The sequence below is a fragment of the Corynebacterium sp. UMB10321 genome (assembly GCF_030228725.1).
GTDB classification, from domain to species: domain Bacteria; phylum Actinomycetota; class Actinomycetes; order Mycobacteriales; family Mycobacteriaceae; genus Corynebacterium; species Corynebacterium pseudogenitalium.
The window spans coordinates 454986-511989 of record NZ_JASOZC010000001.1; the positions used below are offsets into that span (position 1 = coordinate 454986).

Here is a 57004-nt window from a genome sequence, read left to right on the forward strand (position 1 = left end):
GACACCATTGATCTTCATGTTTCCGTAGTCGTCGGTGTGTACGTACGTATCGCGCGGGATGGAAACTGCCGTGGCCCGCGAACCGTCGTCGGGCACACGGATAATCATGATGGTGTCCGTGTTGATCTCACCGTCGGCGACACCCGCGTTGAGGTGCGCCAACTCGGACTCGCTTAACGGATTTCCTTGGGCGTCGGTGCGGGAGTCCGAACCGACCAGCAGGATGTCCATCGCGCCGTCGAGCTGGTCCTTGTCGCTCTGCCCGCGTCCCGCGTTGATCCGCAGCTCAGAGGCGCTGAGCTGATTGCTGACCCGGCCGACAGTGAAGTAGCCGACGGCCGACACTGTCAACGCAACGGCAGACAGCACCGCAAGGGTTGTCTTCACAACCGGGTGCCCCAACTGCGAGATGTCACGCATCTGCGATGGGGCGGGCTGGATGTCGCGCGCAGGCCTCAAGGAGTCAGTCACAGGGCGCAATTATACAGGGTGCGAAAACAACAAAAGACACGTGCGTGGGCGAGTTCAAGATGCTTCTCACACTTTTGGATGGGTAAGCTGATTCGCATTGTGTACATGAAGGCTGGCCGAGAGGACCGATAGGAGGGGCAGGCAGCTATGACAGCTCCACTCGCCGTGGTGGCGGTAACGTACTCGCCAGGCAAGCACTTGGCGCAGCTCATCGCTTCGCTTGACGACGCCACCGAGGGTCAAACACTGCTTATCTGTGCAGATAACGGCTCTACCGACGGTGCCCCGGAGGCTGCCGCACGTGAACACGACAACGTCGAACTGCTGCGCACCCGCGGCAACATCGGGTACGGCGCTGCGATCAACGCCGCGGTCCGGGAGTTGCGGCCACGTCGCGAGCGGGGAGAGATCAACGGTGACTACTTCTTGATCTCCAACCCGGACGTGGTGTTCCAGCCGGGGAGCGTGGACACGCTGCGCGCCTGCATGGACGCGCTACCGGAGGCGGGCGCCGTAGGGCCGCGCATTGAGGACTGCGAGGGCAACCTGTACCCAAGTGCGCGAGAGGTGCCGGGCATCATTACCGGCGTGGGGCACGCCTTGTTATATGAGGTGTGGCCGTCCAACCCATTTTCTGCCTCGTACAAGGCGGAGCAACACATGGATCACCAGCGCAGTGCGGGCTGGCTCTCCGGGGCGTGCCTGCTCGTGCGGTGGGACGCCTTCGACGCCATTGGCGGGTTCGACGAGCGCTACTTCATGTACCTCGAGGACGTTGACTTCGGAGACCGCTTGCGCCGCGCCGGATGGGAGAACGTGTACTGCCCTTCCTCGGTCATCGTGCATGACCAGGGCCATGTTGCTAGCAAGTTCCAGCGAGTCACGGTGCCGGCGCACCACACTTCCGCATATCGTTTCCAGTCTGACCGTCACCCGCACTGGTGGCAGGCCCCGCTGCGCGCACTGCTGTGGGTCGGTTTGAAAGTGCGGGCGGCACTGTTTGTTTCGCGCAGTAAATAAGAAGAACGCTTTGAAAGGATTCCACGTGAATGCATCCCGCACCGTGACCCCGGAGAATACCGACGCGGTCATTTTGGTTGGTGGTCGCGGCACGCGCCTGCGTCCGTTGACGGTGAGTACACCGAAGCCGATGTTGCCGACCGCAGGGCACCCGTTCCTCTCGCACCTGCTTGCGCGGATCCGCCAGGCGGGGATGCGCCACGTGGTGCTGGGGACGTCGTACCGCGCTGAGGTGTTCGAGGAGTACTTCGGCGACGGCTCCGACTTCGGTCTTGAGATTGAGTACGTTGTCGAGGAAGAGGCGCTGGGCACCGGCGGCGCCATCCGAAACGTCGCCGACAAGCTGCGCTTCGACAACGCGATGGTGTTCAACGGGGACGTGCTGTCCGGTGCTGATCTGAGCAAGATTTTGAACTACCACGCTGAGAAGGACGCCGACGCGACCTTGCACCTGGTCCGCGTACCCGATCCTCGCGCGTTCGGTTCCGTCCCAACCGACGAGGACGGCAATGTGCTTGCGTTCTTGGAGAAGACGGAGGATCCGCCGACCGACCAGATTAACGCTGGGTGCTACGTGTTCCGCCGCGAAGTCATCGAGCAGATCCCGGCTGGTCGCGTGGTCTCTGTCGAGCGCGAGACGTTCCCTAGTTTGCTCGAATCGGGCGCGAAGATGGTCGGCTACGTGGATACCTCGTACTGGAGGGACATGGGTAGGCCGTCGGATTTCGTGCAGGGCTCCTCGGACGTGGTGCGCGGTATCGCGTACTCGCCGCTGCTGGAGGGCCAGACCGGTGAGGCGCTTATCGACGAATCCGCTGGCGTCGCGGGTGGTGTCATCTTGATGGGTGGCACCGCGGTTGGCCGCGGCACGGAGATCGGCGCCGGGTGCCGCGTGGATGACAGCGTCATCTTCGATGGGGTCACTATTGAGCCCGGTGCCGTGATCCGCGATTCCATCATCGCCTCGGGCGCCACGATTGGCGCGAACTCGCGCATCGACGGCTGCGTGATCGGAGAGGGCGCACAGATTGGGGCGCGCTGCGAACTGCAGGGCGGCATGCGAGTGTGGCCTGGTGTGACGATTCCGGATTCGGGAGTGCGCTTTTCCCCAGATGCGTAAGCGACACGCCGTATGGGTGGAATTTCTAGCTGGTTAGTAAGGGGTAGCCAATTCGCCTACCACATGTAGTACCCCCGTGCTGTACCCCCGTTTCTAGCCCCCTGTGACTGTTGTGACTCGTGTGACTGATGGCGTGCAATTCTTGCGGAAAAGGTCAAGGTTTCACCCCGATAGCTTGCACCTATTTAGTGGTTCGGTGTGTAATCGCATGAGTGCAAGGGTCACTCGTCGCACCCCTCAAGCGGGTAGACGACGCAGCTGGCCGAAACGAAGAACGACGGAGAAAGGGGACGGCGTGGAAGACATGGCGAATGGTGCTGACATCCGTGGCGTAGCCGCGGTCGGCATGAGCTTCGATGAGCTGTTCGGTGCCGTCGAGCAGGAATGGCAAGATCAAGCGCTGTGTGCTCAAACCGATCCCGAGGCGTTCTTTCCGGAAAAGGGTGGCTCGACTCGCGAGGCAAAGCGAATTTGCAAAGCGTGCGCCGTGCGCGATGAGTGCCTCGAGTTTGCGCTCGAGCACGACGAGCGCTTTGGCATCTGGGGTGGCCTCTCGGACCGTGAGCGCCGCCGCTTGAAGAAGCAGATCGGCTAAACGCCTGCACTACCAGGGAAAGTCTGAATCGATATCCCGCGGGTCCAGGTTGATATACGAAGCAATAAGGGCGGTCAGTACCCAATGAATGAGGGCTGACCGCTCTTCTGCTGTTTCGGTGCGCTGCTCAATCGGGCGGCGAAACAGCACAAAGCGCGCCCGGGTGGGCACCCCGTAACGGTCCACGCCCGCCTGTAAGATTCGGCCGAGTGGGACGGGACCGTCGGCAACAATCTCATCGCTGAAGCGCGCGACGTCGGGGCTCAGGCGCATCCGGGGGATCGTATCGACGGCCAAGTCCACCGTTGCCAGCTGCTCAAAGTACGCGTTGTGCAGCGGTGCGTACGTGTCCAGTACTAGCTGATCGAACTGTGCGGAGCGGGTTCGATAACGCGGAACACCAACGGGCAGCAGCGGGCCGCGGGCCCCACGACCGTGGCGGTCCCGCGCGGTCCGAAGGTGGTGAGTTGGCGCGTTCATGCACCCAGATTCTAGAGATGTTGCCGCTGCACCGGGCATGGCGCGCCGGGGCCGTACTACCAAAATCTCAAGTTGGGGTTTAGGCTTAGACGGCGTGAGTACTTTCCGTCGGTGTTGTCGTCCTGGTTGTGGCAGGCCTGCTGTGGCCACGCTGATTTATGCCTACTCGGAATCGACAGCAGTAATCAGCCCGCTCTCGCCGAACCCCGAGCCCCACGCGTGGGACCTTTGTGAGCGCCACTCGGCGCACATCACGGCCCCCGTTGGCTGGGAGCTCGTGCGAGTAGAGGCCGTCGACATCTTTGACGACGAAGCCCACGCCCTCGAGGACGAGGAGCTCACGGCGCTGGCGCAGGCCGTCCGGGAGGCGGGCCGGGTGACCACCGGGCTGGTGGACAACGGCGGAGATCCAATCGAGTACGAGGCCACCAAGGACTTTAACGACCCGTCGACTTCGAACCACCCGGTGCACCGCACGAAGCGGATCGAGGAGCACCTCGCCGCGGAGAAAGATGCGCGGCGTTCCCACCTCCACGTGGTCCCTGACCCAGCCGAAGCCACTGAAGACGCCGAAGATACCGGCGAGGAGCACAGCAACTAAGATTGCCTGTATGGCTATTGAGCACACCTATGAGTCCTTGAAGGACCTTATTAAGGCGTATGACATTCGCGGCGTTGTTGGCTCCACCATTGATGCGGACACAGTCCGCACAGTAGGCGCAGCATTCGCCCACATTCTTTACAGCGAGGGCGAGCGAACTATCGCCGTCGGACACGACATGCGGCCATCCTCGCCGGAGCTTTCCGCCGCGTTCGCAGAGGGTGCGACCTCGCAGGGGCTGCACGTTCTTGACCTCGGACTGACCTCGACCGACGAGCTCTACTACGCAGCAGGCACCTTCGAATGTGCCGGCGCGATGTTTACAGCCTCCCATAACCCTGCCCAGTACAACGGGATCAAGCTGTGCCGCGCGGGCGCTACGCCGGTCAGTACTGATACGGGCCTGTCCGAGATCAGCCGCATGCTCATCGAGGGGGTTCCGGCGTTTGAGGGCGAAGCTGGGAGCGTCGAGAAGCGGGATGTGCTCGACTCCTATGCGCGTTTCCTCCGGCAGCTTGTGCCGCTGCCGCAGGGCAAGGCGTTAAAGGTCGCAGTCGATGCTGCGAACGGCATGGCCGGGCTGACTGTCCCGGCGGTGCTCGGAGACCTGGATATTCGGCCGCTCTACTTCGAGCTCGATGGCACGTTCCCGAACCACGAGGCTAACCCGCTCGACCCGAAGAACCTTGTGGATCTACAGCGATTCGTTGTCGAAGAGAAGGCGGACATTGGCCTGGCATTCGACGGTGACGCGGACCGCTGCTTCGTCGTGGACGAGCGCGGGGAGGCGGTATCTCCATCGGCGATTACGGCGCTGGTGGCTACTCGTACGCTCGCGACGCACCCGGGCGCGACCATTATCCACAACCTGATCACCTCGCGTGCAGTGCCGGAAATTATCTGTGAGCAGGGCGGAAACCCCGTGCGCACCCGAGTGGGGCACTCGTACATCAAGGCTGAGATGGCGCGGACAGGTGCCATGTTCGGTGGGGAGCACTCCGCGCACTACTACTTCACGGAATTCTTCAACGCGGACTCTGGCCTGGTCGCGGCGCTGCATGTGCTCGCGGCATTGGCGGAGCAGGACAAGCCGTTGAGTGAGATGATGGCCCAGTACGAACGCTACGAGGCGTCCGGGGAAATCAACTCCACCGTCGATGACCAAGAGGCTGCCACCGAGCGTGTTCTTGAGGCACTTGGTGACCGCGTCGCGGACATCGACCGTCTTGACGGGGTTACGGTCACACTTCGCGACGAAGACAGTGCCCCCGGGCCGGTCTGGCTGAACCTGCGTGCGTCGAACACGGAGCCACTGCTGCGACTCAACGTCGAGGCCCCAACGAAGGCGAAGGTCGACGAGATTGTGCGGGAAGTTTTGGCTGTGATTCGCCAATAGTGCAGGTGGTCTTCGTCGCTGTTCCGTGAAACGGCGCCTCGCTGGTATCCTGGAACGCTGTTGTTTCAACCGTTTCAATGCCGACGGAACTGACGGAACTGACGGAACTTGCGAAGGAGACACTTATGGAGCACCTACAGGGGGCTCTGCGGAACTACCCGTGGGGGTCGCACACGTTGCTTGCACAGCTGCGTGGCACCCAGGTGCCCAGCGAGGCGCCGGAGGCTGAGCTCTGGTTCGGCGCCCATAGTGCCGCACCTTCCCAAGTCGCAGGCCGGGGCCTCGACGCCGTGATTGCCGCCGACCCCGAAGGCACGCTGGGCAAGCGCGTCGCGGACCGTTATGGCTCGCATTTGCCGTTCCTGCTGAAGCTACTCGCCGCCGATGAGCCGCTGAGTATCCAGGCGCACCCGTCGCGCTCGCAGGCGAAGGCGGGGTTCGCGCGCGAGGAAGAAGAAGGCATCCGCCTGGACGATCCGACGCGTAACTACAAGGACCCGAACCCGAAGCCCGAGCTCATCGTGGCGCTCACCCCGTTCGAGGCCCTCGCCGGTTTCCGCCCGCTTGCGCAGACTCGTGAGTTCTTCGCCGCGCTCAACTGCGAGGAGCTTGACCACTACGCCTCGCTTCTCGACGCCACTTCGGAGGAAGCCGGACTCCGTGCGGTATTCACGACGTTCATCTCCCTGCCCGAGGACGTGCGTAAGGCTCTGATTGACGCTATCGTTCCGGCCGCCGAGCGCGTCGCGGATGACGCCGGAGCTGGCACGGCGGGTTCGCTGGCTGCGATGTTCCTGCGGGTCCACGATAAGTACCCGAACGACGTCGGTGTCCTCGCAGCACTCCTGCTGAACTATGTACAGATGCGTCCGGGGGAGGCGCTCTTCCTGCAAGCCGGGCAGTTGCACGCGTACCTGTCCGGGCTCGGCGTGGAGATCATGGCGAACTCGGACAACGTGCTTCGAGGTGGACTGACGTCGAAGCACGTGGACGTGCCTGAGCTGGTCAAGGTGCTGGACTTCTCCACGTTGGAGGACCCGTTCGCGAACACCACCGAGCGCGACAACGAAGTGAGTTTCCATCTGCCGGTGGATGACTTCATTATGAGTGCCCACCGTATCGACGCCGAGCATCCGCTGCTCGTGGACACCGACGGCCCCGCCATCGTCCTGTGTACCGAGGGAACGGTGCGCGCGGGCTACTTTGCGCTGAAGCCTGGTCAGGCGGCGTGGATCTCAGCCTCCGACCCGGCTGTGACCTTCGAGGTTGCGGAGGGTACCTCCGCGCAGTGCTTCTACGCGCGGGTCTAGGCAGGTCCCTGCCCGTCAGTTGCGGCTGGGGGTACTGCGCCTTCTTGGGAGGCTGGCTCTTTGGAAGTAGTTGATGCGTCTTCCTGTGAGGCTTGAGCCGACTCTTCGCTCGTTGGTGTTGGTGTGTTAACTGGCAGCGATGTCGTCGCTGCGGCGCCGGGGTGTAGCGCTGACGTCGTGGGGGTGGGAAGCTCCTGCGTCGGCTCAGATGGCAGCACCGTCGGGGATGACGGCTGCGTCGAGCCAATGGTGGTTGGCGTCGAAATTGTGGTTGGCGCCTGCTGCGTCGCCCGTGGCCGCGAGGTGCTCGACGTGGTACTTGGAACGTTCGGTGCGTCCGGCGTGTCGGGGCGAGGGGAGCGCTGCTTCGGGCGCTGCGGCTCTGCTGTTGGGGCGGGACCAGCTGGGCGCGACGCAGGCGCGGCCGGGGCCACGTTCGACGGGCGGTACTGCTTCGTCGGCTCCGTTACGGCTGGCGCACCGGAAAACGCGTGCGCAGGGGCCAGCGGGTCCGCGGATAGGTTGTAGGCAGACGGCGCAGTCGTGGCAATGTACGCATCGGCGGTGTGCGACGCTGCGGAGTCGCCCCGGGAAGAGCGTGCAGAGCTCGAAGGGGTCGTCGATAAGGAAGAAGCAGACGTGGTGGAGGTTGTCTCAATGAAGCCTGCTTGTGTGGTGGCGTTCGAGCGCCCCGGCGAGGACGCGTTCCAGACCACGACTCCCACTGCGATGGCAACGCAGATGCCGAGCGCCATGAACGTGGCGACTCTCCTTTGCGTCTGATTCATACGTTGCCCTTCGCCGCAGAATTTCCAGAATTACAAAACGATAACAATTTCGTTGCTTGAAATGTTTATAGCACGGAAGTCGGACATTGAAAAGAGTGTGTCCACGCGGTTATCAGGTGGGAAGCAGGGGAGTTCGCAATGCGTGCCGTGCCGTGTAGATTGCAGGGTATATACAGCCCCCACCTGAAAGGAAACACTGATGAGCAGCTGGGACCAGAAGATTTTCTCCAACGACGACAACATTGATTTTCTCGACGAGATCGCGGATTTGGACGAAGAAGACATTCTGGAAGCTGTCCGTGATGCCGTCTTGCTGGCCGCTGACCAGGACAGCGCCTCAGATGAAGAACGCACCAACGGGCTCGCTGCGGCGACCATCACCGCGATCTGGGCCGGCGCGCCGTTTTCCGCCGGTGAGATCGCGGAGCGTTTCCCCTTCATCCGCGGCAACAGCGGTGAGCTCGACGAGCAGCTCATCGAGAGCGCAGCCGAGCTCCTTGAGGCTGTTGGCGATGAAGAGGACGAGGACGTCGAACAGTTCTTGGAAGCGCTCGCGTAAGAGGGCCGTTGGGAGGTCTGTGGCATGATCATCGCCATCGAAGGCATTGATGGGGCGGGGAAGAACACCATCGTGAAGCGCATTGTGGAGGAATACGGCGCGGACACGCTGTCCTTCCCACGCTACGAGGACTCGCTGCACGCGCAGCTGGCGCAGGACGCCTTGTACGGCAAGATGGGTGACCTGGTGGATTCCGCTTACGGGATGGCGACGATGTTCGCGCTCGACCGTTTTGGTGCCAAGGCGCAGCTTGAGCAGTACCAGGACACACAAGATCGGATCTTGTTGCTTGACCGCTACGTTGCCTCCAACGCCGCCTACACGGCGGCGCGCACCGGGGATGATGCCGCGGCGGAGTGGGTTGCTGAGCTCGAGTTCGGAAAGCTTGGGCTGCCGAAGCCCGACCTGCAGGTGCTCGTCGCTACCTCCCCGAGCGTTGCGCGGGAGCGCGCGCAGCGCAGAGAAGCTCAGGACGCGACGCGCACCCGCGACCACTACGAGCGCGACGGCGGGCTGCAGGACGCGACGTTTGCCCAGTACAACCGCCTCGCGGAGACTGACTGGGCGAGTCGGTGGATTTCCACGTCGGATGCCACGGCTATTATCCAAGCAATACAAAACGCGCGTTAAGAGGAGCTGCCAATGTCCATGTCGAAAATCCTGGTCGTTGACGACGACCCAGCTATCAACGAGATGCTCACCATCGTGCTGGAGGCCGAAGGCTTTGACTCCCGCCCCGTCACCGATGGCGCCGAAGCCGTCCAGGCCTTCCATGAGTACGAGCCCGACCTGATCCTGCTGGATCTTATGCTTCCGGGAATGAACGGCATCGACATTTGCAAGGCGATTCGCCGCGAATCCTCCGTACCGATCGTCATGCTCACCGCGAAGACGGACACCGTCGACGTGGTGCTCGGCCTCGAGTCCGGCGCGGACGACTACATCACGAAGCCCTTCAAACCGAAGGAGCTCGTCGCCCGCATTCGGGCGCGTCTGCGCCGGACGGATGAGGAGCCGGGTGACGTCATCGAGATCGCCGATTTAGTAATCGACGTCCCCCAGCACATGGTGACCCGCAACGGCGAAGAGATCGCGCTGACCCCGCTTGAGTTTGACCTCCTGCTGGAGATGGCGAAGAAACCAAACCAAGTGCACTCCCGCGACGAGCTACTGGAATCGGTGTGGGGCTACCGCAACAACTCCGATACCCGCCTGGTCAACGTGCATGTGCAGCGCCTGCGCTCCAAGATTGAGCACGACCCGGAGCACCCGGAGATCATCCAGACCGTGCGTGGTGTGGGCTACAAGTCCGTGAAGTAAGAGTGGGAGGTGGCGCTCCTGTTCGCCGTACTGAAACGTAGCAGGGACCGGATCGTAGAGGCGTGGCGCACTTCGCTGCAGGTGCGCTTCGTCGGCACGGTGTTGATTGTTTCCGCCGTGGTGATGATGGTGCTCGGGTTCGCACTGGCGTCGGTAGTGAGCCAGCGTATCGCTGCATCCAAGATTGAGGCGGCGAGCGCGGAGATTGACCGTGCGCGCGTGACCGTCGAGGAGCAGATTAATAACTCGGGGTCCGCTACCTCATTGCAGAGCCGCTTGAATTCGGCGCGCGCCGGGCTGACGCAGCGTGCGCAGCAAAACTCGGAGGCGTCTGCTGTGTATGAGCCTGTGCTGGTGGTGAAGAACCCGAACGGGGTTGTTACGTCCTCGCCGGAGTCGTACCAGATCCCTGACAAGCTGGAGGAATACGTCGCTGAGGGCAATATCGCCTACCAGTTTTCCTCGGTGCAGCGCGGCGACCACTCGTCGTACAATGCCCTGATTATCGGCACCCCGACGACCTCGGATGTGCCACACCTGCAGCTCTACCTTGTGATGAACATGGACAATGAGGCTTCGACGCTTGCGCTGATGCGGGGCATCTTAGCGACGGCCACGGTGATCGTCAGCGTCCTGCTGGTGGGCATTGCGTGGCTGGCGTCGCAGCAGATTGTTGCACCGGTGCGCTCGGCGTCGCGTACCGCGCGCCGGTTTGCTGAGGGCCACCTGCGCGAGCGCATGCCTGTCGACGGCGAGGACGAGATGGCGGTGCTGGCGCTGTCCTTCAACAACATGGCGGACAAGCTGTCGCAGCAGATTGATCACCTTGAGCGCTACGGCGACCTGCAGCGTCAGTTCACGTCCGACGTGTCCCACGAGCTGCGTACGCCGCTGACCACGGTGCGGATGGCGGCGGATATGATCGCCGCCGACGAGGACTCCCTGGAGCCTGGTACCCGCCGCGCTTCCCAGCTGATGACTCGCGAGCTGGACCGCTTCGAGGCCCTGCTCAATGACCTGTTGGAGATTTCCCGCCACGACGCCGGCGTCGCCGATTTGTCCGTCACGCAGATGGATATGAAGTCGCCGATCATGTCGGCGTGGCAGCAGACGCAGCACCTCGCGGACGAGCTCGGTGTGGAAGTTTCCTTCGATATGCCGGAGGAACCAGTGATGATGCTGGGCGAGTCCCGCCGGATCGAGCGCATCGTGCGTAACCTCATTGCGAACGCGATTGACCACTCGGAGGGCAGGCCGGTTACCGTGACACTGCGCGCCAACGAGAGTGCCGTCGCGGTGACGGTCAGGGACCACGGCATCGGGCTCAAGCCTGGGCAGGAGGAACTGGTGTTCAACCGTTTCTGGCGCGCGGACAAGTCCCGCAAGCGCCACTCTGGTGGCACCGGCCTTGGCCTGGCCATTGCCCGCGAGGACGCGCAGCTGCATCACGGCACGCTGGAAGCCGTCGGGGAAGAGGGCGTCGGTGCGCTGTTCCGCCTGGTCCTGCCGCTGGATCCGGAGGCAGGCTTTTCGACGTCCCCTCTGCCCCTCGAGCTGGAGCCCGGAGCGGACGCGGGCGACGTCGAAGTGGGCGTCGAAACGCAGGACGAGGAAAGGCAGCCAGATGAAGTGCATGAAGCATAGGTACCTTGCTATAGCGATGAGCACGACGCTGCTCTTGGGCGGGTGCGCGACGCTGCCGTCGAATACTGACCCGCATGTGCTGCGGCCCTACCAGGAGGAAGCGCCGGAGTCGGAGATTATCGGCCCGATCAAGGACCGCGAGCCGGATCTTTTGCTGCGTGACTTCTACGCGGCCTCCGCGATTCCAACCGGCGACTACGAAGCGGCGCGCGCCTTCCTCACTGAGGCCGCGAAGCCCACGTGGAGCGCCAATGAGCAGACGCTCATCGTCGACCGAATCGGGTTGAATACGGTGTCCGGCAGCTCGGGGAACAAGCGCAGTTTTGCGGTGCACGGCAACGTGGTCGGCGCGCTCGGAAGTGGTGGCGTGTTCACCCCGGAGCGCGGTACCTACGAGGCCACGCTGGAGCTCGAGCAGGTCGACGGCCAGTGGCGCATTTCCTCGTTGCCGCCCGGCGTGGTCATGGAGCGCACCGAGCTGCGCAACCAATACCAGCCCTACAACCTGTACTTCTTTGATCCGACCGGCAAGGAGCTGGTCACCGACCGGCGCTGGGTCTACGCGCCGCGCGATTTCCTACCCAGCACGCTGATCTCGCTGCTGCTCGAAGGGCCGGCTAGTCGCTTGCGCCCCGCGATCATGGGGACGATACCGTCGACGGTGCGCTACACCGGTTTCGAGGGCGGTGCCTACCACTTCGCGGGCCTCGGCAATATGGACGAGGCCGCGCGCAGCCGTTTCGCCGCACAGGTGGTGTGGACGCTCGCCTCCGCAGGCGTGACCGGCCCGTTTTCGCTCCTCGCCGACGGCGAGCCGCTCATCACTGGCGCCCGCGAACTGACCACCGACGACTTCATCGACGTCAGCCCCGTCGTCGAGCAAGTCGGGGAGAGCACCCTGTACTCGCTTGCCGACGGCCACGTCTCCCAAATCACCGGCGGCGGCCCGCAGCCCGTTGCCGGCGTGCTGGGCAACACGCACAGCGTGGTCACCGCCGACATTTCCGGTGAGGGGCAGTGGGCCGCGGTGTTCAACGTCGGCGACGGCCCCGAAGGCGCCGAGCTGCGCCTCGGGCAGCTCACCGGCGGCAGCGTGGACGTGGTGAAGGCAGAGACCTTCTCGCGCCCATCGTTCGAGCCAAACAGCAAGGCGGTGTGGACCGTTTCGGACGGCAAGCACATCCTGCGCTCCACGCAATCCTCGGCGACAGGGGAGGTCACCACCGAGGAAGTGCACGTTGATCTTCCCGAAGATGTCGACGGCAACATTTCCGTGCTGCGTCTTTCCCGATCGGGCTCGCGCGTCGTCATGGTGATTGACGGCCGCCTGTACACCGGCATCATCGAGCAGCGCGCCGCAGGCGCCGGCGCAATTGTCAACGTTCTCGAGTACAGCTACGAGCTCGGTGGCAGCGTGGTCTCCGTGGACTGGCACCCCGACGGCTCGCTCATCGTTGGCACCTCGAACCCGGCGTCGCCCGTGATGCGTGTGGAGCAGGACGGATCCTCGACCACCGCGCTGTCGCTCGGGAACATCTCCGCGCCGGTGGTGGCCGTGGCGGCGTCGCCAAACATGCTGTACGCGACCGACGCAAACGCCATTTTGCAAATGCCCGTCAGTGGTGCTGACACCCCGATCTGGCGCGAGGTGCCTGGCCTCCAGGGTGTGCGCTCACTGCCGATCATCGCGAGGTAGGCGGCGTGACGCTCGCAGAGGTTGGTGAACTCTTCCTACCGCGCCACTGCGCTGGGTGCGGGACCCCAGGCTCCGTGTTGTGCCCAGCCTGCCGCACTGAACTGTCGGCACTGCCGCGCCGGGTGTCGCCGCAGCACTTGCCGCACGTGCCGGTGTTCGCGCTCGGGCCGTACGGCGGCGCGCACCGTGGGGTAGTGCTCGCGATGAAGGAGCGCAGGAATTTGGCTGTGCGCAAGCATGTCGGGGCGGTGCTGGACGCGGCGCTGACCTTTCTTGAGGTTCGCGGTGAGATTCACCCGGACGCGCTGCTGGTCCCTGCGCCGACGCGCGCGGCCTCGGCAAGGGAGCGCGGCGGGGACCCGGTGAGCGTGATCTGTAAGCGCTCGGGGCGCAAAGTGGTGGACGTGTTGGAGCTCGCGGAATCAACGACTGACCAGTCGGAGTTGGACGCGGCGCACCGCCGGTCCAACTTGGCCGGCGCGGTGCGGATGCGCCGCGGGTGGGAGGCGCTGCACACGGGCACCGGCGCTGGCCCCGTCATTGTTGTTGACGATGTCGTGACCACCGGCGCCACGCTTCAGACCAGCGTGGAAGTGCTGCTCGCGCACGGGTTTGACGTGGTCAGCTGCGTTGCCGTGTGCGCCGCCTAGCCGCGCAGCACGCATGGTGTTCGCTGGTAGCAAACTGGCAGGGAGTTTTACACAGATACGTAGCCATTGGTTATTACCAGTTGTATAGTGGTGATAGACCCAGTTCCAACAACGCTAGGGAGGAAGCAGATGACTTCTGCAGAGCACACCGACGGATTCGCACCAGCAGCCCAGGTTACGATTACTGGCCGTAACGTCGAGGTCCCAGAGCATTTCCAAGAGCGCGTCAACGCCAAGCTCGCCAAGATTGAGAAGCTTGATCCAACGTTGACGTTCTTCCATGTTGAGCTGCAGCACGAGCCGAACCCTCGTCGTGAGGCACAGGCACAGCGCGTGCAGATTACTGCGACCGGCAAGGGCCACCTGGCACGTGCGGAAGCCAAGGAAGACAGCTTCTACGCAGCGCTTGAATCCGCGCTGGGCAAGCTGGAGCGTTCCTTGCGCAAGGTAAAGGTCCGCCGCGAGATTGCTCGTTCCGGCCACCGCGCACCGAAGTCCACCGGCGAAATCGCAGCTGAGCTTGCGCACGAGGCAGAGGATGCTCGCGCAAAGCAGGCGGAGGGCCAGTACGACACTGACCCGTACGCGGGCACCTTTGAGGATGCGCCACTCGGCCAGGTTGTGCGTCGCAAGCTGCACCCGGATACCCCGATCAGCGTCGATGAGGCGCTCTCCGAGATGGAGCTGGTTGGCCACGACTTCTACCTCTTCATCGATGAAGAGTCGAAGCGTCCAGCAGTGGTCTACCGCCGCCACGCATACGACTACGGTCTGATCACCCTGGCTCCAGAAGATGAAGTCAAGGCAAACGACGAGAAGTAGCGTCGCCACTATATGATTCGTCGCCTGCTTGTGTAAGCAAAAAGCTTGTACGGGCGGGCGGCGTTTTCACATTCTTTTCTTATTGATTCCACCAGTTGTGATTGCCTGTTTTCGTTGACGCGTGCGTACAATGGCCGATTGGTACATAAAAGCAGCGCGTAGAGCTGGCGTGATCGCTTTGTTTTTCTAACTTTTGAAGGATTCTAGAAACGTGTTTGGACTGTCGAAACTGCTGCGTGCGGGTGAAGGGCGTATGGTAAAACGCCTCTCGAAGATCGCTGATCAAGTCATGGATCTCGATGAGGAGTACGCGGCACTCACAGATGACGAGTTGAAGGCCAAAACGGAAGAGTTTAAGCAAAAGATTGCCGACGGCGCTTCGCTCGACGACATTTTGCTCGATGCGTTCGCGACAGCCCGCGAGGCATCCTGGCGCGTGCTGGGGCAGAAGCACTACAAGGTGCAGATCATGGGCGGTGCCGCGCTCCACTTCGGTTCCGTCGCCGAGATGAAAACTGGTGAAGGTAAGACCCTGACCTCGGTGCTGCCTGCCTACCTCAATGGTTTGAGCGGCAAGGGCGTGCACATTGTTACCGTCAACGACTACTTGGCAAAGCGTGACGCCGAGATGATGGGTCGTGTCCACCACTTCCTGGGGCTCGACGTTGGTGTGATCCTGTCCGACATGCGCCCGCAGGAGCGCAAGAAGGCGTACGACGCGGCGATTACGTACGGCACCAATAACGAACTCGGCTTCGACTACTTGCGTGACAACATGACCCGTTCGGTCAACGACATGGTGCAGCGCGGCCACAACTTCGCCATCGTGGACGAGGTTGACTCGATTCTTATCGACGAAGCCCGTACCCCGCTGATTATTTCCGGCCCGGTTGATGGCTCCAGCCAGTTCTACACCGTGTTCGCGCAGCTCGCACCGCGTATGCGCGAGGGCATCCACTACGAGGTGGACCACCGTAAGCGCACCATTGGTATCTCCGAGGAAGGCGTGGAGTTCGTCGAGGACCAGCTGGGCATTGACAACCTGTACGCGCCTGAGCACTCGCAGCTGGTGAGCTACCTGAATAACGCTATTAAGGCGAAGGAACTCTTCGAGCGCGATAAGGACTACATCATCCGCCAGGGTGAGGTCATGATCGTCGATAGCTTCACGGGCCGCGTGCTGGCGGGCCGTCGCTACAACGAGGGTATGCACCAGGCGATCGAGGCGAAGGAAAACGTCGAGATCAAGAACGAGAACCAGACGCTGGCGACGGTGACGCTGCAGAACTACTTCCGTCTCTACGACAAGCTGGCTGGCATGACCGGTACCGCTGAGACTGAGGCGGCGGAGCTGCACCAGATCTACAAGATGGACGTTGTGCAGATTCCACCGAACCGCCCGAACCAGCGTGTGGACCGCGACGACCTGATCTACAAGACGCAGGAAGCGAAGTTCGCCGCTGTTGCGGAGGATATTGCGGAGCACGTCGAGAAGGGCCAGCCGGTGCTGGTCGGTACCACCTCGGTGGAGCGCTCGGAGTACCTCTCGCAGCTGCTGACGCGCAAGGGCATTAAGCACAATGTGCTCAACGCGAAGCACCACGAGGAAGAAGGCCGCATTATTGCGGAGGCTGGTCTGCCGGCGAAGGTGACGGTCTCTACGAACATGGCTGGTCGCGGTACGGATATCGTGCTGGGTGGCAACCCGGAAATTCTGTTGGACGCGAAGCTGCAGGAGCAGGGCCTCGACCCCTTCGAGGACGAGGAGCGCTACCAGGAGGCGTGGAACGAGCAGCTGCCGAAGGCGAAGGAGCGCTCGAAGCAGCTCGGCGACGAAGTACGTGAGGCTGGTGGCCTGTACGTGATCGGTACGGAGCGCCACGAGTCTCGTCGTATTGATAACCAGCTGCGTGGCCGTTCTGGCCGTCAGGGTGACCCGGGTGAGACCCGTTTCTACCTGTCGATGCGCGACGAGCTCATGGTCCGCTTCGTTGGCCAGTCGATGGAAAACATGATGAACCGCCTCAACGTTCCGGACGATGTTCCGATTGAGGCGAAGATGGTGTCGAATGCGATTAAGGGCGCGCAGTCGCAGGTTGAGAACCAGAACTTCGAGATGCGTAAGAACGTCCTGAAGTACGACGAGGTGCTCAACGAGCAGCGCAAGGTGGTCTACGGTGAGCGCCAGGAGATCTTGGCGTCGAAGGACATCAAGGATCAGGTCCGCCGCATGATCAGCTCGACTGTCGGCGCGTACGTGGATGGCGCGACGATGGAGGGCTACGTCGAGGACTGGGACCTGCAGGAACTCTGGCACGCACTCGAGTCCCTGTACGGCCCGTCGAAGACGGCCCAGGAGCTTATCGACGGCGACGAGTACGGCAAGCCGGGCGAGCTCACCGCTGAGCAGCTGCGCGAGGCACTCATCGACGACGCCCAGGCGCAGTACGATCAGCTCGAGGCGAACGTTGCCGAGATCGGCGGCGAGGAGCAGATGCGCAACGTGGAGCGTATGGTGATCCTGCCGATCATCGATACGAAGTGGCGTGAGCACCTCTACGAGATGGATTACCTCAAGGAGGGCATCGGCCTGCGTGCGATGGCGCAGCGCGACCCGCTGGTTGAGTACCAGAAGGAGGGTGGCGACATGTTCAACGCGATGAATGAGGCCATCCAGGAGGAGACGGTGCGTCAGCTCTTCATGATGCGCAAGCAGTTCGAGTCGGCAGAAGACGAGACGGCGCAGGCCTAACCTCGTCCTGCACGCCCCGGCCGGTTGGTGTTCCTTAGAGAATCTTGAAGGACACCAGTCGGCCGTTGTCCATTTTTGCCACGAACCCGAAGCGCTTTTGCCCTGTAGCGACGGTGCCGAAGAACTCGCCGCCGTCGCGGGCGTGGCAGGTGACGATGCGCGGCGGGCCCGCGTGTTGTTGCTGGAAGCGACGGTAGGCGCGGACGTTGGTGCGGGCGGCCGTGGAAAAGCGGTCGGCGCGCAGTGCACGGAGGTTTGTGGCTCCGAAGCTTGCTGCGAGCGCTGTGCGCACGAGCGGGGCGACGTTGGATCCGGTGCGGCGAGGGTCGCTGGGTGAGTACCGTGCTTGGCGGCGGCGCGTTTCCGCTGCGCGTCCGGAGCGCTTCGGGGAGGGAACGAGCAGTTGAACGTGCTGGTGGCCAGGGGCGGGGTAGTAGGTCACGGCGGGGTCCTTTCGTATCGTTGTGCACGGTGCGGGGTGCTGGTAGGTAGTATTGTGCACGTTCGCGCCGTGAGGGCGCTAGGAGAATTTGCGCACTTTGGTGTGCACTGCAGAAGAACCGAAAACGAAGTACAGGAATTGAGGCGTCCAAATGCAGGGACTCATTATTGACTACGCAGGTGTGTTGGACCAGGACCCGGAGGACCAGCGCCGCTGGCAGCAGCTGATTGAGGCTGTGAAGGAGAAAGACAAGGCCGTAGGCATTTTGTCCAACGAGGAATCCGAGGGCCAAATGGCGGACGCGGTGCGGGACTGGGAGTTCCGCGGTGTCGTGGATGCGGTGGTGCTCTCCGGCGACATTGGTGCGGAGAAGCCGTCCCCGGCAGCATTCCAGGCCGCGGCGGATGCGCTGGATATTCCGCTCAATGACTGCGTCATGATCGATGACGACATCATGAACGTCCGCTCGGCCGTCGAGTGCGGCATGATCGCGATTTTGCACACGGCGTTTGACCGCACCGCGGTGGAGATCCAGACGCTGTTCAATATCGAGGGGGAGTTTTAATGCGCGTCTACATCCCCGCGACGTTCTCCATGGTGGAGGGACTCGCCGCAGACAAGGTGCTGCACCCGCGCAACGGGTGGGGCTTCGCCGCGACGACGGCGCTGCGCGAGTTCTTCACCTCCGGCGATGAGGAGGAGATTGAGGCAGTAGCGTTTGACGACGCCGCGCTGGCCTCCATCCGTCTGCTGGCGATTGGTGACCAGGATCGGTTCCCGCACCGCCGCGTGGTGATCTCCGCGGACGTGGACGCCGAGGAAGCCGATGACATGGGGGACTCCGTCGTGCGGGTGTCTGGGCCGGTGGCGCTGGAGGACGTTGCCGCGATCCATATCGACCTGGCGGAGGCGGAAGCGGCGACGGCGAAGGCCATCGAACACATCGACGCCGCAGACCTCGGGGACGAGGACGCGGAGCTGGCTGTCGGGGACGCGCAGGACAATTACCTGGCGTTTTACGACGTCAGCGAGCTACCGTTCCTCGTCGAGCTGCTTTAGATCCCACTCGTTGTTGGAGCGCAGCGCGCTGAGTAGGCGTCGCACGGCGGCGACGCGGCGCGACAGCGCCCCTCCCTCGAAGGCGTCCCAGGCGCACTCCGGGTCCGTGGGCGGGCCGGCATGCGTGCAGCCGCGCGGGCATTCCTGGGCTGCCTCGGCGAGCTCGGGGAAGACGTCGATGACTTGGTCGGGGGAGACGTGCGCCAGGCCGAACGAGCGGATGCCCGGTGTGTCGATGATCCAGCCGCCGCCCGGAAGCTCGAGCGCCACGGACTGCGTCGAGGTGTGGCGGCCCTTGCCCACGCCGGAGACGTCGCCGGTTTCGCGTTGCGCGTCCGGGACGAGGCGGTTGACCAGCGTCGACTTGCCCACGCCGGAGTGGCCGACGCAGGCCGAGACGTGGTCGTTGAGGCGTTGTGTGAGTTGGTCGAGGGGATCGTCGATACCTACGGTGAGGACTTCGACGTTGAGGTCCTCGATTTCTGCGATGAACTCGTCGGGGCGCGCGAGGTCCGTTTTTGTCATGCAGACAATGGGGCGCACCCCGCCGACGAATGCGGCGATGAGCGCGCGCTCCACAAGCCCGGTGCGCGGCGGCGGGTCGGCGGCGGCGACCACGATGAGCAATAGCTCCGCGTTGGCGACGACGACACGCTCGAAGGGGTCGGTGTCGTCCGCGGTGCGGCGCAGGACCGAAGTGCGGTCGGCGCGCAGCACGATGCGGGCGAGCGTGTCCTTGCGCCCGCTGGTATCGCCCACAACGCTGACTCGGTCGCCGACTTCGATGCTGGTGCGCTTCAGATGGCGTGCCCGCATGCAGGCAACCAGCGTGCCGTTATCCAGCATGACACCCCAGCGCCCCCTATCCTTCGTGACCACCATCCCGGTGAGCGCGTCCTCGTAGGAGGGGCGGTCCTTGGTGCGGGGGCGCGAGCCGCGGCCGGGCCGGACGCGGACGTCGGATTCGTCGTAATCGCTGAACTTGCGGCGTGCCATGGGGTTCTTTCTATGCTTCTTCGTGCTGGAGCGCGGTGTGCCACATCGTGGGGAAGTCGGGCAGGGTCTTTGCCGTCGTTGCGATGTTTTCCACCTGCACACCCGGGGTGGTCAGGCCGATGATGGCGCCGGCGGTGGCCATGCGGTGGTCGTCGTAAGAGTGCCACGTGCCGCCGTGGAGGGGCTGTGGGTGGATACGGAGACCGTCGTCAAGCTCCTCGCAGGCGCCGCCAAGCCTGTTGATTTCGGTGGTGAGCGCCGCCAGCCGGTCCGTTTCATGCCCGCGCAGGTGCGCGATGCCGGTCAGCTCCGAGGGGGTCGCCGCCTGCGTGGCTAGCGCCGCGACGGTCGGGGTGAGCTCGCCGATGTCTCCCATGTCCAGGCTGATGCCCTGCAGGGTGCCTGGGGTCGGGCCCTGCACGCGCAGTGAGTTGCCGGATAGTTCGACCTCGCAGCCCATTTGCGCCAGGATGTCGCGGATTACGTCGCCCGCCTGCGTCGTCTGCGTTGGCCAGTGCTCGATGCGCACCTCGCCACCGGTGATCGCCGCGGCGGCCAAAAACGGCGTCGCGTTCGACAGGTCCGGCTCAATCTCCCAGCGCCTCCCGCGGATCTCCTGCGGGGCAACGTGCCAGGTCGCGTCCTCGCACTGCGTCTCGACGCCGGCTTCGCGCAGCATTGCCACCGTCATATCAATATGCGGCATGGATGGCAGCGAGTCGCCCGTGTGGGTGATGGTGACGCCTTGCTCGAAGCGCGCCGCGGCAAGCAGCAGTCCGGAGACGAACTGGGAAGACCCGGAGGCGTCAATGCTGACGTCCCCGCCTGCGACAGTGCCGGTGCCGTGGACAGTGAAGGGGAGGCGCTCCCCGTCGATATCGGCGCCGAGCTGGCGCAGCGCATCCAGGATGGTGCCCATCGGCCGGGTGCGAGCGTGCGGGTCGCCGTCGAAGCGGGTGGTGCCGTGCGCGAACGCTGCCACGGGTGGCACGAAGCGCATCACGGTGCCTGCCAGGCCGCAATCGATGTTGCCGCCGCGCAGCGGTGCTGGCTGGACGTGCACGGTGTCGCCGTCGTGGGTGAACTGCACGCCGAGGGCAGCCAGGGCTGCCTCCATGAGGTCGGTGTCGCGGGAGCGCAGCGGCCCGACCAGCGTCGACGGGCCAGAGGCCAGCGCCGCGAGAACATAGGCGCGGTTCGTCATCGATTTCGACCCCGGCAGCGCGAGTGTGGCGCGGACGGGGTCGGCAATGGAGGGGGCTGGCCACAAGTCAGTCATGTCGTACATCATAATGGAGGAATGTGTGGCCGTTTCGTTTTGTTTAGCACCGGCGAGCAACTCCTCGGATTCGTCGGCTCTCTCCCAGGCGTGCGCGAAGTTGTAGCGCCCGACGGCACGCCACCCGCCCGCTACAACGTCGCGCCGACGCACCAAGTACCCATCGTGCGCTTCCACGAACACGAGGCGCTCGTCCAAGCCGCGCGCTGGGGCCTTCTCCCGAGCTGGAAGCGCGACGACTCCGGCCCGCCACTGTTCAACGCGCGCGGGGAGACCGTCGCGGTAAAGCCGTCGTTCCGTAGCGCAATGCGCTCGCAGCGCGGCATCATGCTTCTCGACGGCTACTACGAATGGCACGAAAAACAGCCCTACTACGTCACCCCGGAGTCCGGGATGCTCGCCGCCGCCGCACTGTGGGACACCGGCGCCAACCGGCTTTCGACGACCATGGTCACCACCGACGCCGCCGAGCGCATCGCGTGGCTACACCACCGGCTCCCGCTCTTCCTCTTGCCTGAGGAAATCGAGCAGTGGACACAAGGCACAACAGAAGAGGCCCAAGAGCTCATCTCTCCCTCGCGCGTGGCACCGCAGCTGCAATGGCATGCGGTTGGGCGCGAGGTGGGCAACGTCCGAAACGATTCGCCCGAGCTCATCCAACCGATCTAGGCGCCGATCGGCGCGAACTTCCCAGACGTCAGCTTCGCCAGGTCACCCGGGGCCAGTTGCACGGATAGCCCCCGCTGACCGGCGGAGACGGTGATGGCGTCGAGGGATTCGATGGTGGCGTCGAGAAGCACTGGGAGCCTCTTGAGCGTGCCCAGCGGCGAGATGCCACCCACGACATAGCCCGTGGCGTGCTCAGCCTGTGCGAGCTCCGCCATCGCAGCCTTCTTCCACCCCAGCGCCTTCGCTGCTGCCTTCAAACTCAGGTGCCCAGAGACCGGCACGCAGCACAGAGCGAGCTTCTTCGGGTCCTGCACATTCGACACCACCAGCGTCTTGAGCACCGTCGTAGGATCAAGTCCCAGCTCATGGGCCGAATGCTCACCGAAATTATCCTGGCTCGCGGCGTACTCCAACACCTTATGAGGAGTCTTCGCCACAACTTTCAAAGCACGAGTTCGTTGCATACAGACGATGCTACGTCGCGCGCCCGGCTGGCTACAATGGCCCCTATGGCCGAAACAGACCTCAAAACACGCTTTACTGAGGAAGCGATGCCACTGCTAGACCAGCTCTACGGCGGCGCGCTGCGGATGACCCGCAACCCCCAAGACGCCGAAGACCTCGTGCAAGAGACCTTCTTAAAGGCGTACAACGCATTCGACAGCTTCAAACCAGGCACCAACCTGAAGGCGTGGATGTACCGAATCATGACGAACACGTACATCAACTCCTACAGGAAGAAGAAGCGCCGACCACTGGAAACCTCGGCCGAGGACGTGACCGACCACCAGCTGTACACCACAAGCTCGCACGACTCGACCGGCCTCGAATCAGCGGAGGTTGAGGCGCTCAAGGCGATGCCGAACTCGCGGATCAGCGAAGCGCTCAACGCGCTGAATGAGGACTACCGCATGGTGGTCTACTACGCGGACGTCGAAGGCATGGCGTACAAGGAAATCGCCGAAGTGATGGACATTCCACTGGGGACCGTCATGAGCCGACTGCACCGTGGAAGAAAACAACTGCGCGAGATGTTGAAAGACGTGGCACATGAACAGGGCATCGGGCTCGACCATGCGGATATGGCGGAGTTGAAGCAGCAGAAGGTGGAGGAGAAGTAATGGCAACAGAACATAACCACGCAAGTGAAGCTGACTGCCGCGGCATGCACCAGCTGCTGTGCGAGCTGTTCCAGCCGGACACGCCACCTGAGCGCGTGGCCGCCATCCGAAAAGAATTAGCGAGCTGCCCTGACTGCCTCCGCCAGCTTGAATCGGAGGAAGCGATCCGTGGCCTTGTGCGCGACTGCTGCGGGCAGGCCCACGCGCCACGGGTATTGAGGGAGCGGATTATCACCTCAATTTCCTACACAGAGGTGCGTATTCAGCGGCGTTAAATGCCGCGTGTTGGCGTTGTTTGCCGGGCCCGAACCAGTACAAGCATCATGCTGGTTCGGGCCTTTCATACTTTCGACCCAACCCAACGGGGGTAAAACACGGGGGTGCCAACTGTTCAACGATCACGAAAAGGTCTGCCTAACGCATCCATAGGGCCTAAGTTTGGCTACATCAGACCACGAAAGGTTTTTGGCATAAAAAGGTTGTGCATTAATAGTGTCGGCGACAGGTGTCGAGTGACACATGTCGTGCCTGGTAATCCTGATTTGTTAAGTATTCTCTTACCTACTGTTGCACTAGAGCGCATATTATGCGGGTGGGTTGATTGTTGAACACCCATCGACAGGTGTCGGTGGGTTTGTTGAACATGTTGGGTTTGTTGCGATGGTTCCTGAGTGTTTTTTAAGCTATGTGTGCAGGTTGTGGGGCTAGATGTGTTGAACAATCCGGGTTTTGTAGGCGTGTTTTTGCCTGTTTTGTTGTCGTGTTTTGGGTGGATTAGCCATGTATAGTTGCGGTGCATAAACTTGGGGTCAGAACAACGAAGGGTTTCATGTTCCACCGGTTGGGTGGTGCGTGATGGAAGGTATAAGGATTGTGACAACGATGATGAACAGCATTGCGCGGAAGGTATGCGTAGCAGCGTGTGTGTTGGCCGTTGCGGCTAATGGTGCACAGGTTGCTCACGCGGAGATGGCTGTTGCTGACTCGTCGGTCACAGTGACCGCTGACGGGCCGGGTGCGGTCTTTCACAACTCGGTAACACAGCCGGGTCGTATTTCGACGTTGAAGTTTACGGATGCCCGCTCCATTGCTGGCAGCCAGGAGTCCTCACTGTATGTGGACTTGCGTGCCGATGGTGCGCTAGTGGATTTAGAGTCTGACCTTAACGTGGATACCTACCGCGATGGTAACACCCAGGTGGTCATCTACCGCGGTGAAGACCAGGCGGCTGGTGTGTCGGTCGAGCGTGAATACCGCTTTGCAGGCAACCGTGTCGATGTCATTGTGCGGGTGACCAACAACAAGGATTCCTCGGCGTTTGTGCAGGCGGATCTGACGAATCAGATTAACTCCCAGGTCGGGCTTTCCGGCTCCTATACGGATGGGAAGTTTGTTGTTGCCCCGGCACAGCTTGGCTATGAGACCTCGGTGTCGTTCGATAATGCAACCTCGTCTGGTGTAGCCGATGCGTTCCAGCGCACCACGGCTGCCGGTGAGGTTGGGTTTGTGGATCCGGCAGGGGCCAGCTTCCAGCGTGGTCGTTGGTTTGAGCGCATTGATGCTGGTGCAACGTTGACTGCCGCTATGCACATGGAGGTTACAACCCAAGACAGTGCTGTTGATTCTGATGGTGACGGTCTGCCGGATATGTGGGAACGCGAAGGGGTGACCTTAAGTGACGGTACGGTCATGCCACTGAATCAGTGGGGTGCTGATCCTGAGCGACCGGATTTGTTCCTGCAGCTTAATTGGATGAACTCGCAGTGGCAGCAGGCTGGCTGCGACACACCTGGTGCGGATGCTGCTGCGTGTGCGCAGATGTCGGTGGCAAGCTACCGCCCACACCGCGATATTTTGCAGCAACTGGTGGATCGCTTCGACCAGTACGGGGTCAACCTGCACATCGATGCCGGTGATACCTACACCAACATTGCAAACTACTCGACGCGTCATGGTGGACAGACTGAAGCCTATGCCCCGTACTACTTCGAGGGCACCATCCCGGGCATGAAGCTGGTCGATAATATCGATACCCTCTTGGGTGCACGTGCGGCAGTCTTCCGGGTTGGTGTCATTGGGGACCAGATGCAGCGCGGCCACTGGGGTACCGGGTTGGCCCTGGTTGCGGATAACTCGTTTTATGTTGCCAAGCATGAACGCATGCGCACCGATGATCAGCTGCGCAACACGATCATGCACGAGCTCGGCCACACGCTGGGGCTCAACCACAATGGTTCGATGAAGTTCGCCAACGAGGTCCCGCAGTCGGATTACCTGCCGAACTACTACTCGGTGATGAACTACCTCTACCAGTTCACCCACTTTAACTACTCGGATGAAGAATCCGTCTCCGGTGGGCCACTGCCAGAGGTATGCAACCAGCCGGGCATGGACTGCTACAAAGGTGACTACCGTGTGCCAGCCGACTGGGACAACCTGATGATCAACACCGGCAAGATTGGTAAGGACTACAACTCCACCATCGGTGCCGCCGATGTGAAGGTTGATGGTAAAGCGCTTGCCGCGCAGCAGGAAGCGATGCAGCAAGCTGAGGCCGCGCAGGGCAGTGCGAAGGTTGCTGTTGTAGGTGACCCTGAGCTTCACCGTGGTGAGAATACGGTGAGCTTGAAGGTTGCAAATCCTGGGTTGGATGCAGCCCGGATGCGCCTTGAGGTGATCTACCCGTCTGGGAAGGCCGAGCAGGTTGTCACGGTTGCTGGTCAAGGAGAGGCGACGGTGGAGTTGCCGGTGACGGTGGGTGTGGTCAAGACGTCGTCGTTGCCGTTGGATGTGCGTGTGGTCAATGAGGATGGTTCGCAGGCGTTTGCTGGCCGGTTTGATGTTGCCGCCGAGTTAGATGCGGATGCTGATGGCGAGGCGATGGCTGGTGCGCCTCGTAAACCGCAGCAGAATACACAGACTGCCCCGACGACGGCGAAGGCTGGTAAGCATGAGTCCTTGCAGTTGACGACGGCGCAGCGTCCAGCGGCGAGCGTTGCTGAGCCGACTGCTCGTGACGATAACGCAAGCCAGGCTGGTGAGACGAATATCGCGGCGATTGTTGCTCCGATTGTGGTGCTGCTGCTGTTAATTGGTGGTGGTGTTGCCGCGGCGATGTCTGGTGGTCTGCACTTCTAGCCAGTTGTTCTGTGGGGCCTGTGGTGCCGGGAGTGTTCCTGGTGGCATGGGCCCTTTTCGTTGTGGTTGGGGGTTGGGATTGTTCCCTGCAGGTCTGTGGTGCCGGGAACGATCTTTATGGTCACTCGTCGTGAGCTGGGGAAACATAGGTGTTGGTCGACCGGAGTGGGGCTGAAGAACGAGATAGTTCCCGGGGGTGGGAACTATTTTTCAGGAGCGTGGGGAGGTGTGAGGGCGGCGCACCAGATTCCGGGTTTTGCTCTGGCTGGCAATCGGAATCCCCTGGTCGCGCGTGCCCGTGATAGGAATGTGGTGCCCAGCCAACACACAGGCAACTACTGCAGCTAGCAACACGAGCTCATGGCACGAAAAAACTCCCCATCGGCGTGGACTCATGGTCCTTGCCGATGGGGAGTGTTCGCGTTCTTATGCGTTTGGGCGCTTACCGCGGTTCGCGCTCTTCTTGCGACGGTCCTTACGCTTACGGCCACGCTTGCTCATGGTGCCTCCTTTAAAATGCGATGAATTAGGTGCAAACCTAGTTACAAAGTATTCAGTTTATCGTTGTTGCCGCAGTGCGGTGAAATCCCCCGAGGAAATTCTGCGAGAGGCACCGGCAATAGCCGTAGAGCTTAGGCCGACAGGCGTGCGCGGTTGCGCGCGCGGGCCTTGTTGCGGCGCTTCAGTGCGCGACGCTCTTCCTCAGAAAGGCCGCCCCAGACGCCGGCGTCCTGGCCGGTCTCCAGTGCCCACTTCATGCAGTGGGAAGTGACTGGGCAGCGGTTGCAAACAAGCTTGGCTTCGGCGATCTGAGCGAGTGCAGGGCCGGAGTTGCCGACAGGGAAGAAGAGTTCTGGGTCTTCGTCGCGGCAAACGGCTTCGTGGCGCCAATCCATAATAAGTACTCCTTCAAGATCAAAAATGTTTCGTGACTATGTATTTTTTGCGCACCACATTCACAACCCTTTTGGGGCGTGTTGCAAACTAAGTTTGATTCCATTGCCCGGGCGAGTGCTCCGCATCGTGCGGGACTCCACTTCCAGACCTGGCGTTAACCCTGTGGTGACTTAGGGTTAAGGGCTGTGACATCAGCCCGTAATTTTTGCTACTCGAGAATGATGGCACGGTTTTGAGCTTTCCGCTAGGGTTCTGGGCAAAAGTGTGATTGGAATCATATGGATTGTATTCATTGTTGCCGCTCATATGTGGTGTGAGTTTCCTGTGATAGAGCGCTCTTAGCGCCCTGAGCTGCATATATAAGAAAAGAATTAGCTGACATATGTGTTCGCTAAGGTCAAATCGGCAATCGTCTGCACCGCAACTGGTGTCGGAATCTGGCCCTGATCATTAGACTCCGTTGTGTGAACAGCAAAGAAAACTCATTGGACCACACTGGCGTTCCGGGCATGCTGCGGTTCGGGGCGGTCGTCGTGTTGCTGCAGTGCTTGGCGATGCTCGGCTACATCATCATGCTGATCTACGCCCAGATTGAAGGCATTAGCGATAGCAGCATTGAATCGAGCGCGGAAGCAAGCCATTACGTGGCGTTGGGCACGGCGGTGTTCCTTGCCATCGTCTTCGGTTTTGTTGCGTTTGTGGCTATCTCGACGCTACAGGGGCGGCCAAGGGGCTCGGGCGCGATCGTGCTCATCGAGGCGATCCTGCTCGGTGTGGCGTTTTATATGTTCCTCGGGGGCGCGCACCTACTCAGTGCGGCGACGGCGCTGTCGGCGGTGCTCGTGTTGATTACGGTGTTCCACCCGGCGTCAGCGGCCTACCAAGAGGCGATGTATGAACTGAAAAAGGCCCGCCGCTAGCAGAGCTACCAAAGCTACCAAGCGACGGGCGCGGGGGATCGGGGTGCGCGGCGTTAGGAGAGGTTCGTGTTGAGAACGACGATCTCCTCGCCGCGCTTTTCTACGATCGTGGTGCCGGCGGAGTCGATGTAAACGGGGCCGGTGTATCCGCCACGATCGACGGGGATGATCTTCTCCACCTTGTTGTCGTCCCAGTTGGCGACGGCGATGCCGGTGTCGGAGGCGTAGAGCAGGCGCTCGCCGGCGGGGAAGCCGGTGCCAAGCGCGCCCTGGAACACGCCGGTAACGCTCAGGCGGGAGGGTTCCATGAGCAGCAGGGTGTCGCCTTCGTGGTACGTCATGTGGTGGGGTAAGTCGGCGACGGGGAGGACGTCGACAATTTGGTCGATCTTCTGCGGGCCGTCCAGTGGCGGGATTTCGGAGGCGGCGAGGTCGTTGCCGTCCTTGTCGTAGGTGCGGACTTTGTGGCTGTCTGGGTCGTAGATCGCGGCCGCGTCCTGGGACACCGCGACGAGGTAGGCGTTCTCGGAGATGTCGACGCTTTCGTACATCTCGGGCTCGCGGGAGTCCTCGGGGGTGGTGTTCTGGAACTTGAGCTTGGGGCCGTCGTCGCAGTACTCCGTGGTCGCCATAATGTCGGTGCGGGTCAGCGCGGAGTTGATGGTGCAGGACTCTGGCTGCATGTCCGGCTCCTGCGGGGCCTCGTTGTAGCCGTATTCGACGGTCTTGACCATGTCGGAGCGCCACAGCTCGACGCGGTGGGAGCTGACGTAGCCGACGCGGTCGTTGGACTGCACACGTGTGATCACCTCGGGTGCGATGGCGGAGCGGGTGCCTGCGTACTCGCCGGTGAGCGCGTTGATCGTGACGACGTCCCCACAGCCAGCATTGTCGCGGTATGCGGCGACGACCTTGTCCCACGCATGGCCGAGCAGGCATAGCTCGTTCGGGCGTGTGTAGGTCCAAGCGGTGTCGCCGGCCGGCGTGGTTGCGGTGATGGTGCCGTCGTTGTAGGTGATGATCATGCCTGCAGCGATCACGGGTTGGACGCCGGGGGAGGTGTCCGGAAGGCGGAAGGCTTCCTCGACCTTCGAGGGAACGACGGCGAGGCGTCCCGCGTTCTCATATTCCTCCGCCGCCGGCTCCAGGTGAGAGCTGCGGATCGGTGCGGTGAAAAACGCGATGGCAAGGAGGATGATTGCGATCGCGGTGATCACTGCGGTCGCGATCAAGTCGTTGCGGGTGCGACGTAGGGGCTGACTCAACGCCGTTTCCTTCCTGAGCGGTTCGTTCCACGTCTCGTGGAGGGTGTTCTCTCGCCCGAGCGTTGCGGGCGTGCTCCGAGCACTTTACGCGGTTTGCCCACCGTGGATAAAGCCGAGTCCGGAATGTCCAGGGCCTCGAAGAGCTCTTCGGAGGTGGAAAACCACGTTGGGGGCTGTGGTTTGTCGAGGGAAAGCTCCTCGTTGATTGCTTCCCATTTCGCTGTTTCGTCGAGGTCGGCCATGGTCACGGCGGTGCCGGAGTGGCCTGCGCGCCCGGTGCGGCCGATGCGGTGGACGTAGGTCATTGGGTCGTCGGGGACTTGGTAGTTGATCACGTGGGTGACGTCGTCGACGTCGATGCCTCGTGCTGCAACGTCGGTGGCGACGAGGATTTCGACGTCCCCTTCGCGGAAGGCGTTCAGGGAGGCCTCGCGCGCACCCTGCCCAAGGTCGCCGTGGACGGCGCCGACGGAGAAGCCGCGCTGGCCGAGGTCGTCGGCGACGCGCGCGGCGGAGCGCTTCGTGCGGGTGAAGATGATGGTTTTGCCGCGGCCGTTGGCCTGCAGGACGCGCGCGAGCACCTCGGGTTTGTCCATGTGGTGGGCGTAGAACACGACCTGTTTGGTGCTTTCGTGGGTGGAGGCGGCTTCCTCGCCTTGCTCGGCGCGGATGTGGATCGGCGTGTTCATCTTGGAGCGCGCCAGCTGCAGGATCTGGCCGGGCATGGTCGCGGAGAACAGCATCGTTTGCAGTTGGTCAGGTAGGGCGGACCACAGCGTTTCGATGTCGGGCAAAAAGCCCATGTCGAGCATCTCGTCGGCTTCATCGAGGACGAGGATCGCGACATGGCCGAGCTGCAGCTCGCCCTGGTGGTAGAGGTCGATGAGACGGCCGGGCGTGCCCACGACGACGTCGACGCCCTTGTGCAGCGCGTCGATCTGCTCCTGGTAGGGCCGCCCGCCGTAGATGGTGGCGACGCGCACCGGGGTGTACTTCGCTGCCCGCTCCAGGTCGTCGCCGACCTGCACGGCGAGCTCGCGGGTGGGGACGACCACGAGGGCGCGGGGTGTGCCGTCGAGTTCGGCGATGGTGGCGTCGTCAAATACTCGGTCGAGCAACGGGATGCCGAAGCCGTAGGTTTTGCCCATTCCCGTGCGGGCTTGGCCGATGATGTCGCGGCCGTCGAGCGCGAGGGGGATCGCAAGTTCCTGGATGGAAAATGTGCGATGGATATCGAGCTTCTCGAGGGCATCGATGAGTTCGGCGGCGACCCCTAGCTCATGAAAATCGGGTGACTGTTCTCTAGCAGCTGATTTGGACACGCCCTCATCTTAGCTGTAGGCCGTTACAATGGATTGACATCCGTGAAGATGAACAACGATAAGGACGGAAACGAACATATGGATATCAAGATCGGTCTTGCAGACACCGCACGTGAGCTCTCCATCGCGATTGCTGAGGGGCATGAGAATGTGCTCAATACGGTGAAGCAGGCGATTGAGGACCAAACTCCGACGGTGACGCTGGAGGATGACAAGGGAAAGAAGTACTTGGTGCGCACCGAGAAGATTGCGTACGTTGAGCTTGGCTCTGCGCAGGCTCGTTCCGTTGGGTTCATGCGTTAAAACCCGCTACATTTACGACCATGAAGAACAATCACGACACCGACGTTTTCGAGGATTGGGACTTTGAGGACGACGGTGAGTTCACCGCGGTAGACCCGGAAGCGGAGGGTCGGCTTGTGCGCTTCGCCCGCGAGTACGGGTGGCGCGCCTACGCGATTCCGGTGTTGGCTGTGCTGACGGTGTTCGTGATTGTGAACATGCTGCAAAACCCCGACGGGGAGGTGTTTGCGGGAAGCGCTGGTGACAGCGCGGTCGAGCAGCCTGACGGTGACGAGGCCTCGCGCACGGTGAGTGTGCTGCCGGAAGGCCAGCAGGACGTACTGCAGTTGCCGCCGGGAGGTCCGTTCACGGAGACTGGCGAGGGCACCTTTTACGAGGTTGGCCACCCTGGGATGCAGGCTGGCAAGGGGGATGAGCTCACGGTTCGCTTTGTTGTCGAGGTGGAGCATGGGCTCGATACGGCACTGTACGGGGGCAATGAGGCCGTCGCCGCGCTTGTCGACGCCACCTTGAGCGACCCCCGTGGCTGGACCAACGACCCGCGCTTCCGGTTTGAACACGTCACGGCGGCCGATGAGCCATCGCTGAGGATTCGGCTCGCGTCCGCGGCGACAACACGAGAGCTGTGCGGCGTGCACCTTGAAATGGAGACCAGCTGCCGCACCCGCGTGACCGGCGAGGACACGGTCATTTTGAACGAGGCCCGCTGGGTCCGGGGCGCTGCGCCGTATGAGGGGGATCTGGGTCGCTACCGCCAGTACCTGATCAATCACGAGGTTGGCCATGCGCTCGGCTTCGCGCACCACGAGCCGTGCCCGGAAAATGGCGTGCTGGCGCCGGTGATGATGCAGCAGACGCTGAGCTTGAACAATGCGCAGCTGTACTCCTTTGATAAGGAAGAGGTGTACCCGGATAACCAGGACACCTGCAGGTCGAACCCGTGGCCGTACCCGCGCCCGGCAGTGTTGTAAGTGCTGTAGGTAGAGACAGACGAGAGGAAGGCGAGCTGCGCTGTGACTATTCCCGAGCATGTGTTGTCGGCGTTTCAGGTTGATGGGGAGTCGGTGTCGGCACCTGATGTTGCCTGGGGTGAGGCGAAGAAATTTGGGCGCATTGTGATTTCGCAGGCTGCGCCGACGGCGGCGTGGTCGGGCAAGGTGCGTGAGCGCATCGCTGACCACCTTGAGGGGGTGCATGTTGCGCGCCCGGTGCGTGCGACGGACGGGCGCTTCGTGGTGGCTGGCTTCGTGGCCAACGAGTTCTCGCCGGGTGCGCCGGCGGCCCGCGTGGATGAGGCCGTGGCGGCGGCGCTTGCGCTGGAGCGCGCGCTGCAGCAGGCCGAGGTGGCGCAGGAGCTGCCCGAACGCGATAGCTCTGACGTGATCGCAGAGGCGGATCGCGGTGCGTGGAAGGGCCACGAGGATGCCAGTGCTGAGGGGCTGTGCGTGGCGCACGTGGACGTGCTCTCCCACACGCTGTTTTCGGGCTATGCCGCGCCCGTGTTGACGGATCTTGTGCCTTCGGCGCGGCTTCGCCCGAGGGGGTACTCGGCTGCCGTCGTAATTGTCGACGCCCTGCTCGCCGGGGCTGTCGATCCGCGAATCGTGGAGCGCTGGTCCCACATTCCGGACCTTGTGTTCCTGGCGGGGCGCGCGTTGGATTTCCGGATGCGGATGGCGCAGCACGACGGAACGTTCCAGAATGCGAACGCGCGTTCGAAGTTTTCGGAGGTTTCCGAGCTCCTTATGTCCCGCTAGCATGCCACAATGGTGGGCATGAATGACCAGCAGTCCACCACACCCCGCGCGTTTTTAGTCCCGCGCGAACGCCAAGCGCACGATAGAACGTGGTCGCAGCCACTTCCCACCGAGGGGTTATGGAAGGTAACCGGCCAGGCGGGTTCGGGGGTGACCAGCTTTCTCATCGATACGTTTGTGGCGTCGGCGAAGCGGCAGTCGGACGCGGAGGGCGTCTTGTTCTTGACGGATTCGAAGGAGTCCGCCGCGCGGATCAGGGCGGAGATTTCGGAGCGGCTCGCTGATACTGACTTTGTTGCCGACGGCCCGATGGTTCGCTCCGTGCACTCCCTGGCGTTTGCCGTGCTGCGGGAGCAGCAGGAACAGCTGCGCCTGATTTCTGGCGCGGAGCAGGACGCGGTCATCCGCCAATTGCTGCAGGGGCACGCCGAGGATGGCCGGGGGAGCTGGCCTGCTGAGCTGCGCCCGGCATTGCCGATGGTGGGCTTTGCGCGCCAGCTGCGTGACTTTTTGCTGCGCGCGATTGAGCGCGGGCTGGACGCTGAGCAGCTCAAGGTGCTCGGAGCCCGCTACGGGCAGGGGATTTGGAGCGCGGCCGGCGACTTTTTGGAGGAATACCAGCAGGTCATGGCGCTGACCGGGACGGTGCGTTACTCGGCATCCGAGCTGATTGCCAGGGCGCTCGACGTGCCGTTGGGACGGACGTGGCACACCGTGATTGTGGACGACGCCCAGCATCTCTCGCCCGCGGCGGCAAAGTTCGTGCAGCGCCTGCTGCAGGGGGCCACACTCGGGGTTGTGGGTGGTGACTTGGATCAGTCCGTCTACCAGTTCCGCGGGGCAAGCCCGGAGTTCTTTGCCACGCTGGGGGGCCTTGAGCACACGGTGATTGACTTGGGGCAGACGCGGCGTGCGCCGGAGGTCTCGGTGGCGCTAGCGCAGACGCCGACGGCGCAGCTCGCGGCGGTGGCGGACGCACTTCGTCGCGCGCACCTCGAGGAGGAGGTCGCGTTTCGGGATATGGCGGTCATTGTGCGTTCGTCAGGGATGATTGAGCCATTCCGCCGCGCGCTGTTGCACGCGGGCGTGCCGGTAGCCCTGAATCCGACGGATGTGGTGCTCAGCGAGCAACGCATTGTTGCCTCGCTGCTGCTTGGGTTGCAGTCGCTGTACACACCGCTGACGGTTGAGCAGTGGCGCGACCTGCTGCTTGGGCCCATCGGTGGTACGGACCCGGTGACGCTGCGCCGCCTGTTGCGCGGCCTGCGGCGTTGGAAACCAGAGGCGCGTGCGGAGGAAACGCTGCGTGACCTTGTTGTTTCCAAGGCAGAGCTGCCGGACTTCGGCGAGGTACTCACTGACCGTGAGCTGCAGATGCTGCACCGCATCCGTCAGGTGTTGGATGCCGCCAGGGAGGTCTACGACGCTGACGGCAGCGTCGAGGAGGTGTTGTGGGCGCTGTGGAACGCCACGGGTTTGGCAGATCACCTCACTGCGGTTGCGCTTCGGGGCGGCACGACGGGCTCGCAGGCTGACCGGGATCTGGATGCGGTCATGGCGTTATTCGACGCCGCCGGTGACTTCACCGAGCGTAAAACCCAGGGTGGGCTCGAGCTGTTCGTGAACAGCATGTTGGAGCAGGAACTGCCCACCGGTGTGCGCGATCGCCGAGCGGCCACGCCGGACGCAGTGGCGCTGTTGACTGCGCATGGTGCGGTGGGCAGGCAGTTTAGCCGTGTTGTCGTTGCCGGTGTGCAGGATCTCGAGTGGCCGAGCCTGGGCGAGACCGGCTCGATTTTCGGCCAGCAGGATCTGGTGGACCTGGTTGACCACGACGTGGATCCCGCTACCCCGGTGTCGCACTTGCGCGAGCGCCTCGAGGAGGAGCGTCGCCTGTTCCACGTGGCGTTGACCCGCGCGACGGAGCGCGTCCTGGTCACGGCCGTCGACCAGACTGACGGCGAGGAGGTCATCGAGCCGTCCCGGTTCATTGAGGAGCTCTGCGAGGAAACCGGCATATCCCCGCAGCTGGTGACGCTGTCCGCGGAGGACGCCGCGGCTGGGGATGGCGGTGCGGAGGCCACGGTTGTGCGCGTACTGTCCCGCGATGATTTCCTGGGGGAGCTACGCCGCACACTCGCAGACGAGGAACACAGTACGGAGGCAGACCGACGCCAGGCCGCGCGCCAGATTGCGCGGTTGGTGGAGGCCGGGGTGCCGCTTGCGGACCCGGAGCAGTGGTGGACCACCACGGAGCCTTCGACGGATGAGCCCGTTGAAGGGCAGCGTTCGCTGTCGCCGTCGAGGATTGAGGCGCTGTTGAAGTGCCCGATGAGCTCGGTGCTCGAGCGCACTCTCGGTTTTGATAGCTCGATGCCGATGGTGATCGGATCGATCGTGCACGCCTACTTCGAGGCGCTCGGCCGAGGCGTGCCGGAAGAGCAGGCGCGGATGCACACGCTGGCCACGTACCGCGCGATTGTTGACGCCCCCGTGTGGCAGGCCGAGGCCCAAGTCCGCGACTTCGAGGCGATGCTGGAGCGAACCAACAAGTGGTGGGAAAACCGCGCGAAGAAGTTCGAGGTTGTGGGCATGGAGGTGCCGATCTCCGTCCAGGTCGCAGAAGACGTCCATATCCGCGGGCGAGCCGACCGGCTGGATAAGGAAGAAAGCGGCAGCGTGCACATCGTTGACCTGAAGACTGGCTCGACGATGCTCTCCGTAGATAGCGCGAAGGAGTGCGAGCAGCTTATGGCGTACCAGCTTGCGCTGAGCCATGGGCAACTCATCGGTGAGGGCGACGATCTTCGTGTTGTGACGTCCACCGATGGGCAAGAGGGCCTGGACGTTGGTGGGGCGGCGCTCGTGTACTCGAAGCACGGAACGAACGCCGCAACCACGCGCGAGCAACCGCGCAAAGAAGAGGAAGAACTCGAGTACTTCACCGAACTCATTGCACCGCTGCCCGGCAAGACAACAGGGCCGCAACTCGAAGCGCAGGCGGGCAAGCACTGCGATTACTGCGCTGTGCGCGCGCTGTGCCCGGTCCAGATCGAAGGGACGATGATTTACAATGGCTGATTTCACACCCCAGGAACTCTTCCAGGCGCTCGGGGACGCATTTCCCCCTAGTAGCCAGCAGGCCGACGTGATTGGTGCCGAGCCGGGGCCGATGCTGGTCGTGGCCGGTGCTGGCGCGGGCAAGACGAAGACGATGGCGGACCGCGTGGTATGGCTCGTCGCCAACGGGTATGTGCGGCCGGAGGAAGTCCTCGGCTTGACGTTTACCCGCAAGGCGGCCCGCGAGCTGGGGCAGCGGATCCGGAACCGGCTGCAGGCGTTGGCTCGTCACCGGGAGCTCGTACGGGAGCTCGATCCTTCGGGCGCGCTGGCGGAAAGCCTGGAGGTTATCGCGCCGACTGTTGCTACGTACGACTCGTACGCGGGCGAGCTCGTTCGCGACTACGGGCTGCTCGTCCCGGTAGAGCCGGACGCGCGCCTGATTACGCAGGCTGAGCTGCATGCGATCGCCGTCGAAGTCGTGAGCAATTACAACAAACCACTCATCGCGGAAGGTGCCCCTGCCCCCGCGATGAGCACAGTGGTGGAGGACCTACTGAAGCTCACCACGGCGATGGGCAACGCCCTGGCAGACCCAAACGATATTTACGAGGCCGCGGAGATCTTCCTGAAAGAGACGGAATCGCTACCGAAGTCGCCGCGGAGCAAAACCGAATTCTGCAAGACCATGACGGGGTGGCGCAACAAGCAGCGCCAGCGCCAGTTGATGTTGCCGCTGGTTGAGGAGCTTAACGCGGCGCTGCGTGAGCGTGGTGTGGTCACGTTCAACGAGCAAATGAACATTGCGGCCACGCTCGCGGAGCAGCACGCGTCCGTCGGTGCTGCGCAGCGGCAGAAGTACCGCGTGGTCATGCTCGACGAGTACCAGGACACCTCGCATTCGCAACGAGTGTTGCTGCGCAGCCTGTTTGGCGAGGGCCAGGACCCCACGTTGACGGTGACTGCGGTGGGCGACCCGATGCAGGCAATCTACGGCTGGCGCGGGGCGACGTCGGAAAACCTCGCGGCATTCGTGGAGGATTTCCCTGCCGCGGGCGGTGTGCCGGCGCAGAAGAAGCAGCTCACCATCTCCTGGCGTAACCCGAGCAAGGTGCTTGAGATGGCGAACCAGGTCTCCACCGCGATCCTTGGCAGCGGGGAAGATCGTGCCGTCGCGCCTCTGGAGCCACGCAAGGACGCTGCGGCAGGCGACGTGGAGATGCAGTTCTTCCAGCGGGAGGAGGAAGAAATTGAGTTCGTTGCCGACGCGCTGCAGCAGCAGTTTGAGCAGGGCGGTAAGCTCTCGGCCGCGGTGCTGACCAGGAAGAACAGGCATGCGCAGCCGATCGCCCAGGCGCTTGAGGCCCGTGGTGTGCCGTATGAGATCGTGGGGCTCGGCGGCCTGCTGGATACCCCGGAGGTGCAGGACACGTTGGCTGTGGCCACGATGTTGGTCCGCCCCGAGGATTCTGAGGCGGCACTGCGCGTGCTGGGTGGGCCGTCGGTCGGGCTCGGGCTAGCGGATATGGAGGCGCTCGCCGCACGTGCCAAGAACCTGCAAGCCCGCGCGGACGGCCCGGTCGCGGAGGAGGAAGCAGCCAGGCCAGTGCCCGCGGACCCGGAGGAGCGCCTCATCGAGGAGCTGACGCAGCTTGCACTCGAGGCGGAGGCGCTGAAGATGCAGTCGGCGAAGCCCGCGGGCCTGGCGGACGCGGTGGCGGACCTGGGCGAGCCAGAGCGCTACAGCGAGGAAGGCTACAAGCGCCTGCAGCTGCTGGCGTCGCGGCTGCGACAGCTGCGGCGCAATTCGCTGGGCAAGCGGCTCAGTGACTTGTTCGCGGACATCATCGAGGTCTTCGGTATTCGCGTTGAGGTGCTGGCGCGGCGCTCGTCGGCAGGCACGGTGCACTTGGACCAGCTGCTGCACTACGTCGAGGAGTACCCGGGCACGAGCGTGGAAGCGCTGCTGGACTACTTCGAGTTGGCGAAGCAGCAGGAGGACGGGCTTGCGCCGGGCAACGTCACCGTGCGCGGGGACCGCGTGCAGATCTTGACGGTGCACAAGGCGAAGGGCCTGGAGTGGGATACCGTCGCTGTGTTGCACGCGGATAAGGACACCTACAGCTCAAAGATTGAGACCTTCCTCGCCCAGATCCCATTCCTGCAGCCTGAGACGTTCGGTGACCCGGACATCTACGAGGAGTTCGCAGAGGTAGAGCACCGCACGCAGTTTAAGAACGCTGCCAATGCGTGGCGCAAGCACATCGGCGAGGATCTCGCTGAGGAGCAGGCGCGCCTGTTCTACGTGGCTATCACACGTACGGAAAACAGGCTGTTGCTTACCGGGTCGAACATCTCTCTGGGCGGCAAAAAGAATACGAACGGGCCGTACGAGCACTTCGCGGCGTTCGAGGGCCTCGAGCTGCCGGAGCAGGTCGAGGACGAGGATGCGGAGAAAACGGTACAGCAGCCGGAGGTGGCCGTCGGCACGTGGCCTGTGCAGTCCTACGAAGCGGCGCACGCTGCCAGTAGTCAGGCCACTCGCCCGAGTGAGCTGGTCAGGGGCGCGCTCGAGACTGAAATCGCGCCCGCGGCCGGCGAACTCTACGAGCTGTGGGAGCGCGACGCCACCGCGCTCATTGAGGAGCACAAGGCGGTGCAGTCGCCGGACGTGCCCGTCATGCTGCCTGGTGAGCTGACCGCCTCGGATGTGGTGGCCATGCAGGCGGACGTGGAACAGTTCGCGCGCCGGGCACGTCGCCCGGTGCCGTTCAAGCCGAACCAGTACGCGAAGCGCGGCACCGCATTCCACGAGTGGATCGAGGATTTCTACGGTGCGCACCCGCTGCTCACTGAGGACGAGCTGCCGGGCATGGGCGAGTTTGAGGTAGATCCCTCGACGCTCAAGCGACTGAAAGCCAACTTCGAGAGCAGCCACTGGGCGTCGAAGACGCCGACGCACGTGGAGTGCCCGTTTGAGCTGGCGCTCGGCAAGGCGGTGGTGCGCGGCCGCATGGACGCGGTCTTTGCGGACGGCGACGGCTGGGTCGTGGTGGACTGGAAGACCGGCAACCGCCCGGTGGGTGCGGCGATGGAGGCAGCGAAGCTGCAGCTTGCCGTGTACACGGAGGCGTGGAAGCGAATCGCCAACGACGGCCGCCCAGTGAAGGCCGTGTTCTTCTACGTCCGCGATGGAAAGGACTTCACCGCGACGGAGCTTCCGGATGCGCAGCAGCTGACGAAGTTGTTGGAAGATGCAGCAAACGGCGCAACTTCCGGTACAGTTTCACGCCGTAGTAGCGAGGAAGGATAGCGGAGTGAAACTGCCGTTTGCGTTGTCATGGAGTGACCGGTTCCGTGCGGATGCGGATCCGTCGGAAATACCGGTGCACACCCTGCTGGATGTCGTTCGGATTCCGTCGGCGGAACGCACCACTCCATGGGCGTTGATGGCAAGGCGCTTCGGCTACGCGGCCATGTTGGTGTTGGCCGTGGCGACGGTGGTCTACTTCGACAAAGAGGGGTACACCGAGCCACTGACCTTTATCGACGCCCTGTACTATTCGGCGGTTTCGCTCTCAACGACCGGCTACGGCGATATCACGCCGGTGACGCAAAGCGCGCGCCTGATGAATATCTTGGTCATCACGCCGTGTCGTGTGGCATTCCTGATGCTTTTGGTCGGTACGACGTTGTCGGTGTTGACGGAGGATTCCCGCAAGACGCTACAGATTCAGCAATGGAGGAGAACAGTGCGTAATCACACCATCGTTATCGGCTACGGCACGAAGGGCAGGTCCGCGGTGGATGCGCTGCTCGCGGGCGGTACCGCGCCGGGCAACATCGTTGTTGTTGATGATGACGCCGTGGTGCTGTCGAACGCCGAGAAGCGCGGCCTTGTCACCGTCCACGGCAACGGCACTCGCTCGAGCGTGCTGAAGGTCGCGGGTGTGGCGCGTGCGCGCTCAGTTGTGGTGGCGCCGTCCTCGGACGATACCGCGGTGTTGGTCACGCTGTCTGTCCGTGAGTTGGCGCCGAGCGCCATGATCGTTGCCAGCGTCCGTGAGAGTGAGAATCAGCACTTGCTGATGCAGTCGGGCGCGGACTCGGTGGTGGTCTCCTCTGAAACGGCGGGCCGCCTGCTGGGCATTGCGACGGTCACGCCACCTGTGGTGGAGATGATGGAGGACCTGCTCAGCCCGGACGAGGGCTTCGCGGTTGCGGAGCGCCCGATCGCGGACGACGAGGTCGGAGCGAACCCGCGTCACCTCGCCGACATTGTGCTGGGTGTGGTGCGCTCCGGCGAGCTCTACCGCATCGACGCCCCGGAGGCCGAGACGGTTGAGCCCGGCGACCGCCTGCTGTTCGTGCAGATGACGCAGCCGACCCCGCTGACTGAGCGCACGCGTCCGACGGAGTAGGCGGCCTATGAAGCGGTTCATTGCCTTCGATGCCGCCGGCAGGTTTGTGCTTGGAGCTGATGACACGCCCACACTTTTCGACGCCCACTCCGCCCAACCCCACGCCGAGAACACGGTGCACGTCGGCGACGATGTGTGGGCGGTGCTGGTGAGCGAGGCGCAGCTTGAGGCGATGGGCGAGCGCTTCGGCACCTGCCGCAGTCACGCAAGCGAGTACCTGGTTGCGCGCGGGTTCGGCCTGCTGCGCAACCAGCGTCAGCTGAGCTTCGACCCGCGCGACGGCAGCGAAGTCGCCTGGGGCGAGGGCGGCGTTGTCGCGCGTGGCGCCAGCGGGAAGCCGTTGTTTCCGCGCATTGACCCGTCGGTGATCGGGGTGGTGCAGTCGACGGACGGGGAGCGGATTTTGTTTGGGGAGAACGCGCGCCGCCCGGGCTACTTCACGCTGATCGCGGGATACATCGATGTCGGCGAGACCATCGAGGACGCCTTCGCGCGTGAGGTGTGGGAGGAAACGGGGCGTCGTGTCGGGGGCGTGCGCTATGTTGGGTCGCAGCCGTGGGCGCTGTCGGGTGCGCTGATGTTGGGGATGGTGGCGTCGACAAGTGATGTTGATGCTGTGGGCCCCTTGGATGGGGAGCTGACGCAGCTGCGCTGGCTGCGCCGCGACGAGCTGGGCACTGTCACGCTGGCGGTGCCGGGGACGATTGCGCGGCGGATGATTGACCAATGGGCTCGTGGAGAGTTCAACGAGAAACGGAGAGGAACGTAAGTGGCTGTAGATCTGAGCTTGCTGGATGAGGATCAGCGGATTGCAGCGACCGCTCCTCGTGGCCCGGTGTGCATCCTGGCTGGTGCCGGAACGGGTAAGACTCGCACGATTACGTACCGCATCGCGCACATGATTGATCAGGGCACGGTGAGCCCGAACCGGGTGCTGGCGGTGACGTTTACGCAGCGTGCGGCAGGGGAGATGCGCGACCGTCTGCGCACGATGGGCATTGGCGGCGTGCAGGCGCGCACGTTCCACTCGGCGGCGATGCGGCAGCTGCGCTACTTCTGGCCGCAGATTGCGGGGGATCTGCCGTGGCGGCTGCTGGACAACAAGTTCCCGCTGGTGGGGAGGGCGGCTCGCGCAGCCGGGCTGGAGTCAGATAAGGAGATGGTCCGCGACCTACTGAGCGAGATTGAGTGGGCGAAGGCGAGCGTGATCGGCGCGCAGGACTACGTGGACCGCATCGCGGATACCAACCGAACTCCGCCGACGGATCCGAAGAAGGTCGCGGAGGTCTACCGGCTGTACGAGGAAGCGAAGACGAGCCCGGAAGGCATGCTCATCGACTTCGACGACTTGCTCCTGCACGTCGCGGGTGCCCTGGAGAACGCGCCCGCGGTGGCGGAGGAGTTCCGCTCCCAGTATCAGTCCTTCGTGGTTGACGAGTACCAGGACGTGACTCCGCTGCAGCAGCGCGTGCTGGAGGGCTGGCTTGGGCAGCGCGATGACCTGACGGTGGTGGGGGATGCGAACCAGACGATTTACTCCTTTACCGGCGCGACCCCGGACTACCTGCTGAACTTCTCGCGAACCTACGAGCACGGCACTGTGGTGAAGCTGCAGCGCGACTACCGCTCGACACCCGAAATCACAGAGCTGGCCAACGCGGTGATTTCACGCGCGACGGGCAGGGCCTCGGGGACCAGGCTTGAGCTGATCGGTATGCGAGAGTCCGGACCGCAGCCGACGTTCCACGCCTACGACGACGAGCCGACGGAGGCCCGCGAGGTCGCCGCGGCGGTACAGCGCCTGATTGATTCCGGGGTACCTGCCAAGGAGATCGCGGTGCTGTACCGGATTAATGCGCAGTCGGCGGCGTTTGAAGCCGCGCTCGCGGACGCGGGTATCGTCTACCAGGTGCGCGGTGGGGAGGGCTTCTTCCAGCGCGGCGAGATCCGCGAGGCGCTGCAGGCGCTCGTCGCGGCAACCAGGCGCCACGACTTGCCGGATGACCCGGTGGTGGTGGCGAAGGCGGCGTTCGCGCCGCTCGGGTTGACGCCGACGGAGCCGGAGGGTGCCCAGGCACGGGAGCGTTGGCAGGGGCTGCGCGCACTCGTGGACCTCATCGAGGAGATCGTGCACACCAAGGAGGCCTCGAGCCTGGAGGACGTACTGCGTTCGCTGCGTCAGCGCGCGGAGGCGAAGCAGCCGCCGGCGATTGACGGGGTCACGCTCGCCAGCTTGCACGCGGCGAAGGGCCTGGAGTGGGACGCCGTCTTCCTCGTTGGCCTGGTGGAAAATACGCTGCCGATCTCGCACGCGATCAAGGCGGGCGACGAGAACATCGAGGAGGAGCGCAGGCTCTTCTACGTTGGTGTGACGCGCGCCCGGGAGCACCTGCAGCTGTCGTGGGCGCTGGCCAGGCAGGAGGGCGGCAGGAAGTCGCGCTCGCGCTCGCGCTTCCTGGACGGTTTGGTGCCCGAGCTTGAGGCGGAGGAAACCCCGCAGCGGCTGAAGCAGACCCGCCGTTGCCGGGTGTGCGGCAACGTGCTCTTCGCCCCGGCGGACAAGGCGCTTGGTCGGCACCAGGATTGCGACGCCGACATCGACGAGGACGTCTACCAGGCGCTCAAGCGCTGGCGGCTCAAAACGTCGCGCGCGGCGAAGCAGCCCGCCTACATGGTGTTTTCCGACGCCACCCTGCTCGCCATCGCGGAGACTATGCCGGAGGACGAGCAGGGCCTGCTCGCCGTGTCGGGGGTGGGTCCGGTGAAGGTGGAGCGCTACGGCGCCGAGGTTCTGGAAACGTTGGCGGAGTTCCGCTAGCCGCGACAAACCACCTAGAAGCACAGCGGGCAGTCGGGGTGTGGCTGCAGGCGAAGCGTCTTGAGTGGGGTGCGGTTGAAGGGGTCCACAAGCAGGGTGTCGCCGGTGCGGGGGTCCGGGGCGGATACGCCCGGCGGGTCCGGCAGCTGGCAGATCCGCCTGGTCATGGTTGCTGCGGCGGCCACGCCTGCCTGGATTACGACCGGGTCCGGGTTGCGCACGCCGGCGGGTGCCGCGGCGGCGATCGCTGCCCACTGTGGGTCGCGCTCAAGCAGGTAGTGTTCGCGGCAGATCAGGCATGGGCCTTCCACACCGACGGCGTAGGGGCCGATGAGGACGCGGGTGTCGATCTGCAGGACCGGAAGCACGGGGCCGGTGCGGTGCCGGGTGTACGCGGCAAGCGCCCGGGTGCGGTGCGCCTGGTCGACGATGATGAGCGGGAGGGGCGAGGGGGCGTCGAAAAGAAAGCGGGACAGTGGCTGGGTGGGCTCGGGGGAGCGCACGTGGATGCCGCTGGCACGCAGTGTTTCTACCAGCGTGTTCGCAAGCGTTGAGGTGCCGATCAGCAGTACCTCCGGGCGGGAGACTTCGACGAGGACGCGGTAGGCGATGAGGTCCTGGATGAGGCTGCGCGCCGCATCCGCGTCCATGGAGACCGCCAGCCGCCGAACCACCTCGGGCAGTGGCCGCGGTGTGGACAGCGAGTCGAGCACCGCGGCGACTGCGCGGGCGTCGCCGACTTCGATGATGCCGCTGCGTGTGGCGTCGAGGCCGAATTGCAGCGCGTGCGGGCCCCTGCTGAGTATCTGTACCCCCATGGCCAGCGCAATGACAGTATCCGACTGGTTACACATGCTTCCCCCTCGTGCCCCTTAAGCTGTGTCGGTTGTACAGCATACAATCTTCGGCATGCAGGAGTCGGAGTTTGAGTATCGGGTGATTCGCTCGCCGCGGCGCACACGCACAGTGCAGGCCCGGCTTATCGACGGCGTCGTGGAAGTACGCATCCCAGCCCGGTTCAGCGAGCGCGAGGAGCGCGAGGCGGTGGCCGAGATGCTGCGAAAGATCCGGAAGAAGACTCGCCACCAGCACGTCAGCGACGCCGACCTTCAGGCGCGCGCGGAGGTGCTCAACGAGCAGGTGCTTGAGGGGCGGGCGAAAGTGGGCTCGATACGGTGGGTGTCGAACCAGACGAAGCGGTGGGGAAGCTGCACCCCGTCAACGGGCACGATTCGGATCAGTGACAGGCTGCAGCACGTGCCGGGCTACGTCCTCGACGCGGTGATCGTGCACGAGCTGACGCACACCTTCATCCCGGGGCACGGCCCGAAGTTCTGGGAGTGGGCAGACAAAGCGCCCCTCGCGGAACGCGCGAAGGGCTACCTTGAGGCCTACCAGCGGTTCGGCGGGGAAGGCTAGTCCTCGTCGTTCTTGCGCAGCTCCTCTTCCAGGCGCGCGAGCTCTTCGTCGAAGTTGTCGTCGGAGGAATCGTCCAGCAGGGTGTCGATGAACGCCGCCGGGTTGGCCAGGTGCTCAGGGGCCGGCAGGAAGTCCGGGTGGTCCCAAATCTGGTCGCGGCGGACCTGACCCACGGCGGTTTCGACGCGGCGCCACAGCTCAGCGGCCTCGCGGACCTTCGGGGCGCCCAGCTCGATGCCGACGACGTTCGCGAACGCGCGCTCGGCGGAGCCACCCGTTGCGCGGCGACGGTTCCACGCCTCGGCGAGCTGCGGCGTCGACGGGATACGGTCTGCCAGGGAAGCGTCGGTGACGACGTCGACCCAGCCCTCGACGAGCGCGAGCAGCGTCTCCAGGCGGGCGGTTGCGGACGCGTTGCGGGAGGTCACACGCGGGGAGAGGTCCGCGCCCTCAAGCTGCTGCAGCGCCTCCTGGATGGCCTGCGGGTCGCCGCTTTCCAGGTTCAGGCCGCGGGCCATCTCCTCGAGCTGAGAGGTATCGATCTCCAGGCCTGCCGCGTACTCCTCAACGGAGGAGACGAGGCGCTCGACGAGCCACGGCACGTGCTTGAACAGGCGCTGGCGGGCTGCTTCGCGGGCCACGATGTAGACCAGGACCTCCTGGCCGGGGATCTCGAGACCCTTGGCGGCGGCGGTGACGTTCTTCGGCAAGATGGCTGTCACGCCTGCGGGGGCGACGGGCAGGCCGAAGTCGGAGCCGGTCAGGGCTTGCTCGGCAAGATCACCGAGGGCGTGGCCGAGCTTGACGCCGAAGTTCATGGCGTTCATCTGTTCCATCATGCCGACCATCGGGCCCATCATCTCGCGGGCCTCGGCGGGCATGGTGTCTCGCTGTGCGCGGTTCATCTGCTCCGCAACGGGGTTGACCAGGCGCTTCCACATCGGCATGGTCTCAACCAGCCAGTCGTCCGCATTCCACGTGCGCGGCTGGGCGTTCGCGGAAGGAAGCGTAGTGGCGTCGTCAAGCCAAAGGTCGGCGAGGCGTACAGACTCCTCAACCGCGGTGCGATCCCCCGCGGAGACCGCAGCCTTGTCGCCGACGTGCTGGCGTGCCATGCGCAGCGCCATTTCGAAGTTCACGGATTCGCCCTCTGTGCGGGCGTTCATCGTCGAGCCCATGCCGGAGAGCATCTGCCCGAACTGGTTCAAAATATCGCCCAAGCCACCTTGGCCACCGCCAACGTTGCCCCCGAACCCGAACGCGGCGAACGGGTTGTTCTGCTGGTTGCGACGCTCGTCGTCACCGTTGTCACCGTCGTTGTCGTTGTTGGGGAAGGTAAATCCGAATCCATTACTCATAGGCACCACCCTACAGTCGTGTGCGCAGGTTGTGTCGGCTGCAAGCTGGAAAATCGCAACGCTGTGGGCGAACATCTAAGATTTGTGGGCGTGATGAACGCCGAGCAAGAACAAGCACAGGCACAGCCGCGCAGCCGCCGCCTCGCCACGATTGTGTGGGGCGCCATCCCCCTTGCGGTGCTGGCCGCGGCGCTGAGCCTCGACCATATTCCTGGCACCGATATCTCCCTGGCCGTGCCGTACGCGGCGCAGGGGCCGGGGCCGACGTTTAACACGCTCGGCGATGTTGAGGGCGTGCCCGTTGTTGAGATCGAGGGCGCGGACTCTGACAAAACGGAGGGCAACCTCAACATGACCACGGTGTCCGTGCGCACCAATATGACGCTGGTGCAGGCGCTGACCCGCTGGATCACCACGGATGACACGATTGTGCCGCTGGAGCAGATCATGCCTCCGAATACGAACCGGGAGGAGATGAAGCAGCGCAACCAGGAGGCATTCGTTGCTTCGGAGTCGGCGGCGACGATCGCCGCGATGAACTACCTCGGCCGCCCGACGACAGTGGTGGTTCACGAGGTGATGGAGGGCAGCGCCGCGAACGGTGCGCTGCAGGCGGCAGACATCATCACGAAGGTCGGGGGGAAGGACGTCTCACAGCCGCGGGAGGTGCAGCAGATCGTGCGCGAGCACGCCCCCGGCGACCGGCTCAGCGTCGACGTGTTGCGTGACGGCACGCCGCACACGGAGGAGATCACCCTCGGCGCGAATCCGGAGGATGCGAAGGTGCCCATGTTGGGGATCTTGATGACGTCCGCTCCGGCCGACGGCGTGCAGGTGACCTACAACCTTAACGATGTGGGCGGGCCGAGTGCCGGGATGATGTTCTCGCTGGCGGTGATCGATAAGCTTTCGCCGGGTCTGCTCAACGGCGGGAAGTTCGTGGCCGGCACCGGCACGATTGATGAGTCGGGGGAGGTCGGCCCGATCGGCGGCATCTCCCACAAGATCGCAGGTGCCCGCGACGCAGGCGCGGAGCTTTTCCTCGCGCCCGAGGGCAACTGCGCGGAAGTCATGCGCACGGACAGCGGGGAGATGCAGGTCGCGGCAGTCAAAACGCTTGATGACGCCGTGAAGGCCATGGACGCGTTCGCCCACGGCCAGCCGGTGCGCAGCTGCAGCTAGGACTCAGACTCGGTGGAGGTGGTTGCCTCCGCAGGGGTGGTGGCGCCCTCCGGGCGCTTCGCCAGCCCGAGCTTGTAGATGTGTTCGCGCGGGCCTTCGCGGTCCATGGTGAGCAGCTGCTTCATAATCTGGCCCTTGTCATTATCAATGACGGTCACCACGGCGGAGGACCCAACCGTGGACCAGCCGACCACGAAACGGCCGGTGTCCTCCACGACCTCGCTCGAGCGCAGCTCGGTGAGCACCTGCGTACTCGTGGTGGCGACGGACTCGGACTCCATGAACTGGAACTGGCCCATCTCGGAGCTGCTGCAATCGAACGCGTCCGGGAGGCCGGTCGGGGTGCAGCTGTCTAGCTTTTCGAAGAACTCGGGCGGAGCGAGCGTCGAGAACTGCTTGGCGACCTCAGCAACGCCGTTATCGTCTTTCTTCGCAGTGCTCGTAGTGCTTGTTGACGTCCCCTCCGTCGTAGCCTCCGCGGACTCAGCCTCAGACTCCGACGGCGAAGGCGACTCCGTGGTCTCAGCGGAGGTGGTCGGCGCCTCCGTCGTGGTCGGTTCCTCCGATGGCTCGTCCTTGCCACCGCACGCGGTGGCTACCACCAGCGCCATCGCCAGCACCGCTGGCGTACCGACGCGCCGACGCCAAACGCTCGAAAATGTAGCCACGTTGTGCTCCTTTAACCTCTTAGGACAGCTCATCAGGGTCTTGTTCCAAACCGTAGCGTAACGCAGCAATAACATTCGGCGCCACGTTAGGCCCACCGCGAAGCTCAATATCATCCTGGGCGAACAGGCCGCGCTCCTCCAGCTCCTCCTCGGTTAGGCGCATCTGCAGCAGCGTCTGCTCGATGCCCTCCTCGCGCAACACACCGGAGAAGAGGCGCGCCGGGCGCGGCGAGGGGTCGTCGCTGCTGGTGTCCCGGAACATGATCTCCTGTGCCAGCACGGCTCCCTCCACCGCGTGTGGCCAGGCGATACGTGCCACGTACTCCGCCAGCTCCTCGGAGCCGGGGCGGATGTTGTCCGGCAGGTTGTCCTGCACGACGAGGGTCAGGGGCGAAGAGGCGTCGTCAACCTCGAGTTGCTCGAGCTCGTCCACAAGCAGGGAGGAGGGCACGAGTGCGAAGAGCGTTGGCCCTTGGTCCCAGCCTTCCGCGTGCACGAACTCGACGGCTTCGGACATGGCCTTATTTAATGCTTGTTGGTTGAGCACGGGAACCCTTCTGTCAGTTCAGGCGTTACACTTTTTAAGGTAGAACCTTAATACGCGTACTAAGACTATTTCGAAGGAGCAGGATTTGGCCACCCGCCTCAGCCAACCACAGCCCCACGCGAAGAAACAGAACTCCGGACTTGCCATCACCATTGGTGTCCTCGGTGTATTGCTGTTTTGCATCCCGATCCTGATCGGTCTCTACACCGATTTTCTTTGGTTCGGGGAGCTTGATTTCCGTGGGGTCTTCAACCGCGTCATCGTGGCGCGAGTGGTGTTGTTTGTTATTTTTGCCGCCGTTGGCGCGCTGATCACCTACCTCGCCGCGTGGCTTGCGTGGCGCGGCCGCACAAAAGAAGCCTTGAGCTTTGAAGCCGTTGTCGGCGACACGCGGACCCAGGTCAACTTGCAGCAGGGCGTTCGCACGCTCTTGGTGTGGGTTCCGGTGGTGATCGCGGTCTTCTCCGGCCTGGCAGGGCAGCGCCTGTGGCGCACGTTCATGCTGTGGTTCAACGGGGAATCCTTCGGCGTGGATGATCCGCAGTTTGGCAAGGACCTCGGGTTCTACGCCTTCGCACTGCCGGGTATCACCGCGATTATCGACGGCCTCTCGCTCCTGCTGCTCGTCGCCTTCATCGTTGGCGCGGTGGGCCACTACTTGCTGGGCGGCATCCGCATCGGCAATAAGGTCAGCGGGGTGCCGGGCCACATTTCGACGTCCGCTCGCGTGCAGCTTGCCGTGACCGCGGGCCTGTGGATGGTGCTCAAGGCAGTTAGCTACTGGCTGGAGCGCTACACCCTGCTGTACTCCCAGAACGACATCTTCACCGGTGCGTCCTACACCACGGTCAACGCGTCGCTGCCGGCCAAGGTGATCCTGACGGTCATCGCGGTGCTCGTCGCAGCGGCGTTCTTCGCGTCCGTTGTATATAAGGACTTCCGCGTTCCTGTGCTGGCCGCGGTGCTGATGCTTGTGTCCTCGCTCGTAGTCGGCGGTGTGTGGCCGGCGCTGCTGGAGCAGTTCTCGGTCAAGCCGAACCGCCAGTCGAAGGAAGCCGAGTACATCGCCCGCAATATTGAGGCCACCCGCTACGCGTTCGGCTTGACCGACGAGCAGGTGAAATACCAGGACAACTGGGGCGCGGAAAAGGTCTCCAACGATAAGGTTGCGGACGACGCTGCCACGATCAGCAACATTCGCCTGCTGGACCCGGAGATCATTTCACCGACCTTTACCCAGAACCAGCAGCTGCGTAACTTCTACGGCTTCCCGGACCAGCTGGCGATGGACCGCTACGAGGTTGACGGCAAGATGCGCGACTTCGTCGTCGCGGCCCGCGAGATGGACCCGAACGCGCTGCGCGAAAACCAGCGTGACTGGATCAACCGCCACACCGTGTACACCCACGGCAACGGCTTCATTGCAGCGCAGGCGAACCGCGTTGACGAGGCCGCGCAGGACGCAGGCTCCACCCGTGGTGGTCTGCCGATCTTCACCGTTTCCGATTTGCAGACCAACGCGATCGCTGCTGAGAAGGACCAGGCAGACGAGCTGGGCATCCAGGTCGACGAGCCGCGCGTCTACTACGGCCCGGTGATCGCCTCTGCGAACGACGGCCTGGACTACGCCATCGTCGGCGATAACGGCCAGGGCCCCGTCGAGTATGACACGGACAGCTCCACCTACACCTACCAGGGTGAAGGTGGCGTCAACATCGGCAACTGGGTCAACCGCATCGCGTACTCCGCGAAGTACCAGGAGCTAAAGTTCCTGCTGTCTGACCGTGTTGGCTCCGAGTCGAAGATTCTCTACGACCGTGACCCACGCGAGCGCGTTGAGAAGGTCGCGCCGTGGCTGACCACCGACTCCAAGACCTACCCGGCCGTGATCGACGGCAAGATCAAGTGGATTGTGGACGGCTACACCACGCTGTCCCAGCTGCCGTACGCAACGCGCGAATCGCTGACCGATACGACGCAGGACGCGCTGAACCCAGACGGGACTACGCAGCGCCTGCTGAACAACAACGTCGGCTACATCCGCAACTCCGTCAAGGCGACCGTTGACGCCTACGACGGCACGGTGGACCTCTACGCATTCGACGAGAACGACCCGGTGCTCAAGGCGTGGATGGGCGCGTTCCCGGGCACCGTGCGCCCGGCAAGTGACATCTCCGATTCGCTGCGCGACCACCTGCGTTACCCGGAGGACCTGTTCAAGGTCCAGCGTGAACTGCTGGCTCGCTACCACGTGAACGACCCAGGCGTGTTCTTCAACAACGACGCCTTCTGGTCCGTGCCGAACGACCCGACCGCGCCGGAAGGCCGCAAGGAGCTCAACCAGCCTCCGTACTACGTCGTCGCCGGCGACCCGGAGACCAACCAGCCTTCCTTCCAGCTGATCACGCCGTTCCGTGGCCTGAACCGCGAGTTCCTCTCCGCGCACATGTCCGTGTCCTCCGACCCGGAGAACTACGGCCAGATCACCGTCCGCGTGCTGCCAACCAACACGCAGACTCAGGGCCCGAAGCAGGCGCAGGATGCCTTAATGTCCTCTGACCAGGTGGCGCGCGACCGCACCCTGTGGCAGGGCACCAACGACCTGAAGAACGGTAACCTGCTCACCCTGCCGGTCGGCGGAGGAGAGATCCTTTACGTGGAGCCGATTTACTCGCAGCGCAAGGACCAGGCATCGGCCTTCCCGAAGCTGCTGCGCGTGCTCGTGTTCTACCGCGGCCAGGTCGGCTATGCGCCGACGATCTCCCAGGCGCTGAAGCAGGTTGGCATTCACTCTGAGGCCGCCCAGGACATCGACATCGTCGACGACAAGGGCAACACGAAGCCAGCCGAGGAAGCACCAGCCGACGGCGAGAAGGCCGAGACCCCAGCACCAGCAGCTGCCGGTAACAAGGACGAGGCGCTGAACAACATCAACGACGCGCTGCGCAACCTGGAAGGCGCACGCAACGGCTCCTTCGAGGAGTACGGCAAGGCGCTCGACGAGCTGGACCGCGCCGTGAAGGAATACCAGAGCATGTAACCCTTCCCGTGTGACAGCCTGAATCCCCTGCGAATCCGTGAGGTGCGCAGGGGATTTGGTGTTTGAAAGAGGTATGCGTATAGTTATCACTCGTTGCCCGTTAAGGCAGCAGGTGAAAATCAAATATCACCCGACGCGGGGTGGAGCAGCTCGGTAGCTCGCTGGGCTCATAACCCAGAGGTCGTTGGTTCGAATCCAGCCCCCGCTACTAAGATAAGGCCCCTACCAGTGGAAACGCTGGTAGGGGCCTTCTTCATTTTGTGATCGGATCGCCATTTGGTGCACTAGCTGGTGCACTAGGGTCAAAATCCTGCACCAAACGGAACTGCGACGCTCCAACGACGCGGCGCAGGTTTTCGGTGCATTGCTTAGTGATTGCTAGGACGGCAGCAACGAAGGAACGCCACGGGAGTCGGCAGTTCGAGGAAAGCAACTGCGAACTGCTGTGCAAGTCTCACAACCGCGCCAAAGGTAACGCTTAACCAGCGGCGACGCGGGGATCTAACAATGCTGCGTCGCTAGCGCTCGCACCCAGCGAGCGAGCATCAGGCTGCGCTAGCGACGCCGAGCGCACAAAGGCACTGCACTGCGGGGATACGCCTGCGACCGGCAGAGCCGGACTGAATACGGGATTGACCACGTTCACCCCGTATTCGTGCAAAGGAGCACTGCCATGTCCACTCATTCCCACACGCTTGCATCTCACGGCGAGATCCTCGCGAACCTCCCCGGCATCCTCGGCTTCTACCCGAACAACTCGCTGATCCTCGCGTTCTTCGTCGACGACGAGGGCGTCGACACCGTCCGCCTCGGCCCGGTCGCGCGGTTCGATCTGGACGAGGCCGTGGAGAAGCTCACCGAGAGTCGCGAGCGGTTCGCAGCGTGGGTCCACCACCTCGAACTCGACGCTGTTATCGCGTACATGATCAGCGATGACATTGCGCAGCCGGTCTTTGACGAGACGGCCACGTATCTCACTAGTGGGGCAGTGCACCTACCGCCGCTGCTCGGGGTGGTGCAAGTGCCCGAGATCGTCACCGGGGCTGCGTGGTGGTCTGTGTACCAGCATCCGCTCATCGACGAGCCGCGCCACGGCGTTGTCGGCGAGGTCGCCGCATCGGCGGCGCTGCGGCAGATGCTAGAGCACACCGGCGAGCTGCCGGAGCCGAGCAAAGACGACATCGAGGCACGCCTGAACAGCACCGATCACGGCATCGACGCTGCCGAGCACGCCGACATCATCGAAGACGCGCTGGCGTATATCCCGCCCATGTTCTCCGACGTGCTGCAGCGTGAATACGAGCAGGCGGCGGCAGGAATAACCCAGCCGAGCACGCGCGCTGTTCGATCGGCGCTGAAATGCTTCACCACGCCGCGCTTGCGAGACGCGCTGCTCGCGGCGCTGCTCGATGACCCGCAGGCGGGCCTACGGTTCGCGGAGCAGGTTATGCGTGCTGTCCCGACCAGCTGGCCAGGGATGCGCGCGCAGCTCACCACCACGGTTGCCGTGCTTGCGCACGCCACAGGCCAGCCGGGACTAGCTGGCGTGGCCGCGCACCGAGCCACCGAGATCGGGCCAGACGAGAACTTCCCGTCGTTGGTGGCGAAGCTGACCGACATCGGCCAAGGCGAGCGGATGGTCGAACTCGTCCGCGAGGGCGCCGAGAAGACCCGCACGATCTTGTTCACCGAGTAGCACCACACACCCCGTTGCAGCGATGCAACGGGGTTTCTTTTTTTCTCGTCGGCCGTGGCTTGCGACAGCAGACACTTCAACGAGGCAGGGGAGCGACCCCTAGACAGCAGAGCTGTCTCCAACAGACGGATTGACCACCAATCCGAACAAGGAGGCACGTGATGCGCGACATCACCCACACCGACCTGGAACTGCTCTACCAGCTCGCCGACGGCATCGACGGCGAGGACGCCGATCCGGGTGCAGCACAAGAACTGCGCGACCTAGAGGCGGCAGGCACGCCGCTGCCCTGGGCAGTGCTGTAACGACAGCGCAACCCCCCCGCAGCAGCAAAGCAGCTGCTTCAACACCCACATTGCACGGCAATTCACACCCACCCACATAAGGAGAACCATCATGTCCAACCCCTTCAACAACGGCACCATCGTCGGCAACGCAGCTCGCGCACCGAAGCTGTTCGAGCACGCAAACGGCGGTGCGACGGTGAAGCTCAGCGTCTATGCGCGCAACACCTTCAAGAACAAGGCCACCGGCAAGGTGGAAAGCGAGATCGTGGAGCTGACCGGCTACGTCCAGGACGCGAAGAACCCCGGCGTGTTCGGCTGCATCGGGTCCGGCGACCGTGTCGCAGTGAGCTACTCGCTGAAGACCGACGTCTACACCGACAAGGACGGTGTGAAGCACTACCCGCTGGTCGCCCGTATCGACACCGTGCAGCTGATCGACTCCAAGAAAGAGTCCGCTGCGCGCGCAGCCCGTCGCGGAGGCGAGGCGGCGAACGCCGCCCTGGCTGGCGCTGACGCCGACAACGACGAAGCACCGTTCTAACAACGACACCCCGCAGGGAAACCTGCGGGGTTATTTTTTTCAACTATTTCACGGTGTTGATCCAGCTCTTTCACGGCCTTACCCAACTGAACAAAACCCAACAGCCCTAGCATCAGCTTGGCGATCGGGGTGGAGTCTTTTGAGTAGGTCTGTCCCTCCTTGAGGAACTTCACCGACACTCCTTTGCTGACTAGCTCGTCAACAATGGCGTACAGATCCGTCAGTGAACGCGCGCACCGATCCATCGACGTGACGACAAGCTGATCTCCTGCACGGACATATCGCATTGCTTCATCAAGTCCAGGGCGCTCACGCGATCCACCACTGGCCTTATCCGTGTAATAGGTGAAGACCTTCTCTGCCTTGAGTTGTTCAATCTGACGATCAAGGTTCTGATCTTTCGAACTCACCCGGGCATAGCCCACCTTTTGTCCTGAGATCGCCCCCAACTGTTCAGTGATCTCCAGAGGCAGTGACGGTTCTGTTCCGTTAGTCTTGGAACTAACCCTAGCGAACAGGAAGTTTTTTCATTCACAAATTGTTCGCTTGGGGTGTACCCCAGGTGCCCCTACCAGCGCCCGCAGTTGAAGGCTTCACCTACCAAATGGTAAAGTTAGCTATATGCGAACCAGTCAGCGCTCCGAGATCCTGGAAGCTGCCCTCCGCGTCATGAACGCAGCGGAGGGTGGCGACATTACCCTTGACGCAGTGGCCCACGAGGCCGGGCTCACCAAACCGGGATTGCTATATCACTTCCGCAACCGCGACGTACTGCTCGCCGCGATCGTCGACCACGCTGCGGCCAACGTCGAGAACGACATGACTGCCACCCTTGGCAAGCCCCTCGAGAACGCCAACGCCACCGAGCGGCTCCTGAGCTACGTTCACGTCGCCGCCCACGGGGCCGCCAAGCGCGCCGAGTTCATCATCTGGGGCCAAGCGACGTACCGGCCCGAACTCACCGAACCGTGGACTACGCGGATGGGCCGCTGGCTCGAACTCCCGGACGATCTCGACGCCGCCACCCGAGCCAGGCTGACCACCGCCCGACTCGCCGCCGACGGACTCTGGGGCTCCCAGGCCACAGGTGTGTCCACCCTCCACGGCGCGGATCTCGAAGCCGTCGTCTCCAGCATTCGCTCCCTAATCGAAGGAACAACCCCATGAAGCAGTGGTTCCTGCTCGCTGGTGCCATCACTACCGAAGTGGCGGCGACGCTGTCTCTCAAGGCGGCGCTCAATCACCCATCCTGGTACATCGTGGTTGCTGCCGGATACATCGGCGCTTTCGTCTTCCTCACCTTCTGCCTGCGCGAAGGAATGCAGATCGGCGTCGCCTATGGCATCTGGGGAGCCAGCGGGGTCGTGCTCGCCGCTGTGCTATCCGCCGCGATTTTCGGTGAACCTCTGACTGCTGTGATGGGTCTTGGAATGGTTCTGATCATCAGCGGTGTCCTCACCGTCGAACTCGGCTCCCAGAAAGCTCAGCAAACCGCAGCCCAGGAAGCAGGAGTCAACTCATGAGATGGATCTTCCTCGCAGGCGCCATCTTGTCCGAAGTCGTCGCGACCATGTCGCTACGAGCCTCCGACGGTGGCCGGGTGAAGAAATGGTTCATCGGCGTCATCGCGGGGTATCTCGTGGCGTTCGTCGCCTTAAGTCTCGCCTTGGCCGACGGCATGGCCCTTGGCGTCGCCTACGGCATCTGGGCAGCATCCGGCGTAGCTCTCACCGCGATCCTCGCCCGGGTCATCTTCCACGAACCCCTCACCCGAACCATGGCCCTCGGCATCCTCTTCATCGCCGTCGGAGTTCTCACCGTTGAAATCGGCGCCAACTTGGCGAACTGACGCATTTCCGCAGGTAAACCAGGCAGATTGGTGTGCCCCAGGTGCACCACGAGGCGCACAGACAAAGGCTCCCCAATGAGCGCCTGTGGGCCTAGCGTTGTGGATGTGATCACCTGTGTCGTCCACTACACCATCGACCCCGACCAGATCGCGGCCTTTGAACAGTTCGCCCGCGCTTGGATGCGGCATGTCGACGAACACGGCGGCACCCACCACGGGTACTACCTACCCGCGGAAGGTGTGAGTGACCGTGCGGAATCCCTGTTCAGCTTCCCCAGCCTGGCTGCCTACGAGCAGTACCGCACCTTGTTCGGCACCCACCCGGACTTCATCGCCGCTGACCGGATTCGAGACGAGTCCGGGTGCGTCCTGCGGTACGAGCGCACCTTCATGCGGCCGCTCCTACCCCAGGGACACTGAAAGGGACTCCGGCAGCACGCTCGGCACAACCCACAACGCCGCAGGTCAGCGCGTACAGATGGGTGTACCCGATTGCGAAGTGGATCTAGCGGGCTCTAACCCGGAGGGGTAGGCGATTCCACATCCTTAAATATAGGGGTGCGGCACGGAGTGTCGTCGATAAATAACCATTTGATGCGCGCGTGCGGAATTAACAACGAAATACCGCTAAAACAGACAACATATGGGGTGCACAGAAACACATATAAGTTCTGCGGAAAACCTATAGGGTGCGTCGCTAAAAACCGCTGTGCGCGAAAAACATAAAGGGTTTACGGACCCGGTCCCAGACCCCTCAATACTCTGAGCCGGAAGAATGGAAAGTGGAAGGTTGATGTATCCCCACTATTTATTTTTTCCGTTTTTCGGAGTACATCGGGAGCTACAACTGCGGACCAGCTCTGTGTGAACTAGATGAGAAGGCGCAGCAGCGAATCATCGACGCTGGACAGTTGGTGCTGCGGGCACGCGAGCGGCACCCCCAGCGGTCACTCGCGGAGCACTACAACCCGTTATCGATGGACCCAATTCTGCTCAAGGCTCACAACAACTTGGACCGGGAAGTCGATAAGGCTTTCGATGTGGCACGCAAACTCACCAACGAGCGCCAGCACCAGGAGCTACTGTTCGCCAGCTACGGGGAGTTGGCGAGGGGCTATGTCTCCTCGCTTTCATCAAAATCGAAACCACCAGCAGGGTCGTTCCCCGTGCGGGTGATTTTGATCGGTCCCGCTGCTGGGTGTAGAACCCTGTCGCTGGCAACGCCGGGAACTATGACTGTGCCCGACGAGAACACGTCACTGCCATAACGCGGCTCACGGTAGACGAACATGGGTCGTTCACTACTACTGGTGGATTTCGGTTTTGGTGGTGGGGGGATTACCGCCGCCGGCCTCGATTTTTCCGTTGAGGAGGGCGTTGACTACTTCCCGATTGTGAAATGGGCCGATGGCGCGGTGAAGAGGAACCAGTCACCTGGAAGAGATCGATCCAGTCGCTGGTGTGCAATCTGGGAGGTAGGGTTGCGGGGTCGATTCCTCGCGAGCGCAACCATGATTGTGTCTCTGAACGTGATGAAAACAACCCTGCCCTTCGGAGAATTTCCCCTATCCCGCGTCCCCGGGCGGTGAAAACGGTGTGCACCATCGCCTGAAAGGCTTTGCGTTGCTCTATCGGGATCTTCGGGTCACCCACCCGGCGGATCACTAAGATCCCCCCGTCAACGTTTGGCTGTGGCCGGAAAGCAAACCTTGGTACTCGGGAACCA

General features: G+C 63.0%; 56 protein-coding genes and 1 tRNA gene (2 of these 57 only partly in view). 41 read left to right on the forward strand and 16 right to left on the reverse strand.

Annotation, left to right across the window (positions count from 1 at the left end; all coding sequences use genetic code 11):
• Positions 1-471, reverse strand: the start of a protein-coding gene (locus QP752_RS02220) for an LCP family protein (RefSeq protein WP_083290820.1). The gene continues 1092 nt to the left of window position 1, outside the view; the window shows 471 of its 1563 coding nt (coding positions 1-471); its start codon is at positions 469-471; its stop codon lies off the left edge, out of view.
• 147 nt (positions 472-618) lie between these two features.
• Between QP752_RS02220 and QP752_RS02225 the strand changes: the two genes are divergently transcribed.
• The 3 genes from QP752_RS02225 (at position 619) to QP752_RS02235 (ending at position 3206) form a co-directional block, all read left to right on the forward strand.
• Positions 619-1491 (forward strand): glycosyltransferase family 2 protein, encoded by an 873-nt coding sequence (locus QP752_RS02225; protein WP_070477706.1) that lies wholly within the window; start codon positions 619-621, stop codon positions 1489-1491.
• A gap of 25 nt (positions 1492-1516) precedes the next feature.
• Positions 1517-2611, forward strand: a complete 1095-nt coding sequence (locus QP752_RS02230) for a sugar phosphate nucleotidyltransferase (RefSeq protein WP_256000581.1) — start codon at positions 1517-1519, stop codon at positions 2609-2611.
• Between the two features lie 295 nt (positions 2612-2906).
• The gene (locus QP752_RS02235; protein WP_070362955.1) at positions 2907-3206 is read left to right on the forward strand and encodes a WhiB family transcriptional regulator; all 300 of its coding nucleotides are present in this window, start codon (positions 2907-2909) and stop codon (positions 3204-3206) included.
• A gap of 9 nt (positions 3207-3215) precedes the next feature.
• On the opposite strand, the gene QP752_RS02240 is transcribed toward QP752_RS02235, so the two are convergent.
• Positions 3216-3686, reverse strand: a complete 471-nt coding sequence (locus tag QP752_RS02240) for a metallopeptidase family protein (RefSeq protein ID WP_256000582.1) — start codon at positions 3684-3686, stop codon at positions 3216-3218.
• A 37-nt stretch (positions 3687-3723) separates the two neighbouring features.
• On the opposite strand from QP752_RS02240, the gene QP752_RS02245 reads away from it, so the two are divergent.
• The 3 genes from QP752_RS02245 (at position 3724) to manA (ending at position 6993) form a co-directional block, all read left to right on the forward strand.
• Entirely contained in the window at positions 3724-4287 is a 564-nt protein-coding gene (locus tag QP752_RS02245; protein ID WP_083329464.1) for a DUF3499 domain-containing protein, read from the forward strand.
• A 10-nt stretch (positions 4288-4297) separates the two neighbouring features.
• Positions 4298-5683 (forward strand): phosphomannomutase/phosphoglucomutase, encoded by a 1386-nt coding sequence (locus QP752_RS02250; RefSeq protein WP_256000583.1) that lies wholly within the window; start codon positions 4298-4300, stop codon positions 5681-5683.
• 125 nt (positions 5684-5808) lie between these two features.
• On the forward strand, positions 5809-6993 hold the full coding sequence (gene manA / locus QP752_RS02255) for a mannose-6-phosphate isomerase, class I (RefSeq protein ID WP_284804186.1): 1185 nt from the start codon (positions 5809-5811) through the stop codon (positions 6991-6993).
• On the opposite strand, the gene QP752_RS02260 is transcribed toward manA, so the two are convergent.
• Positions 6990-7781, reverse strand: a complete 792-nt coding sequence (locus tag QP752_RS02260) for a hypothetical protein (RefSeq protein WP_252930911.1) — start codon at positions 7779-7781, stop codon at positions 6990-6992. The genes manA and QP752_RS02260 overlap by 4 nt on opposite strands.
• Before the next feature lie 199 nt (positions 7782-7980).
• On the opposite strand from QP752_RS02260, the gene QP752_RS02265 reads away from it, so the two are divergent.
• The 8 genes from QP752_RS02265 to secA all read left to right on the forward strand — a co-directional run bounded on the left by QP752_RS02265 (position 7981) and on the right by secA (position 17224).
• The gene (locus QP752_RS02265) at positions 7981-8340 is read left to right on the forward strand and encodes a DUF4259 domain-containing protein (RefSeq protein WP_070362950.1); all 360 of its coding nucleotides are present in this window, start codon (positions 7981-7983) and stop codon (positions 8338-8340) included.
• Positions 8341-8364: 24 nt separating this feature from the next.
• The gene (locus QP752_RS02270) at positions 8365-8970 is read left to right on the forward strand and encodes a dTMP kinase (RefSeq protein WP_070362949.1); all 606 of its coding nucleotides are present in this window, start codon (positions 8365-8367) and stop codon (positions 8968-8970) included.
• An 18-nt stretch (positions 8971-8988) separates the two neighbouring features.
• Positions 8989-9660 (forward strand): MtrAB system response regulator MtrA, encoded by a 672-nt coding sequence (mtrA, locus tag QP752_RS02275; protein WP_070477811.1) that lies wholly within the window; start codon positions 8989-8991, stop codon positions 9658-9660.
• A gap of 18 nt (positions 9661-9678) precedes the next feature.
• Positions 9679-11304, forward strand: a complete 1626-nt coding sequence (gene mtrB / locus QP752_RS02280) for an MtrAB system histidine kinase MtrB (RefSeq protein ID WP_284804333.1) — start codon at positions 9679-9681, stop codon at positions 11302-11304.
• Positions 11294-13000, forward strand: coding sequence for an MtrAB system accessory lipoprotein LpqB (gene lpqB, locus QP752_RS02285; protein WP_284804189.1), 1707 nt, complete (start codon positions 11294-11296; stop codon positions 12998-13000). Before mtrB ends, lpqB begins: the two co-directional genes overlap by 11 nt.
• 5 nt (positions 13001-13005) lie before the next feature.
• Entirely contained in the window at positions 13006-13650 is a 645-nt protein-coding gene (locus QP752_RS02290; protein ID WP_070477717.1) for a ComF family protein, read from the forward strand.
• A 129-nt stretch (positions 13651-13779) separates the two neighbouring features.
• Positions 13780-14472: a ribosome-associated translation inhibitor RaiA gene (raiA, locus tag QP752_RS02295; protein WP_070362946.1), complete on the forward strand. Its 693-nt coding sequence runs from the start codon at positions 13780-13782 to the stop codon at positions 14470-14472.
• A gap of 211 nt (positions 14473-14683) precedes the next feature.
• Entirely contained in the window at positions 14684-17224 is a 2541-nt protein-coding gene (gene secA / locus QP752_RS02300) for a preprotein translocase subunit SecA (RefSeq protein WP_256000589.1), read from the forward strand.
• Positions 17225-17258: 34 nt separating this feature from the next.
• Here the strand turns inward: secA and QP752_RS02305 are convergent, their stop codons facing one another.
• Positions 17259-17666 (reverse strand): hypothetical protein, encoded by a 408-nt coding sequence (locus tag QP752_RS02305; protein WP_071572687.1) that lies wholly within the window; start codon positions 17664-17666, stop codon positions 17259-17261.
• Between the two features lie 151 nt (positions 17667-17817).
• Between QP752_RS02305 and QP752_RS02310 the strand changes: the two genes are divergently transcribed.
• Entirely contained in the window at positions 17818-18231 is a 414-nt protein-coding gene (locus QP752_RS02310) for an HAD family hydrolase (protein ID WP_070975921.1), read from the forward strand.
• A complete protein-coding gene (locus QP752_RS02315; protein WP_070362942.1) occupies positions 18231-18725 on the forward strand; it encodes a hypothetical protein in 495 nt (164 codons plus the stop codon). The genes QP752_RS02310 and QP752_RS02315 overlap by 1 nt, the downstream gene beginning before the upstream one ends.
• Here the strand turns inward: QP752_RS02315 and rsgA are convergent.
• Together rsgA and aroA are read right to left on the reverse strand one after the other, a co-directional pair.
• Complete coding sequence (gene rsgA, locus QP752_RS02320) at positions 18699-19721, reverse strand: ribosome small subunit-dependent GTPase A (RefSeq protein ID WP_256000590.1); 1023 nt, start codon at positions 19719-19721, stop codon at positions 18699-18701. The genes QP752_RS02315 and rsgA overlap by 27 nt on opposite strands.
• A gap of 10 nt (positions 19722-19731) precedes the next feature.
• Complete coding sequence (aroA, locus tag QP752_RS02325; protein WP_284804212.1) at positions 19732-21000, reverse strand: 3-phosphoshikimate 1-carboxyvinyltransferase; 1269 nt, start codon at positions 20998-21000, stop codon at positions 19732-19734.
• 21 nt (positions 21001-21021) lie between these two features.
• Between aroA and QP752_RS02330 the strand changes: the two genes are divergently transcribed.
• On the forward strand, positions 21022-21669 hold the full coding sequence (locus tag QP752_RS02330; RefSeq protein ID WP_252930905.1) for an SOS response-associated peptidase: 648 nt from the start codon (positions 21022-21024) through the stop codon (positions 21667-21669).
• Here the strand turns inward: QP752_RS02330 and ybaK are convergent.
• The gene (gene ybaK / locus QP752_RS02335; RefSeq protein WP_070477729.1) at positions 21666-22133 is read right to left on the reverse strand and encodes a Cys-tRNA(Pro) deacylase; all 468 of its coding nucleotides are present in this window, start codon (positions 22131-22133) and stop codon (positions 21666-21668) included. The two genes, QP752_RS02330 and ybaK, sit on opposite strands and share 4 nt — an antisense overlap.
• Positions 22134-22178: 45 nt before the next feature.
• Between ybaK and QP752_RS02340 the strand changes: the two genes are divergently transcribed.
• The 3 genes from QP752_RS02340 (at position 22179) to QP752_RS02350 (ending at position 25928) form a co-directional block, all read left to right on the forward strand.
• Positions 22179-22790 (forward strand): sigma-70 family RNA polymerase sigma factor, encoded by a 612-nt coding sequence (locus QP752_RS02340; protein ID WP_176754820.1) that lies wholly within the window; start codon positions 22179-22181, stop codon positions 22788-22790.
• Positions 22790-23065 (forward strand): hypothetical protein, encoded by a 276-nt coding sequence (locus QP752_RS02345; RefSeq protein WP_070362937.1) that lies wholly within the window; start codon positions 22790-22792, stop codon positions 23063-23065. The genes QP752_RS02340 and QP752_RS02345 overlap by 1 nt, the downstream gene beginning before the upstream one ends.
• Positions 23066-23672: 607 nt before the next feature.
• Positions 23673-25928 (forward strand): hypothetical protein, encoded by a 2256-nt coding sequence (locus QP752_RS02350; RefSeq protein ID WP_284804216.1) that lies wholly within the window; start codon positions 23673-23675, stop codon positions 25926-25928.
• A 632-nt stretch (positions 25929-26560) separates the two neighbouring features.
• On the opposite strand, the gene QP752_RS02355 is transcribed toward QP752_RS02350, so the two are convergent.
• Complete coding sequence (locus QP752_RS02355; protein ID WP_070362936.1) at positions 26561-26824, reverse strand: WhiB family transcriptional regulator; 264 nt, start codon at positions 26822-26824, stop codon at positions 26561-26563.
• 465 nt (positions 26825-27289) lie between these two features.
• Between QP752_RS02355 and QP752_RS02360 the strand changes: the two genes are divergently transcribed.
• Positions 27290-27745: a hypothetical protein gene (locus QP752_RS02360; protein ID WP_284804218.1), complete on the forward strand. Its 456-nt coding sequence runs from the start codon at positions 27290-27292 to the stop codon at positions 27743-27745.
• 53 nt (positions 27746-27798) lie between these two features.
• On the opposite strand, the gene QP752_RS02365 is transcribed toward QP752_RS02360, so the two are convergent.
• Positions 27799-29010, reverse strand: coding sequence for a hypothetical protein (locus QP752_RS02365; protein ID WP_284804220.1), 1212 nt, complete (start codon positions 29008-29010; stop codon positions 27799-27801).
• Positions 29007-30332 carry a DEAD/DEAH box helicase gene (locus tag QP752_RS02370; protein WP_284804222.1) on the reverse strand — a complete coding sequence of 442 codons (1326 nt, stop codon included), beginning with the start codon at positions 30330-30332 and terminating at the stop codon, positions 29007-29009. The genes QP752_RS02365 and QP752_RS02370 overlap by 4 nt, the downstream gene beginning before the upstream one ends.
• Before the next feature lie 48 nt (positions 30333-30380).
• Between QP752_RS02370 and QP752_RS02375 the strand changes: the two genes are divergently transcribed.
• From QP752_RS02375 to QP752_RS02410, 8 genes are read left to right on the forward strand one after another with little or no spacing between them, the layout of a single operon-like run.
• Positions 30381-30635, forward strand: coding sequence for a DUF3107 domain-containing protein (locus QP752_RS02375; RefSeq protein ID WP_240492734.1), 255 nt, complete (start codon positions 30381-30383; stop codon positions 30633-30635).
• A 20-nt stretch (positions 30636-30655) separates the two neighbouring features.
• Positions 30656-31606 (forward strand): DUF3152 domain-containing protein, encoded by a 951-nt coding sequence (locus tag QP752_RS02380; RefSeq protein WP_284804224.1) that lies wholly within the window; start codon positions 30656-30658, stop codon positions 31604-31606.
• Positions 31607-31648: 42 nt separating this feature from the next.
• Complete coding sequence (locus QP752_RS02385) at positions 31649-32392, forward strand: hypothetical protein (protein WP_070362933.1); 744 nt, start codon at positions 31649-31651, stop codon at positions 32390-32392.
• An 18-nt stretch (positions 32393-32410) separates the two neighbouring features.
• Positions 32411-35473 (forward strand): ATP-dependent DNA helicase, encoded by a 3063-nt coding sequence (locus QP752_RS02390; RefSeq protein WP_284804225.1) that lies wholly within the window; start codon positions 32411-32413, stop codon positions 35471-35473.
• Positions 35466-38765 (forward strand): ATP-dependent helicase, encoded by a 3300-nt coding sequence (locus QP752_RS02395; RefSeq protein WP_284804226.1) that lies wholly within the window; start codon positions 35466-35468, stop codon positions 38763-38765. The genes QP752_RS02390 and QP752_RS02395 overlap by 8 nt, the downstream gene beginning before the upstream one ends.
• Before the next feature lie 4 nt (positions 38766-38769).
• Complete coding sequence (locus QP752_RS02400) at positions 38770-39873, forward strand: TrkA family potassium uptake protein (RefSeq protein ID WP_070362930.1); 1104 nt, start codon at positions 38770-38772, stop codon at positions 39871-39873.
• A gap of 7 nt (positions 39874-39880) precedes the next feature.
• Entirely contained in the window at positions 39881-40642 is a 762-nt protein-coding gene (locus QP752_RS02405; RefSeq protein WP_284804228.1) for an NAD(+) diphosphatase, read from the forward strand.
• On the forward strand, positions 40643-42691 hold the full coding sequence (locus QP752_RS02410; protein WP_284804229.1) for an ATP-dependent DNA helicase UvrD2: 2049 nt from the start codon (positions 40643-40645) through the stop codon (positions 42689-42691).
• Positions 42692-42705: 14 nt separating this feature from the next.
• On the opposite strand, the gene QP752_RS02415 is transcribed toward QP752_RS02410, so the two are convergent.
• Positions 42706-43545 (reverse strand): hypothetical protein, encoded by an 840-nt coding sequence (locus QP752_RS02415; protein WP_256060149.1) that lies wholly within the window; start codon positions 43543-43545, stop codon positions 42706-42708.
• A gap of 55 nt (positions 43546-43600) precedes the next feature.
• On the opposite strand from QP752_RS02415, the gene QP752_RS02420 reads away from it, so the two are divergent.
• Positions 43601-44110 (forward strand): M48 family metallopeptidase, encoded by a 510-nt coding sequence (locus QP752_RS02420; protein WP_256001005.1) that lies wholly within the window; start codon positions 43601-43603, stop codon positions 44108-44110.
• Here the strand turns inward: QP752_RS02420 and QP752_RS02425 are convergent.
• Positions 44107-45468: a zinc-dependent metalloprotease gene (locus QP752_RS02425; RefSeq protein WP_256060150.1), complete on the reverse strand. Its 1362-nt coding sequence runs from the start codon at positions 45466-45468 to the stop codon at positions 44107-44109. The two genes, QP752_RS02420 and QP752_RS02425, sit on opposite strands and share 4 nt — an antisense overlap.
• 93 nt (positions 45469-45561) lie before the next feature.
• On the opposite strand from QP752_RS02425, the gene QP752_RS02430 reads away from it, so the two are divergent.
• Positions 45562-46650 (forward strand): PDZ domain-containing protein, encoded by a 1089-nt coding sequence (locus QP752_RS02430; RefSeq protein ID WP_284804335.1) that lies wholly within the window; start codon positions 45562-45564, stop codon positions 46648-46650.
• Here QP752_RS02430 and QP752_RS02435 read toward each other — a convergent pair.
• Positions 46647-47318, reverse strand: a complete 672-nt coding sequence (locus QP752_RS02435; protein ID WP_284804237.1) for a hypothetical protein — start codon at positions 47316-47318, stop codon at positions 46647-46649. The genes QP752_RS02430 and QP752_RS02435 overlap by 4 nt on opposite strands.
• Before the next feature lie 19 nt (positions 47319-47337).
• On the reverse strand, positions 47338-47835 hold the full coding sequence (locus QP752_RS02440) for a PPA1309 family protein (RefSeq protein WP_256001015.1): 498 nt from the start codon (positions 47833-47835) through the stop codon (positions 47338-47340).
• A 115-nt stretch (positions 47836-47950) separates the two neighbouring features.
• Between QP752_RS02440 and QP752_RS02445 the strand changes: the two genes are divergently transcribed.
• From QP752_RS02445 to QP752_RS02465, 5 genes are all read left to right on the forward strand, one after another.
• A complete protein-coding gene (locus tag QP752_RS02445; RefSeq protein ID WP_284804239.1) occupies positions 47951-50905 on the forward strand; it encodes a UPF0182 family protein in 2955 nt (984 codons plus the stop codon).
• A gap of 134 nt (positions 50906-51039) precedes the next feature.
• Positions 51040-51113, forward strand: a tRNA-Met gene (locus QP752_RS02450).
• 465 nt (positions 51114-51578) lie between these two features.
• Positions 51579-52601 carry a DUF4192 domain-containing protein gene (locus QP752_RS02455; RefSeq protein ID WP_034997552.1) on the forward strand — a complete coding sequence of 341 codons (1023 nt, stop codon included), beginning with the start codon at positions 51579-51581 and terminating at the stop codon, positions 52599-52601.
• Positions 52602-52762: 161 nt separating this feature from the next.
• A complete protein-coding gene (locus tag QP752_RS02460; protein WP_016456431.1) occupies positions 52763-52906 on the forward strand; it encodes a hypothetical protein in 144 nt (47 codons plus the stop codon).
• A 91-nt stretch (positions 52907-52997) separates the two neighbouring features.
• Positions 52998-53429 (forward strand): single-stranded DNA-binding protein, encoded by a 432-nt coding sequence (locus tag QP752_RS02465; RefSeq protein ID WP_034997554.1) that lies wholly within the window; start codon positions 52998-53000, stop codon positions 53427-53429.
• Here QP752_RS02465 and QP752_RS02470 read toward each other — a convergent pair.
• Positions 53426-53854: a recombinase family protein gene (locus QP752_RS02470; RefSeq protein WP_256008564.1), complete on the reverse strand. Its 429-nt coding sequence runs from the start codon at positions 53852-53854 to the stop codon at positions 53426-53428. The genes QP752_RS02465 and QP752_RS02470 overlap by 4 nt on opposite strands.
• A 196-nt stretch (positions 53855-54050) precedes the next feature.
• On the opposite strand from QP752_RS02470, the gene QP752_RS02475 reads away from it, so the two are divergent.
• The 5 genes from QP752_RS02475 to QP752_RS02495 all read left to right on the forward strand — a co-directional run bounded on the left by QP752_RS02475 (position 54051) and on the right by QP752_RS02495 (position 56546).
• Entirely contained in the window at positions 54051-54596 is a 546-nt protein-coding gene (locus QP752_RS02475) for a TetR/AcrR family transcriptional regulator (protein WP_284804241.1), read from the forward strand.
• Entirely contained in the window at positions 54593-54952 is a 360-nt protein-coding gene (locus tag QP752_RS02480) for a multidrug efflux SMR transporter (protein ID WP_038610824.1), read from the forward strand. The genes QP752_RS02475 and QP752_RS02480 overlap by 4 nt, the downstream gene beginning before the upstream one ends.
• On the forward strand, positions 54949-55278 hold the full coding sequence (locus tag QP752_RS02485; RefSeq protein WP_034666342.1) for a multidrug efflux SMR transporter: 330 nt from the start codon (positions 54949-54951) through the stop codon (positions 55276-55278). The genes QP752_RS02480 and QP752_RS02485 overlap by 4 nt, the downstream gene beginning before the upstream one ends.
• Before the next feature lie 105 nt (positions 55279-55383).
• On the forward strand, positions 55384-55698 hold the full coding sequence (locus QP752_RS02490; protein ID WP_230208643.1) for an NIPSNAP family protein: 315 nt from the start codon (positions 55384-55386) through the stop codon (positions 55696-55698).
• 494 nt (positions 55699-56192) lie between these two features.
• The gene (locus QP752_RS02495) at positions 56193-56546 is read left to right on the forward strand and encodes a type IIL restriction-modification enzyme MmeI (RefSeq protein ID WP_284804243.1); all 354 of its coding nucleotides are present in this window, start codon (positions 56193-56195) and stop codon (positions 56544-56546) included.
• Positions 56547-56616: 70 nt separating this feature from the next.
• Here QP752_RS02495 and erm read toward each other — a convergent pair whose 3' ends face one another.
• On the reverse strand, positions 56617-57004 hold the final stretch of the coding sequence (erm, locus tag QP752_RS02500) for a 23S ribosomal RNA methyltransferase Erm (protein ID WP_049172293.1). It continues 467 nt past the right edge of the window; only the last 388 of its 855 coding nucleotides appear in the window; the start codon falls outside the window, past its right edge; it ends in the stop codon at positions 56617-56619.

Coding starts and splice junctions, on each gene's coding strand:
- QP752_RS02405 (WP_284804228.1), top strand. CDS start 39,881: ATGAAGCGGTTCATTGCCTTCGATGCCGCCGGCAGGTTTGTGCTTGGA.
- QP752_RS02375 (WP_240492734.1), top strand. CDS start 30,381: ATGAACAACGATAAGGACGGAAACGAACATATGGATATCAAGATCGGT.
- QP752_RS02430 (WP_284804335.1), top strand. CDS start 45,562: ATGAACGCCGAGCAAGAACAAGCACAGGCACAGCCGCGCAGCCGCCGC.
- QP752_RS02390 (WP_284804225.1), top strand. CDS start 32,411: ATGAATGACCAGCAGTCCACCACACCCCGCGCGTTTTTAGTCCCGCGC.
- QP752_RS02415 (WP_256060149.1), bottom strand. CDS start 43,545: ATGTGTAACCAGTCGGATACTGTCATTGCGCTGGCCATGGGGGTACAG.
- QP752_RS02345 (WP_070362937.1), top strand. CDS start 22,790: ATGGCAACAGAACATAACCACGCAAGTGAAGCTGACTGCCGCGGCATG.
- QP752_RS02310 (WP_070975921.1), top strand. CDS start 17,818: ATGCAGGGACTCATTATTGACTACGCAGGTGTGTTGGACCAGGACCCG.
- QP752_RS02480 (WP_038610824.1), top strand. CDS start 54,593: ATGAAGCAGTGGTTCCTGCTCGCTGGTGCCATCACTACCGAAGTGGCG.
- QP752_RS02475 (WP_284804241.1), top strand. CDS start 54,051: ATGCGAACCAGTCAGCGCTCCGAGATCCTGGAAGCTGCCCTCCGCGTC.
- ybaK (WP_070477729.1), bottom strand. CDS start 22,133: ATGCAACGAACTCGTGCTTTGAAAGTTGTGGCGAAGACTCCTCATAAG.
- mtrA (WP_070477811.1), top strand. CDS start 8,989: ATGTCGAAAATCCTGGTCGTTGACGACGACCCAGCTATCAACGAGATG.
- manA (WP_284804186.1), top strand. CDS start 5,809: ATGGAGCACCTACAGGGGGCTCTGCGGAACTACCCGTGGGGGTCGCAC.
- QP752_RS02395 (WP_284804226.1), top strand. CDS start 35,466: ATGGCTGATTTCACACCCCAGGAACTCTTCCAGGCGCTCGGGGACGCA.
- QP752_RS02240 (WP_256000582.1), bottom strand. CDS start 3,686: ATGAACGCGCCAACTCACCACCTTCGGACCGCGCGGGACCGCCACGGT.
- raiA (WP_070362946.1), top strand. CDS start 13,780: ATGACTTCTGCAGAGCACACCGACGGATTCGCACCAGCAGCCCAGGTT.
- QP752_RS02380 (WP_284804224.1), top strand. CDS start 30,656: ATGAAGAACAATCACGACACCGACGTTTTCGAGGATTGGGACTTTGAG.
- QP752_RS02245 (WP_083329464.1), top strand. CDS start 3,724: ATGGCGCGCCGGGGCCGTACTACCAAAATCTCAAGTTGGGGTTTAGGC.
- QP752_RS02330 (WP_252930905.1), top strand. CDS start 21,022: ATGTGTGGCCGTTTCGTTTTGTTTAGCACCGGCGAGCAACTCCTCGGA.
- QP752_RS02315 (WP_070362942.1), top strand. CDS start 18,231: ATGCGCGTCTACATCCCCGCGACGTTCTCCATGGTGGAGGGACTCGCC.
- QP752_RS02420 (WP_256001005.1), top strand. CDS start 43,601: ATGCAGGAGTCGGAGTTTGAGTATCGGGTGATTCGCTCGCCGCGGCGC.
- QP752_RS02250 (WP_256000583.1), top strand. CDS start 4,298: ATGGCTATTGAGCACACCTATGAGTCCTTGAAGGACCTTATTAAGGCG.
- QP752_RS02460 (WP_016456431.1), top strand. CDS start 52,763: ATGCGCGACATCACCCACACCGACCTGGAACTGCTCTACCAGCTCGCC.
- QP752_RS02350 (WP_284804216.1), top strand. CDS start 23,673: ATGATGAACAGCATTGCGCGGAAGGTATGCGTAGCAGCGTGTGTGTTG.
- rsgA (WP_256000590.1), bottom strand. CDS start 19,721: ATGGCACGCCGCAAGTTCAGCGATTACGACGAATCCGACGTCCGCGTC.
- QP752_RS02440 (WP_256001015.1), bottom strand. CDS start 47,835: ATGTCCGAAGCCGTCGAGTTCGTGCACGCGGAAGGCTGGGACCAAGGG.
- QP752_RS02260 (WP_252930911.1), bottom strand. CDS start 7,781: ATGAATCAGACGCAAAGGAGAGTCGCCACGTTCATGGCGCTCGGCATC.
- QP752_RS02485 (WP_034666342.1), top strand. CDS start 54,949: ATGAGATGGATCTTCCTCGCAGGCGCCATCTTGTCCGAAGTCGTCGCG.
- QP752_RS02425 (WP_256060150.1), bottom strand. CDS start 45,468: ATGAGTAATGGATTCGGATTTACCTTCCCCAACAACGACAACGACGGT.
- aroA (WP_284804212.1), bottom strand. CDS start 21,000: ATGACTGACTTGTGGCCAGCCCCCTCCATTGCCGACCCCGTCCGCGCC.
- lpqB (WP_284804189.1), top strand. CDS start 11,294: ATGAAGCATAGGTACCTTGCTATAGCGATGAGCACGACGCTGCTCTTG.
- QP752_RS02455 (WP_034997552.1), top strand. CDS start 51,579: ATGTCCACTCATTCCCACACGCTTGCATCTCACGGCGAGATCCTCGCG.
- QP752_RS02270 (WP_070362949.1), top strand. CDS start 8,365: ATGATCATCGCCATCGAAGGCATTGATGGGGCGGGGAAGAACACCATC.
- QP752_RS02465 (WP_034997554.1), top strand. CDS start 52,998: ATGTCCAACCCCTTCAACAACGGCACCATCGTCGGCAACGCAGCTCGC.
- QP752_RS02265 (WP_070362950.1), top strand. CDS start 7,981: ATGAGCAGCTGGGACCAGAAGATTTTCTCCAACGACGACAACATTGAT.
- QP752_RS02355 (WP_070362936.1), bottom strand. CDS start 26,824: ATGGATTGGCGCCACGAAGCCGTTTGCCGCGACGAAGACCCAGAACTC.
- QP752_RS02340 (WP_176754820.1), top strand. CDS start 22,179: ATGGCCGAAACAGACCTCAAAACACGCTTTACTGAGGAAGCGATGCCA.
- QP752_RS02225 (WP_070477706.1), top strand. CDS start 619: ATGACAGCTCCACTCGCCGTGGTGGCGGTAACGTACTCGCCAGGCAAG.